Here is a 41,763-nt window from a genome sequence, read left to right as displayed (position 1 = left end):
CACGCGCTGTATGGTGTCCCGCTCCGAAACGATACCGAGAGCTACAACGTCTACCAATGGAAGCACGCGAGCACCTTGATCCTAGGCGTGGTCGATGCAGACGGAGTGGTAAGTTCGCTATTTCTTGGATGGAACGACTAGCGCGCGGCGCAGCCTAACGGCAGTTGGTGCAGACGGCCGCGCTGGGGTAGCGGTTGGGCGGCCGCGCTTTATCGTACCTGAAGGTACCGCGCGGCCGCCCAACCGTATTTTATGAAAGCGGCCGCAGCACAACTTGACGTTATGTGGACACTACGCTTTCGGTGACACCCTCACACTTTCCACGGCTCTTGCGCCGACCCTTCAATGGACGTCATTCCATTCTCGACCGTTGAAGCGAAGATGGCGAAGAGGGGCAAGCGGTCATATAGCCTGCTGCTTGGCAACGGCTTCAGCATGGCTTACGACCCTGGCATCTTCTCCTACAACGCACTTCATGGCTTCGTTGACACGTTGGACAACGCACTGCTCAAGGCCCTATTCCGAGTAGTTGACACTCACGACTTCGAACAGGTCATGCGGCAGCTCGACACTTTCGCTGCCGTGGGCGAGGTGCTAGGCATTGATGCCACGCTCCGAGCGCGCATTGACACCGCACGCTCGGACCTGAAGCGTGGTCTCATCGATGCAGTTCGGGCACTTCACCCTGAGCATGTCTTCAAGGTCCCGCAGGATAAGTGCGACGCGTGCGTTTCGTTCCTCCGACGCTTCTTAGACGCGGACGGCTCCCTCTTCACTACGAACTACGATCTTCTGCTCTACTGGGTGCTCATGAGGGGGGAACTTGGTGGCGTCGACGGTTTCGGGCGCGATCGCGAGAACCCCGACGAGTACGTTCCCGAGGAAGACATCGAGTGGTCCGAGCTGCGGTGGGGACGTAACTCCGCAGGGCAGAACGTTCACTATATCCACGGCGCGCTCCCGCTCTTTGATACAGGCCTCGAGATCGTGAAGGAGCAGTACGGCGAGGGTTATCTTCTCGAACAGATCACGAAGCGCATCCAGAACGACGAATACCCACTGTTCGTGACCGCCGGAGACGGCGCGCAGAAGCTGAAGCACATCCGGCAGAACCCTTATCTGCACCACAGTTTCCAAGCCTTGGCTACGGTAACCGGTTCTGTCGTCTCCTTCGGCTTTAACTTTGGGCCGCAGGATGAGCACATCATCACTGCCCTAGCCCATGCCGCGAAGCAGCCCATTCCTGACAAGCTGTGGAGCGTGTATATCGGCGTTTTCTCCGATGCGGACATTGAACGAGCTACTGAGATCGCTCCACAACTCAAGTGCAAGGTTCATCTCTTCGACTCCAAGACTGCGCCGGTCTGGGGGAGATAGCGGGCCGTTCTACAAGCCACATAGCGACGCTTGCTAGCCAACAACCGCACTTTATAGAAGCGCTCGCAGCAGACGCATACGTTATGTGGACTGACGACACACACACTCGGGCAGAGGCCTCGTGAAGTACCATCTCGATCGGGCGATCCGCTTCAGCGACCTCCGGGAACACAAGAACCTCTACCCGTGGTCACTCCATGAGCTCTCGTCATCCGGAGAGCGCCTTGGACGCGATCTCATTCCGTGGGATTGGACGCTGCGCTTCGAGGCGCACACTTTCAGGCTGCTGAGCATCTGGGGACTTAAGAGGTCCCTCGGGGACGACGGCAATCCTAGCGTGGAGTGGAAAGAGTCGACCGTCGTGGTCGCGGACCTTCAATTCGATGCCGAGTACTCGTCCGAATCGAGGTGGAGCCGCACGAAGCTCTCTATGCTCGGGACCGAACGCGAGATATCGCAGGTCCGACTGAGAGTCAGGGCTCTGCAGAATGAAGAGGAGGGTGAACGATGCAAGCTCTTTGGGTTCCCTAGCTACACGAGCGAGATCGACTTTCACAATCACACATTTCCCGACACTATCGAGATCGAAGTAGCTGTAAGTCCGTTGAGGTTGCGAACACTGTGCGAGATCGCCACATACCCACACCCGATTTCCGCAAGCATCACCGTCTCGAGAGTCTCGGGTTTGTACAGCGAATGGTCACCGGCGATCGGCACCGATAGCGTTAGGATCCTGACCGCTGACGAGGCTCACGTCGTCGAAGGTGCCCCGGAAGGAGAAGGGGTGTTGCCGCGACTAGGTGACGTTGGGGAGTTTGAGCTCCTTCTCAGCCGTCATTCGGCCTTGAACACGCGGGTCGTTTCCACAGAGGACTCGGAGGAGGACGGCCTGGAGGTAGATCCGCGTCGAGTTGGAGAGACCGTCACCACGCCCGAGCTCCAGGCCCTGCAGAACTTGTCGCGCGACGCCGCAGTGGTGCGACGTGCGATCTCATCGATGAAGGCTCCGCTGTGGATCGCCGTGATTCTCATCGGACTTCTCCTCATCTTCTAGATGTTCGCGTTGTCGCGCATATTGTGAGCAGGGGGCGCCACACGGTGCCGCTGGCCGTGGCTTTGGAGGCGGCGGCACAGCCACACGTTATGTGGAATAGATCGACCCTGACATTCAGCTACGTCGCCTATGAGCACCACCGTCAGTTCCAGTCAAGCGTCAGACGAGTCAGGCAGAACGCCCGGTGGTGGCTGCTGGGTTCTGTTCCACGACTGGGAGCCTTGGACAGTCTCGCACGCCGTCTGTGTGGTCCAACGGTTCCGCCGTTGTCGCCGCTGCAGAAAGCTCCAGCTTAAGCCCGACACTTACGAGCATGTGTGGAGTCCATGGGAACTATACGAGTTCACCAGACCTCCGCGCCATGAGGACGAAGCAAGTGGTGCACGCGGTGACATAGTTGTCACTCACCAACGGCAACGGTGTCTCCGCTGTGGCTTTGTCGAGGACCACTATGTTCGCAACGGCGGCGTTGGTCCGCCGCCGCCTGCTCTACCGTCGCCAGAGGAATTGCAGCGCATCATCGACGCCGCATCGGAGACGTTGCCTCTGCCGCCGCGAGGAGCAGCGCCGCCGAGCCTTCCACCGGGCGCCGCATAACGGCAGTTGGTGCCGACGGCCGCGCTGGGGTAGCGGTTGGGCGGCCGTGCTTTATCGCACCTGAAGGTACCGCACGGCCGCCCAACCGCATCTTATGGAAGCGGCCGCAGCACAACCTGACGCTATGCCGAGCAGACTGAGTTGTGGAGAACTCCATGAGCCTCGACCTGGAGGCCGACGATGCGCTGGCTCTCGCTCGATGCACTAGCTGAGGGTCCCCCCGCCGCGGCTCCAGTGCTAGGCACGGTGATCGAAGTGACAGCCCTTCGCGCGTCGCCCGTTCGGGGCCGGCATTCGCGGTAGCTCTTGCGGCGCTTTGTTCCGCGACATACCCTAGCCGCACGCCTTGCAACCCACCCTCGGTCGTAGTTTCGGACGCACCTCAGACATGCAAAGGCGATCAGGATGGCTTATCACGACGCTGGCGCTCGTCTCGCTCGGCGCATGTAGTGACGATCTGCCCACCGCCCCGCGCGTGAGCAGGTCGGAGTTGCATGCGGCGCTCACGCCGGCGGCCGCGGCGCGGCTGAACGAATCTGGCCACTTCGCGTTCGAGGACCCGATACCTGTGGGTGGCGCGAGCTGGGTCACGCGTGTGCAGGCTCGCCAACTCGCCTGGGCGTTCTGGAGGACGTTCGAGACGGACTTGAGGCGGTACGCCGCTCAAGACCGTGGCGGGTCGATTGCCGCCAACCTAGCGATCTGCCCTCGAGTCTATTTCGTCGAATCCGGGTACGATGTGTTTCCGGTCGAGCTCGTCCGCGAATATCGGCGTGGGTATGGCGCGAGCTGGATCGTCGGACTCTGCCACGGGGCTGAACAGCAGGTCGCGATCTCGGTTTCGGTTGAGAGCACGGACATCGTCGTCGATGCGGAGGGGCGTGTCAACGGAATCCTGCCCGGCGACTTCGCGTTAGTCGGTGTGGTGCCAGGGGTCACCGTGCCGACTGAGCCGGAGTATGGAGCGGTGTTCAGCTCCAGTCGGGCCCACCGGCGAGTCGACGGCGTGCCGCGGTTGACGCGAAACGGCAACCGCGCAAGTCCGTTCACGGCGATTTGGACCTACGATCTCGAGTCGGCGGTTTCGCTCCGGGGGACCACGAGCGGCGTCGAGCGTTCACGACTCGTTGTCGGAATCGGCAAGTGGGGTTCGCAGACGGATACACGAATGCTTGACTGGAATCCGGACTCGGCCGCGGTCGTCAGGGAGGAGACGTTCTACTTCTTCGTGAACGGAACACCTTCCACTTTGGTCGTCACGCGTCGTGCCGACGTTCCGGCAAGTTGGGAGCCGGTGACCGTGAGGACGCCCTGATGCCACGTTCACTGAGTTTTGTGCTCCGCGTGCTCAGCGCGCTGCTCGCCGTCGCGTGCAACGTCGCGACGCCCCAGAAGCCGAGCAACCCCACCGTCTCCGGGGGTCGCTGTCAGACGGTCGCGTCCGTGAACTGGAAGGCGGCCATCGGCGACAACATCTACATCAATCCAGACTCCGCGGACGTGATGATGCCGGAGGATCTAAAGACGTGCACAGTCCACTTCGGCACTGTCGACGTTCCACACCGGATTGAATCGCCCCGGGATTGCCGGAGGCTCCATACCCTGAGAGGTTGGAGCCATGCCCATACCCTCCCCATCGTCGCCTGAAGTCCGCGACGGCCGCCCACCGGAAGTTTGGGGAAGCGGCCGCGGCACAACTTGACGTCATGCCGAGCTGATCGGCTCAGCGTGAGTGAAAGTCTCGAGCAGGGATGGAGCGCGATCGCGGCACGAGCGACGGCTGACCGCGCACCCGGCAGCCATCGGCGCAGTGGACCCGATGGACGACAGCGTGGCCGGTGTAAAGTCAACTTTGAAGTGCACCGCTGAGCATCATGCCGCATAGATCTCCTCCGGGGTGCGAAAGCCAAGCCGCTTGCGCGGACGGCGGTTGAGCTTGTCCGCGATGCGCTGACAGGCCTGCTGCGTCAGGTGTTCCATCGAGGTGCGCTTGGGCGCGTACTGCCGAAAGAGCCCGTTCATGTTCTCGTTGCTCCCACGCTCCCATGAATGGTGCGGCGTCGCGAAGTAGCACTTCGTGGAGACGACGGCCTCGAGCTTCTTGTAGGAGTGGAACTCAGTCCCGTTGTTTAGCGTGAGCGTGCGCACCGGCCGCGGCTGCGCCTCGATCAGCTGCCGCAGCCGCGCGTTCGTGTTGGCGGCCGTGCGTTGTGCGAGCAGGCCGATCGCGACGAAGCCCGACTTTCGCTCCACGAGCGTCACCACGCACGCGCCATGCTGCGTGTTGCCGAGCACGGTGTCGCCCTTCCAATGCCCGATGCGCGAGCGGTTGCGCGCCGGCCGGCCGCGTCGAGATATGCCGCTTGCCCGCGAGGCGGCCGCGGCTGTCGTAGGTGCCATAGCGCTTCCGCAGGTTCTGCGTCATCACGCGCAGATGGGTGTAGAGGGTGCCGCCTCGGGCGCGGTCCTCATGGATGTGGCGATAGATGGTCTCGTGGCTGATCGCAAGGATATTGAAGCGCGCACACCACCCGACGATCTGCTCCGGGCTCCAGTCCTCGCGCCGCAGGTCCGCGACGAAGGCCCACTCCTCCGCCGTGAACTGCGTGTTTCGCCGCGAGGCGCGCCGGCGCTCGTTCGTATACGACTGCGCCTTGTCGACCCAGTACGAGCGGCCGTCGGTGCGCCAGGCGTTGCGGCGCACCTCGCGGCTGATGGTGCTGGGGTCGCGCCCCAGCTCCCGCGCGATCTCTGCAGAGGAGTAGTCGAGCTTGCGTAGCGCCGAAATGGCGTACCTTTCTTCGAGAGTGATCTGGGTGTAGGTCATGGCGTCCTTTCTCTTGGAGGAGAACTGAAGCCTAGCCTGCCCCAGGTCACCTCACCCGCTTCCGGGTGCGGCGACCGCAGTGCACTTACTATGTGAATGCGCCGTGCCTAATCCGGCGTTGGCGCAGGAGCTGACCAAGCGATGGCTCGTGCCCGGATCGGACAGCCATCCCCCCCTGCCGCATACGGTGTCGCTTCGCATGAGGGCGGCCACATCGCCCTCGACCACCTTCGTACCGCGGAGGTCGACCAAGCGCCTGGGCGCAGTCACCACTCCGCCGCCTGCCAAGGCGCTCGCGGTGCTCGGCGGCACCTTCCGGTCCTGATGGCTGGATCGCGACCAGTGCTGACCGACCGCCGCCGCTGGCGCAATGCGGCACCTGTACCAGATCCATCCCGGCGGGTCGGCGCCCGGTCACTCGAAGGCTCGCATGCGTTCGCCCAGCCACTAGGCTGCGGCGGTCCGCCCGCGATAGCCCCGTCCCTGACGATGGATCCGTTCATGTCGACCTTTCGCTCCGCACGCCGACGTGGAGCACTCCTGCTGCTTGTCGTGTTGACGGGCTGCATCAGCTCCGGAACGTCCCGGCGCACCGATTCCGAGGATGCCGCGCGGGTGACCGCCGCTGAGCGGATCGCGGGTTCGGTCGCGGTGGACTCGCAGGACCTGCTGCCCGGCTACGCCGGTGCGGTCGGACGCGAGGGAAGGATCGTCTTCTCGCGCGCAGCGGGCCTGGCCGACGTGAGGTCAGCGCGACCGGCGACGCCGCGGACGCGGTTCCGGATCTACAGTACCTCGAAGTCCCTCGGCGCCGTCGCCGCGATGGCACTCGCCGAGGCAGGACGGCTCGATCTCGACGCCCCCATCTCGCGACACCTCCCTCGCCTGCCCACGCACATCGGCGTGGTGTCGGTACGACAGCTCCTCGCGCACCGTTCCGGCATCCGGCACTACCGGGACGGTGAGTGGGACAGCGTCAGCGACTCACGCTGCGCGAGTCCCGGGGAGGCCTTGGGCGATTTCGTCGATGACCCCCTCCAGTTCGCGCCCGGCACCGACTATCGCTACACGACGTTCGGCTATGTCCTGCTCTCGGCGGTACTCGAAGCGGCGGACGGGAGGCCGTTCGATGTGCTCATGCGCGAGCGTGTCTTCAAGCCCGCCGGAATGACGTCGACCGCGATCGAAGGCGGGCCGACGGCGCGCGTGAACGTCGCCGCGTTCTACGACCGGGACGAGCGCGGCAACTTCTCCGAGACCGTCGGGATCGATGCGAGCTGCAAGTTCCTTGGCGGCGGGTTCATCTCGACCGCCGAGGACCTGGTGCGATTCGGGCTGGCCCTCGTTGACGGACGCCTGGTGAGCGCCGGCTCGCTGCAGCAGATGTTGCGCATCCATTCGGCGGGGGGCGGGAACGCACCCCCGTACGGATACGGCTTCATTCCAGGCGACGCCCTGGTCGACACGTTCGGTGTCGCGATCGAGGACTTCGTGCCGAACTGGTGGCATGGCGGGAACGGTCGAGGCGGCTATTCCGTGCTGATCATCTATCCTGATCACCGCGCGGCAGCTGCCATCACGACCAATGTGCGCGCGTCGGGTCGCCTGGTGCGCGCCACCCACATGCTGGCGCTGCCGTTCCTTCGCCCGTGGACTCGCTGAGATAGGCCTCTTCGCGCTTCGGAAGGATGACGTCTTGGAGCATCGCGACTCCTCCCCCCGGCGATCCGGCCCCGTGGCGTCCGCCTGCAACGACGCGGACCCTGTTGAGGGATCACGGAGACCCGGGCCGATCACGCCGTCGCCCACGGACCGTTCGTCTCCGCTACGACCGGCTGCGACCACGAGCCGAAGACGATCGCCGATGACCATCGCCGGGTCGCGCCGGCCCCTCAGCGCCCGGTGATGCGGACCGGCCGCTGCCCGACATCGGCGAGCGTGGTCCGCGTGAGGAAGCTCGTCATGAGCCGCCCCACCGGCCTCCACCGGGCGTGCGCCGCGCACGGGCGGCTGTCGCTGCACACCGACTTCCCGAGCAGGCACTGCCGGTAACGCCCCACATCCTCGAACGGTGCGACCACCGCCTCGAGCGTGATCTCGTCGGCCGGTCGCGCGAGCCGGAAGCCGCCGCTCCGCCCGCGTCGCGACTCGAGGATCCCGGCCACGGCGAGCTGGTGCAGCACCTTGGAGAGATAGTTGGCCGGGACGTCGAGCACGTCCGCGAGCTCGCGGGCGTGCATGGACCCCTCGGGCGGAAGGGCGGAGAGTCGCGCCGCGGCGCGAAGCGCGTACTCAGCGGACTGATTCAGCATCCGGCTCGACTCGCCTGGCGTGAGAGGGGACGCGCGTGCCGATCCCGCTCAGCGCGGCGATGCGGCCTGCACGACGATGGCGCCGTCCCGGTAGGTGACCAGCACCGCCGCGGCACGCTGGAAGCTAACCACGGTGTCGAGCTCGGCCCGCGGCGGGAGCGACTCGAGGACGCGCGCTCCGTGCTCGCGGCGCTCGCGCCGTTCCTCCTCGGTGCGCTCCTCGCGACGGACGAGTCGTACCCGCACCCGGTGCGTCCCTTCCCCGACCGGATGCCGCCGCAGCAGGTGCACGGGACGATCCTGCCGCATCCCCGACCCCTGGATGACGGAGCCTTCGAGCGTGTCGTCGTCCACGAGCACCGTCAGTGCGTAGGTCGCCGAGCGCCCCTCGCACTCCATGCGCTGTCGCATGTGCGCGGGCCGCTCGGCGAGCTCGGCGTCGGTGCGCTCGCGGCAGACCTCGAGGCGCTCCGGCCGCGCACTCCACGACAACCGGAGCTCGGCAGCCGCGTCCGGGTACCAACGGACCGGAACGCCCGACAGCGCGGCGAGCGCCGCGGCAGCGGCGAGCGTCACCGGCACCGAGAGCCAGCGGCGACGGCCACTCATGCGGGCACCTCGTCGCTCGCCGGTTCGCAGAGGTCGCGCAGGTCGATGTCGATCTCGGGGGTCGGCGGACCGAGCGCCGCGAGCGCGCGGCGGAACTCCGCGAGCTCGCCCAGCACCTCGTCCTCGAGTCCGATCGCGGCGGTGACCATCCGCACGCGACGCCGGTCGACGCGCGGCTGCAACTCGGCCTCCCGCTCGTGATGGAGTCGCTGTTCGAGCCACTTCGGTCCCTCGCGGCCAACGCAGTCGCGTGGTGGACAGCCGGCGATGAGCACCCCCGGCGCCCCCTGCCGCACGAGGAGCTCGATCACGGAGGTGTGCAGGTTGCCGACGCACGTCACCTCATGGAGGCGCGCCCCCGCGGACGCGAGGCGGCCTCGCAGCGTCGCCGACGACTGGCCACAGCGGACCACCACGAGCCGGTCATCCACCGGGAGGCGCTGGAGCTCGGCGAGGAGCCCGTCGCGCAGCGCGGCGAGCTGGTCGCGTCCGGTGCGTCCCGGGGGGCCGACCCCCATCGGGGCGCACGAGGCGGCGCAGATGCCGCAACTCACGCACAGCGCGGGATCCACGCGTGCGACGAGCGTAGGCCGATCGTCGTCGCGCGCGACCATCTCGATCGCCTCCCATGGACAGTCCTGCGTGCACTGGTCGCAGCCGGTGCAGAGCCGCGGGTCGACGACGCTCGGGGTCCACGCACCCGCTCGCGCGCGGCGCGCGAACGCCGGCACCGACACCGCGAGCGCCGCGCCGACGGCCACGACGCCCCACACCAGCCATGGCGACGCCTGCTCGGCGAGCAGGAGCCACCAGGTCGTGGTGAGATCGATGGGCGTGGTGGCGGGGAGAGCGAGCGGATCGGCAGCGGGCCCGAGCGGTGCCGGCCAGAGGATCGCCAGCGCGAGGAGCACGAGGGTGACACGCCACCGCAGACCGCGGGGCGGCGCGAGCGCCGGACGCGCGACCTTCGAGACATGCAGCCAGAATCCCACGCCCATGGCGAGGGGCAGCGCGATGTGGACGAACAGGTTCAGGAAGAAGAAGGCCCCGGGGACGGGGCGGTCGCCGGCGAAGATGCGTCCGACCGGCTCGGAGAGCACGGGCAGCACGTCGAAGAGGCGTGCGCCGGCGACGGCGAGCCGGAGGCCGAAGCTGTCCCACGCCATCACGAAGCCGGTCCAGGTACAGGCGAGGCCGACGCCGAAGAGGAAGAGGCCGCTCAGCCAGGCCCGCGTGCGCGGCCCCCACTCGCGCGCCTGACCGAAGAGCCGCAACGCATGCAGGACAGTGGCGATGACGAAGAGGTCGGTGGCATAGCGATGCAGCGACCGCATCCAGCCGCCGAGCCAGGGATCGGCCGCGAGCCGCGCCACGGAGGCGGAGGGCGCGCCGATCCGGTAGACGAGCAGGAGGTAGAGCCCCGTCACGGTGAGCAGGACGAGCATCCAGGCCGCGAGCGCGCCGCTCTGGTGGAGCGGGTTGGCGCGCCAGCCGTACAGCCGATGCACGACGGCGTCGAGCGCGCGGACCGCGGCGCGCGCCGCGGCCTCGACGCGCCGCAGGGAGCGCGGGTCCGGCGGGCGGATGTCGGGACTCATCTTGCGCGTTATCTATCATATCGACATGATATTTGCAACGTACCGCCGTTCCTGACGTCCCCCCACCGACCGAGGAGTATGCGCGCGATGGACCCCACTGACGCCCGCGGGCCCCATGAGCCCATCCCGCTGATGCAGCGGATGTTCGACAATGTCTGGCTGCTCCTCATCGCCGGCATCGTCGTGATGTTCGTCGTCTACACTGGCTGGGGCATGTGGGAGATCCTCACGATGCCGCAAGCCACGCTCCCGTGAGGATGCCATGCTGACCAAGGTCCACACGGGGCTCGACCCCGTTCCCGGCGTGTGGTGGAAGCCGGCGCACAAGGCGGAGAAGGTGTGGGTCGCCATCGCGTTCTTCTGGTGCATGGTGCTCTTCGCGATGATGCCGCTCTGGCACTGGAAGGGCGGGCAGAACCCGTCCGGCGTGCGCCGCAAGGTCGAACCCCGCGCGTTCTACGAGCGCACGGTCGCGTTCGCCGCGCAGTACAAGGTCGGCGAGGACCAGGGGATCCCCATCGTCGCGCCGCCGCCGGGGAGCGACATCTATCTCACCGCGCTCTCCTTCCAATGGTACCCCATCCTGCAGCTCGAGCAGGGCAAGGAGTACATGCTGCACCTGTCGTCGCTCGACGTGAACCACGGCTTCAGCCTGTATCCGCTGAACGTGAACTTCGCCGTATCGCCCGGCTACGACTACGGCCTGCGCGTGACGCCCACGGCCTCCGGTGACTTCCGCATCATCTGCAACGAGTTCTGCGGCATCGGGCACCACACCATGGTCGGCCGCGTGATCGTCGTGGATGCGGCCGGCGCGCCGGTCGCGGACAACGCGGCCTCCACCATCAAGCGGGGGGACGAACCGTGACCGCCCCCGCACTGGAGACCGGACTCTTCCGCACCTGCCCCGCCACCGGCCGGCGGATCCATTCCGGGGCCGAGGCGCTGATCAAGGCCAACGCCGTGGTCGCCGTGGTGGCGCTGCTCGTCGGTGCGATCGCCGCGCTGCTGCTGGTGCTCACGCGCTGGCAGGCCGTGCACCTCCTGCCCGCCACCTGGTACTACCGGCTGCTCGGCGTGCACGGCATGAACATGCTGATCTTCTTCATCATCTACTTCGAGATGGCGGTGCTCTGGTTCGCCGGCACCGTGCTGCTCAATGCGCGGCCGGCCGCACCGCGGTTCGGGTGGTTCAACTTCGGGCTGATGCTCCTCGGCACGCTCATGGTGGAGTGGGCGCAGTGGACCGGCCGCGCCGACGTGCTCTTCACGTCGTACGTGCCGCTCAAGGCGCATCCGATCTTCTACCTCGGCATCATCCTCTTCGCCGTCGGCGCCCTGCTGGTGACCGCGCAGTTCTTCGCGACGATCACCATCGCCAAGCGCGAGCGCACCTACGAAGGGTCCATGCCGCTCGTGGTGTACGGCGCGCTCACGGCGGCGATCATCGCCGTGATCACGCTGCTCCACGGCGCGCTCATCTACATCCCCACCTTCCTCTGGTCCATCGGGCTCATCAAGACGATCGACCCGCAGATCTACAAGATGATCTGGTGGGCGCTCGGCCATTCGTCGCAGCAGATCAACATGGCCGCGCAGGTCTCCATCTGGTACATGCTCGGCTCACTGACGGTCGGCGCGGTGGTGCTCAACGAGAAGGTCAGCCGCAGCGCCTTCGTGCTCTACGTGCTCTTCATCTCCATGGCCTCGGCGCACCACCTGCTCGTGGACCCGGGCTTCGGCTCGGCATGGAAGATCACCAACACCTCGTACTTCATGTACATGGCCGTGCTGGCCTCGATGATCCACGGCTTCACCATCCCCGCCGGCATGGAACTCGGGATGCGGCTCCGCGGCTACACGCAGGGGCTCTTCGGGTGGCTCCGGCGCGCACCCTGGGGCGACCCGGGCTTCAGCTCGCTGGTGTTGTCGGTGATCTTCTTCGGCTTCGTCGGCGGCATCACCGGCGTCACCATCGGCACCGAGCAGATCAACATCATCGCGCACAACACGCTGCGCGTGCCGGGGCACTTCCACGCCACCGTCGTGAGCGGCACGGCGATGGCCTTCATGGGTGCGACCTACTACCTCCTGCCGCTGATCTTCCGGCGGAAGGTCGCGTTCTGGGGATTCGCGAAGGTCCAGCCGTACCTCTTCTCCTTCGGCATCCTCTTCCTGTCCATGGGGATGACCTTCGCCGGCAGCTTCGGCGTGCCGCGGCGCCATTGGGACATCTCGTTCAGCGGCGCCCCGTTCAGCGTGGAGTTCAACCCGGCGGTGGACCTCGTGCTCGCGCTGATGGGGATCGGCGGCATCATGGCCGTCACCGCCGCACTGGGCTTCATCCTCATCGCCGTGAAGTCGGTCTTCTTCGGTGAGCCGCTCGGCGAGATCACGCGCGGCGTCGCCATGGTCGGCGTGCCGCAGGGACTCACGCATCCGCCCACGCACTCCGCCGACGTGGACACCCGGAACGCGGAGATGCACGCGCCGGCCCGCGGATGGATGGGCCCCACACCGGGGACGATCGTCCTCGTCGCCGTCTTCCTGCTCGCGTTCATCGCCTACTACTTCACCAATTGGAAGCTCCTCTCGTTCCTCTGGAAGGTCGGCTGACGACCACCGCGGGGCCACGGCCGTCATTGGCGGTCGTGGCACTCGCGGCGATCCTCACCATCAGCGCCGCCTGGTGGTGGCTCGCGCTGGCGCCGCTCGGAGACGACGCGCCGGCGTGGGTCGTGCTCACCCGCGAGGTCTGCTTCGGGGCCTCGCGCACCGGGCTGCCCCATGCCGGGGGCTGGCTCCTGCTCATCGGAGAGCCCATCGGCATGCTCGGGGTGCTCACCATCGTCTGGGGCGCGGAACTGCGCACCGGACTCGCCCGGCTCCACCGCGGCTTCGCTGGCCGCGCTGCGTCGACGGTCGTCGTGCTCCTGCTCGCGAGCGGGCTCCTCACCGCGGGTCGGCGCGTCGCTGGCGCGCGCGGACTCGCGGACGGCGAGCCGTTCGCGGTCACCGCCGCGCTGCCGGAGCGCGGACGCGCGCCGGCGGAGCCGCTCGCGCTGCGGGACCAGCTCGGCGGCGTGACTCGGCTCGACGACTACCTCGGTCGATGGGTGATGGTCACGTTCGCCTTCGGCCACTGCGAGGACATCTGCCCCGTGATCGTGCAGCAGGCCAAGCGCGCCCGCGCCGACGAGGGCGCGGATTCGGTCCCGCTGCTCGTCATCTCGCTCGATCCGTGGCGCGACGCACCCGAACGGCTCGGCGCGATCGCGACCGCGTGGGAGCTCGCCCCGCACGACCGCGCCCTCTCCGGCAGCGTGGACGAGGTGAACGCCGCACTCGATGCGTGGCGCATCGCGCGCCAGCGCGACCCGGACACCGGCATGATCGCGCATGGCAGCACCATCGTGCTCGTCGATCCGGGCGGACGCGAGGCGTGGCGCATCGAAGGGGCGCCGCAACGCGTGCGCGAGGCCCTCGCGATCGCGCAGCGCGAGCGCACCGCGCGCTGATCGCGCCGGTACCTCACTCCACCACCGCACACACGACATGTCCGCTCGCGCGTTGCCGCTCATCATCCAGGGAGGCATGGGTGTCGCCGTCTCCGACTGGCGCCTCGCCCATGCCGTCTCGTCCGCCGGGCAGCTCGGCGTCGTCTCGGGGACCGCGCTCGACACCGTGCTGGTGCGCCGGCTCCAGGATGGCGACGTCGGCGGCGCGATGCGCCGCGCCCTCGAGCATCTCCCCATGCCGGGCGTCGCCGCGGACCTCCTGCGTCGCTACTTCCGGCCGGAGGGCCGCGCGCCGGGCGAGCCGTATCGCGTCCTCCCCATGTACAAGCAGGCCGTGAGCGCGCTGCGCGAGCAGGTCACCGTCGCGGCGAACTTCGTCGAGGTCTTCCTCGCCAAGGAAGGGCACCAGGGCGCGGTCGGCATCAACCTGCTCACCAAGGTCCAGTTGCCGACGCTCGCCTCGCTCTACGGCGCGATGCTCGCCGGCGTGGATGTGGTGCTCATGGGCGCGGGCATCCCGCGCGAGATCCCGGGCGCGCTCGACGCCCTCGCGCAGGGCGCCGCCGCCACCATGCGCTTCGACGTCGAGGGACAGCCCGCCGACGAACCACTCTCCCTGCGCTTCGCTCCCGCCGACTTCCCCGGCGCGCCGCGCGCGCTCACGCGGCCCCGCTTCTTCGCCATCGTGTCGGCCCACTCGCTCGCCACCACGCTTGCGCGCAAGTCGAACGGCACGGTGGACGGCTTCGTCGTGGAAGGCGCGACCGCCGGTGGCCACAACGCGCCACCGCGCGGCGCACTTCGACTGAACGCGCGCGGAGAGCCCGTCTACGGTGACCGCGACACCGCCGACCTCGACGCCATGCGCGAGATCGGCAAGCCCTTCTGGCTCGCCGGCAGCGTGGGCTCCCCGCAGGCCCTGCGCAACGCCCGGCAGCTCGGGGCGGCGGGCATCCAGGTGGGCACCGCCTTCGCCTACGCCGACGAGTCGGGCTTCACGCCCGAGATCAAGCGCGCGGTGCTCGGCGACCTCGCCAACGGCGACGTCGGGATCTTCACCGACCCGCGAGCCTCGCCCACCGGCTTCCCGTTCAAGCTCGCCGAGACGCCGTCGCTCGCCCAAGCGCCGGCCGATCGCGGACGCCTCTGCGACCTCGGCTACCTCCGCACCGCGGCGCGCGGCCCCGACGGGCGCATCGTCCATCGCTGCGCGGCGGCGCCGGTGGAGCAGTACGTGAAAGCCGGCGGCACCGTCGAGCACACCCGCGGGCGCCGCTGTCTCTGCAACGGACTCGCGGCGGCCGTGGGCATGGCGCAGGTCCGCGAGGGATCGGGCGCGGAACTCCCGCTCGTGACCAGCGGTGACAGCCTGCTCGAACTCACCAGCGTCGCCAAGGGTCGCCGCTCGTACACGGCGCAGGACGTCCTCGACTACCTGCTCGCGGACCCCGAAGCGCCCAGTACCCGGTGCAACGCGAGCACCCCCGCACTCAACGCGAGCACGCCCGTGAACTGATGGGCCACGCCGAGGGCGATCGGCACCGCGAACAGCAGCGTGACGATGCCGAGCGTGACCTGCGCCAGCACGATCGCACCCATCAGTCGCACGGCGCGCGCCGCCTCGGCGCCGAGCACGGCGGCGCGGGCGCCGAGCGCGAGAAGCAGCGCGAGCAGACCCGTCCCGATCGCCAGTAGCCGATGATGGAATTGCGCCGCCGCCGGGTTCTCGAACGCGTCGCGCCACCAGGGCGCGAGTTGGCCGTAGCCCATCGGCACGAGCGACCCTCCCATCAGGGGGAAGGTGTTGTAGATGCGGCCCGCGCGGAGCCCGGCGACGAAGCCGCCGGAGAGCAGGGTCACGATGAGCAGCACCACCACCACTCCCATCGCCCACCGCCAGCGCGCCGACGGCCGTGCCTCGCGCGCGACGGGCCGCAGGTCGGCGAGCGTCCAGAGCGCCACCACGAGGATCGCGAGCGCGAGCGCGAGATGCGCGGTGAGCCGGTAGGCGCTCACCGACGTCCGCTCGGCGAGGCCGCTCTGCACCATGTACCAGCCGAGCGCGCCTTGCGCGAGCGTGAGCAGCGGCAGCACGGTGAGCCGCATGTGCAGCCGTTCCGGGATGCCACCGCGCGCGAGCAGCACGATGAACGGGATCGCGAACACGAGCCCCACGCTCCGGGCGAGGATCCGGTGGAACCACTCCCACCAGTAGATGAGCTTGAATCCCTCGAGCGTGATCCCCTTGTGGGTCGTCTCGGCCTGCGGGATCCGCTGGAAGGACTCGAAGGCCGTCGCCCACTCGGCCGCGGACAGCGGCGGCAGCACGCCGGAGACCGGCTTCCATTCGGTGATCGAGAGCCCGCTCTCGGTCAGTCGCGTGATGCCCCCCACCACGACGGCGAGGAAGACGGCCACGATGCAGGCCATCAGCCAGCGCTGCAGGGGGAGATAGTCGGGTGGCGTGGCGTGCGGTGCGGACGCGGTCACGGGCGTGGGGCGGAAGGGTCGCGGCGACTGGCGAGCGGCGCTTCGAAAGCTACCGCTTCCCCGCGAGGTGCTCGGCACGAGCGGTCGTCGCGGGACGCCGGGGAGTGCCATGCGCCTGGTGTCGGGGATTCGCCTCTAACATGCATGAAGGATGCATGATATAATCTGCGGCGGTGCGGCTCCACCCCCCTTCGTCACACGAGGTCCTGTGTCCGTCGTCCGGCTTCCCCTCGTCGCCGCACCGCCGCTGTGGCGCGCCGCCCAGTCGCTCGGCGTCGTGCTCACGCTGGTCCTGCTCGGCGCGTTCGTCCTGATGCCCGACGTGTCGCTGCACCTGCTCTGGGACATGGTCATCCCATTGCTCCCGGCGGTGTTCCTGGTGAATCCGATGATCTGGCGGAACGTGTGTCCGCTCGCGACCCTCAACGAGTTGGGCTCGCGCCGGAGTGCGGGACGGCTCCTCACACCTCCAGTGCTGACACTCATGTGGGCGGTGGGCATCGGGCTGCTCGTGCTGATGGTCCCCGCACGGCGGTTCCTGTTCAACGCGAACGGCGTGGCGATGACCGTGACGGTCTCCGCGGTGGCGGTGCTCGCGGTGGCGACCGGTCTCGTCGTGTCGCGGCGCGCGGGCTTCTGCAATTCGCTGTGTCCGGTGTTGCCGGTGGAGAAGCTCTATGGCCAGGCGCCGCTGCTCGACGTGGGGAGCGCCCGGTGCGTGGACTGCAATCGCTGCGTGTCGCTGGGCTGTCCTGACCTGGCGGGGCGGAAGAGCGCGGTGCAGAGCATCGCGGGCTGGCGGGGGCGGCACTGGATCCTCTCCCCGTTCGGCCTCTTCGCGAGCGCGTTCCCCGGATTCATCATCGGGTACTTCACGACGGTCGACGGCCCGCTGTCGCAGGCGCTCGCGACCTACGCGACCGTGGGGCAGTGGGTCGTCGGCAGCATCGTCGCCTCCGCGATCCTGCTCGGCCTGGTACGGGGGGCGCGCGCGCTCCTCGTGCTCGGCGGCGTGTCGGTCGGCACCTACTACTGGTTCGCCGCGCCGCGGTTGATCGACGCCTACGGCGGCACGGCGATGGCCGGGCAGGTGGTGCGCGCGCTCGTGCTCGCCGGCGTCGCCGCCTGGATGTGGCGTGGCTGGCGTCGGCTCCCCGCCTGACCGCGCGCACGGGCAGACGCCGAACGCGAGGGTCGGCTGCGTCACACACCGCATTCCCCCCGAGGAGGGTACCATGTCGGATTCCCGTTGGGTGCGTCAGGGTGTGCAGGTCGGTCTCATCGCGTTCGTCACCGTGGCGCTCTTCTACGCCGCCTTCGACGTGCTCGCGTCGCGCGGCGCGCTCTATTCGGTGAATCAGCTCGGCCGCGCCGTGTTCCGCGGCGTGCGCGACACGGGTGGCCTCGGATTGCCGACGCCGGTCGACGTCGGGGCGGTGGGCGCCTACACGGCGGTGCACCTCGCGCTCTCGCTGCTGATCGGCCTCGTCGTCCTGCGCATCGTGCATGGGTTCGTCACGGGGGCGCTGGGACGACCGTTGTTCGTCGCCATCATCGTGGGCGGCGGCGCGGCGACGGTGGCCGCGGTGGGTGCGCTCTCCATCCCCCTGCGCGAGGTGCTGCCTTGGTGGTCCATCGCCGTGGCGAACCTGCTCGCGGCCTGCACGGCCGGCGTGGCGGTGCTGCGCTGGCGCCCGGACCTGGTCAGCCGTCTGCGTGGGCGCGATCGTCGAGGCAGCGACGCACCGTCGCGAGGAGCGCATCACGCGTGAACGGCTTCTGCAGGAAGTGCGCGCTGTCCCGGGCGGACAGCGTCCGGCCGGCGATGTCCGGGCTGTAGCCGGTCATGAGCACCACCGGCAGCCCCGGCCGTGACGCCCGGGCGCGTTCGGCGACGTCGTGTCCGCTGATGCCGCCGGGCATCACGAGGTCGGTGAGGAGCAGCGCGATGGACGCCTCGATGCTCGGCCACAGCGCCATCGCCTCGACGCCACTCGCGGTCGCCAGCACGCGGTAGCCGTTGCGGGTGAGGATCGTCCGGGCGGCGGCCCGGACCGCGGGATCGTCCTCCACGAGGAGAATCGTCTCCGAACCACCGGGCGGCGCGAGCTCGTGGGCCGGGGCGACGGTGGTGGTGGCCTCCTCCGCGGGGCCCTCCTGCGCGGGGAGCGCGACCACGAAGGTCGAGCCGCGTCCCACCTCGCTCTCGACGTCGATCCATCCGCCGTGCTGCTGCACGATGCCGAAGACGGTGGCGAGACCGAGTCCGGTGCCCTGGCCGATCCCCTTGGTCGTGAAGAACGGCTCGAAGATGTGCGGGATCACGTCGGCGGCGATGCCCTCTCCCGTGTCACTGACCCGCAAGGCGACATGGACCCGCCCGGTCTCCACGGGATGACGACGCGACACCGGGTCGTCGATCGCCAGCCGTGCGGTCTCGATCCTCAGGTGTCCGCCCCGCGGCATCGCGTCACGCGCGTTGACGGCCAGGTTGAGCACGATCTGCTCCAGCATCCCGGCGTCGGCGCGCACCCGCAACGGGTCCGGATGCACCACCGCCTCGAGTCGCACGTCCGCGCCGATGATGCGCTGGAGCATGGTGACGACGTTCCGCACGGTCACGTTCAGGTCGAGGTCGCGGAGCTGTGTGACCTGCTTGCGGCTGAAGAGGAGCAGTTGCCGAGTCAGCCCGACCGCGTGCTCGACGGTCGAGGCGATCTGCTCGACGCCGTGCCGCACCGCTGGCGGCAGCCCGGCGACCGTCCGGATCTCGCCGGACTCCATCATGATGACCGCGAGCGCGTTGTTGAGGTCGTGCGCCACGCCGCCGGCGAGCCGGCCGATCGCCTCCATCCGCTGCGAGTGGTGCAGCTGCTCCTCCAACCCCCGGCTCGCCGTCACGTCACGGGAGTTCACGAGCACGACGGGCGCGCCGGCGGGCTCGATGACGCGACGGACGATGGACTCGATGGTCCGCCAGCGACCATCGGCGTGCCGAATGCGGTACTCCACGTCCGTCGGGCGGTCCGATCCGCCGCGGATTCGCTCCATGGTCCCGATCACCCGGTCGAGATCCTCGGGATGCACCCACTCGAGCGCCGAGCGACCGACCATCTCCTCCGGCCGGAACCCGAGGAGGCGCTCCACGCTCTGGCCCTGGAAGCGGATCGCGCCGTCGAGGTCCAGCACGGTGATGAGGTCGGACGCGTTCTCGATCAGGGCACGAAAATAGGCTTCGCGCGTGGCCAATGCATGCTGCGCCTGCCGGCGCTCGATGAGCGCCCCGATCCGGGCGGCGACGGCGGCGATGAGTTCGACTCGCGAGGATTCCTCTGCCGTCGGCTCGGCCACGAAGAACCCGAGCAACATCACCACCTCGCCGTGCGCAAGCACGGGGACCGCGAGTCCCGCGGTCAGGCCGGCCATGGCGGCGACGCGCATGCGGGGGAAGTGCGACGGCGACCGGAGGTCGGAGAGCCATTCCGGCCGCTTCGATCGCCAGACACGACCCGGCAGGCCCTCCCCCGGCGCGAAACGCGTCGCGCGGCTCGCCTCGCGGAACTCCCGCAGCGCCGGCGTCGCGCCATGCCAGACGGGATGGCAGTCCAGCATCGTGCCGTCGCCATTGGGAACCCAGATCTCGCCGATGGCCCAGCCGGTCGCGGCGCAGACCTCGTGCAGCACGAAGGCGAGCGCGTCATCCAGCGTCTCGGCCTCGCCGACGCCGAGCATGACCGCCTGCAGCAGGCGAGACTCCGCCTGCGCACGCGTGCGGGCGCCGATCTCGCGCTGGACCGCGATGAACCCGACGAACCGCCCCGAATCGTCACGGTACGGCGTGATCGTCTCCTCGATCGACAGCAGCCGTCCGTCCTTCGTCCGGTTCACCACCTCGCCGTGGACCCGCTCGCCGCCGAGCAGTGCGCCCCACACGTCGCGGTAGAACGCCGACGACTGGCGTCCACTCTTCAGGATACGGGGCGTGACCTTGCCGACCACATCCGCCGGGTCGTGGCCGTAGAGTGCGGTGAATCGCTCGTTGACGTGCGTGATCGTGCCGCCGAGGTCGGTGACGAAGACGACGTCACCCGCCGAGTTGACGGCGTTGGCGAGTTCCCGCAGCGACTCCTCCGCGCGGCGCCGGGCCGCGATGTCGATCCCGACGCCCACGAGGTGCGGCTCGCCCTCCGGCATCAACCGCTGTCCGGTCAGGAAGAACGGCGTGCGGACCCCATCCTTCGCGGTGAGGTGTGCTTCCGCGCTCGCCGTGCCGAGGGTGAAGACCGCGCCGATCCGCTGACGGATCAGCTCCTGCTCGTCGCCCGTGAAGAGGTCGGTCGCGTGCAGCAGGGCGAGCTCCGCCCCGCTGTAGCCGCTCACGTGCTCGAGTCTCGCGTTCCAGCGAACGAAGCGTCCCGCGGTGTCGATGAGGTAGTAGATGCCCGGCAGGCTCTCGATCGTCGCATCGGACAGGACCCCCTGATGTGCGTCGACCCGCGCGGCCCGCCGCCGTTCCCCCGCCACTTCCAGAGCATCCAGGGCATGGGAGATGTCGTCGGCGAGGAGATCGAGGAGGCCGAGCGGTCCGGGGCCCTCGACGAGGGAGGTGTCCGCGGATCCCACGGTCAGGACACCGACCACGTGGCCCCGACAGCGGAAGGGGACGACGGCGACCGCGCGCACGACCGCCCGCACGGCGGCGCTCTCGATCGGCTGGCGTCGCGGCAGCAGGCGCACCTGGTCGGCCGGGTCGGTCGTCACGACCGCGCGTCCGCCGGATACCGCCCGCGCCATGGCGTCATGTCCATGCGGCGCGACGCTGAACGGTGTGGACGGGAGCTCACCGAGGGACTCGCCGTGCGACGCAACGGCGGTGACGGTCCGCGCCGCCTCGCCCAGCAGGCCGACCCACGCCACGGAGAATCCGCCCTGCTCCACCGCCCCGCGGCAGACCCCGGTCCAGAGTGCATCGCACGTCTCGACCCGTGCGATGCACCGGTTCACCTGGCCCAGCATCGCGTGAAGGCGCGCCAAGGAGCCGAGGCCTGCCACCGCCTCACGGTCGCTGGCACCACGCGAATCGGTCACGGATCGTCCGTTGAGGGGGCGTACGCTCCCCGTCACGATATGCCCGGCGGTGCCGCCTCGCCAGCGCTCACGAGCGCCGCACGATCGTGGCGAGCAGACAGAATCGGTCGGCGGTCGCGCGCATGCCGTGCGGCTCGCCCGGCGCGAGCGTGACCACGTGCCCAGGTCCTGCCTCCACCAGCTCCTCACCCACGCTGATGGTACCTCGGCCGCTCAAGACGGTGATCAGGACCGTCGCCTCGCTCGTATGCGGGGCCACCGATTGCCCTGGCTCGAGACGAAAGACCACGAGCCGTAGCCCCGGTGCATCATGAACCGTCGCGGTCGCCGGCCGCGCCGGATGCGCCGGCACGGCCGCAAGTGCGGCGGCATGGGCGTCGAACGCCTTCATCGCCCCGCTCCGATCGCCCGCGTGAGGGCGTCGAGCAACGCCGCCTCGTCCGCCTCGTCCGCGGCGGCCGCCTCGTGCACGCTCCGGTGCGCCCCGCAGCAACTGTCGATGCCGAAGGCATTGAACACCGCCATGGTCTCGGGATGGCGGGCCATCAGTTCGTCGACGGTCATGGCACGCGGATCGGTAGGCTGCAGGGACGACATGAGTGCGCCTGGGTTTGTTTGTCACGGAAATTGCCTTGATTATCGTCCACACGCAAGCCAACTTGAACGCGTAGCCGGTCGCCGCACCCTAGCCCAGACCTCATGCGTCCATCCGCACCGATCCAGCCGAGCCATCGCGCCCTGGTCGACGCCCTCAAGCGGCGCGGCGGCGCGACGGTTCCGGAGCTGGCCCGCGAACTGTCCCTGAGCGTGGAGACCGTGCGCGAGCACCTGCGGACACTCGAGTCGCGCGCGCTCGTCGCGCGGAGCGGGACGCGGCGACGGGGCCCCGGACGGCCCGAGATCCGCTTCACGCTGACGGCGGACGCGGAGGCACTCTTCCCTCGCCGGGAGGGCGAGGTGCTGCGCGCCCTCGCCGGTTTTCTGGCCGCACGCGGACAGCAGCCGTTGCTGCGCGCCTTCTATGAAGAGTATCTGGCGGAAGTGCGAGCGTCGGCGATGGCCCGCGTGGCTCACCTCGAGGGCGGGGCGCGCCTCGAGGAGGTGGCGCGGGTCTTCGCCGACCTCGGGTTCATGCCGGTGTTGGAGATGGGTGGCGACGCGCCGCGGCTTCGCCTCTGCCACTGTCCGATTCGTGCGTTGGTCGAGGTGACACAGGTGCCCTGTCGCGCCGAGTCGGGGCTGCTGCAGGAACTCCTCGGCGAGGAGCCCGCCCGGGTGAGCTTCATCCCGTCGGGCGACGCGGCCTGCGCGTACGTCATGGAGGCCACGCGATGAGGGTGGTCGGCGCGCGGTCGGCGACGGCTGTCGCACTCCCGGTCGCGCATCTCGGGGCGGCGCAACTGTTCCTGCTGCTCGGCGCGATCGGCCTGGTGGACGTGGCGCCCATGCTCGCGGCGGGGATGCACGCGGCCGCGCCGGTGGTCGCCGTGACGCATCTGTTCACGCTCGGGTGGATCAGCACGTCCATCCTGGGGGCGCTCTACCAGTTCCTCCCGGTCGCGCTCGGACAGCCAATCGCGTGGCGCACGGTGGCGTGGGCGGGGGGGGCGATCCATGTGGTGGGGCTCCTGCTCCTCGTCGCGGGTCTCGTGCGCGCCGGGCCCGGAGTGGCCGCGGCCGGAGGCATCGCGCTCGGCGTCTCGCTCGGCGCCTTCGTGGTCAATCTGGGCGCCACGCTGCGGCGATCCTCGACGCGGGACCTCACCTGGTGGGCGCTCGCGGGCGCCGCGACGTTCCTCGGCATCACGATCGTCCTCGGCGTAGCGCTCGCGTCCGACCTGCGGTGGGGCATCCTGGGTATCGCGCATGCCCTCGCCGTGGCGACGCACCTGACCGTCGCACTCTCGGGCTGGGTATCGCTGGTGGTGATCGGCGTCTCGCAGCGCCTCCTGCCGATGTTCCTGCTGAGCCATGGGGCGCGCGGGTCGCTGGGTCGCTGGGCCGCGGCGTCCGTGGGCACCGGTGCCGGGGTACTCGCGCTGGGTCATCATGCCGATGTCGTTCGCCGGTGGCTGGCTCCCGCGCTCCTCGGTGCCGGGGCGTTGAGCTTCGTGCTGCAGGCGCGCGCGTACTACGTGCGGCGGTCCCGCCGCCACCTCGATCCGGGGCTGTGGCTCGCGGCCGTGGCGCTCGGTCTCCTCGCGCTCGCGGCCGCGGTCGGCGTGCTCTCCCGCATCTCGTCTCCGGCCCCACGTCTCGCGAGCTTCGCCACCACGGCGGCGATCCTGGCGTTCGCGCTGTACGTGGGGGCCTTCCAATACAAGATCGTGCCGTTCCTGGTGTGGCACCGCCACTTCGGTCCGCTCGCGGGCCGGCAGCCGCTGCCGCGGGTGGCCGACCTTTATCGTGCCGACATCGCGATGGTGGCCACCTGGTCGCTCGTGATCGGTACCGCGGGCCTCCTCGCCGGTGTCGGGACCGCGACGACCCACCTCGCCACCGCCGGTGCCGGCGCGTTCGCGCTCGGCGCAGTGGCGATGGTGGCCCAGATATTCGCCATCGCCCGGAGGCGGCCATGACCGACGACCTGCCGCTGGCGGTGCGCCTGATCGCCCCGGCGCGGATCGTGACCGCCGATGTGCGGGACGAGCTGCGCCGCGGAGAGGAGCCGTTCGCCCGCATCATGGCGGCGCGCGCCGCGGTGCCGGACGGTGGCGCGCTGCTGGTGCGCGCGATCTTCGAACCGGCGCCGCTGTATCGCGTGATGGAGCGGCACGGGTTCGCGCACCACAGCGAAGCCCTCGCGCCCGATGACTGGCGCATCTGGTTCCATCCGCCGCTCGTCGTGCTCGACGTGCGGGAGATGGAGCCGCCCGAGCCGATGGCCCACACGCTCGCCGCACTCGAGACGCTGCCGCCCAACGGGACCTTGCTGCAGGTGAACGCGCGGGTCCCCCATCTCCTGCTCCCGCATCTCGCGGAGCGGGGCTTCACGCACGAGCTCCGGGAGCCATCGCCGGGGCTCGTGCATCTCCTGATCCGTCGCGTCGCGACGGCCTGACCTCGACATCCGGAGCATCGCCATGGCGACCCCGACCCTGCTGGACGTGCGCGTCATCCCGCCGCGCGAGAAGCACGCCACCATCTTCCGCACGTTCGACGCGCTCGCGCCGGGCGAGTCGTTCACGCTGGTGAACGACCACGACCCGGTGCCGCTGCGTTACCAGTTCGAGGCGGAACGCGCTGGGGCGTTCGAGTGGGAATACCTCGCGCAGGGGCCCGAGGAGTGGCGCGTGACGATCTCGCGGCGCTGAACGCCCCTGCCGGGCGGCAGAGGCGGACAGTCGCGTCCGTGTCTCGCGGACGCGACTGTCAGGCATCCTCCGGCGCGGCGGTCGGGGCTTGCCTGCTCTCCGGCCGCGGGGGCGCTCCCTAGATTGCGGCCACCCCCGCAGTCCCGGTCGCCCTCCATCCCCCCCATCGAGCCCGAGCATGCATCGTCCGTCCTCTGCCCCTGTCGTGTGGCTTCGTACGCCGGCGGTCGCCCTCGCGCTGGGCCTGCTGGTCGTCTCGGCTTGCACACCGGCCGATCCCGCCATGCGTGATCCCCTCGCGGACCGGCCGAGTGGTGCGATGCCCGTGGAGACGCTGCAGGTGGCGTACGCACCGGCGGTACCCGCCCCGATCACGCGGCGCAGTCCGGCGAGGATCGTGGTCAATCTCGAGACGCGTGAAGTGAAGAAGCGGCTCGCCGACGGGGTGGAGTACACGTTCTGGACGTTCGGTGGCTCGGTCCCGGGGCCGATGCTCCGTGTCCGCTCGGGTGATGAGGTGGAGTTCCACCTGAACAACCACCCGTCGAGCAAGATGCCGCACAACATCGACCTGCATGCGGTGACCGGCCCCGGCGGCGGGGCGGCGGCCTCGCTGACGGCGCCCGGGCACTCGTCGCAGTTCACGTTCGCGGCGCTCAATCCGGGCCTCTACGTCTATCACTGCGCGACCGCCCCCGTGGGCATGCACATCGCCAACGGGATGTACGGCCTCATCCTCGTGGAACCGAAGGAGGGCCTCACGCCCGTCGATCGCGAGTTCTACGTGATGCAGAGCGAGTTCTACACCGCGGGCCGCCACGGCGCCTCGGGCATCCAGCCGTTCGACATGGAGAAGGCGTTGCACGAGGACCCCGAGTACGTGGTGTTCAACGGCTCGGTCGGCGCACTGGCGGGCGAGAACGCGTTGCAGGCGAAGGTGGGCGAGACCGTCCGCATGTTCGTGGGCAACGGTGGGCCGAACCTCGTATCGAGCTTCCACGTGATCGGCGAGATCTTCGACCGCGTCCACACCGAGGGCGGCTCGCTCGCGAACCAGCGCGACGTGCAGACCACGCTGGTCCCCGCGGGCGGATCGGCGATCGTCGACATGCGGCTCGACGTGCCCGGGACGTACATCCTGGTCGACCACTCGATCTTCCGCGCCTTCAACAAGGGCGCGCTCGGCATGCTGCGGGTCGACGGCGATGCGAACGCGGTCGTCTACTCCGGCAAGCAGAACGACGTGGTGTATCTGCCCGAAGGCGGTGCGGTGCAGGCGATGCCGCGCGTGGCGGCCGCGGCGACCGAGCGCGAGCTGCCTCGCGCGGAACTCCTGGCGCGCGGCCAGCAGGTCTACGCGGCCAACTGCGCGGCGTGCCACCAGTTGGGTGGCGAGGGGACGGCGGGGGCCTTCCCGCCGCTGGCGCGGAGCGACTACCTCATGGCCGACAAGGATCGCGCGATCGGGGTCGTCCTGCACGGACTCTCGGGCGAGGTCACGGTGAACGGACAGAAGTTCAACGGCGTGATGCCGAGTCTGGGCCTGTCCGACACGGACATCGCGGCGGTCCTCTCGTACGTGCGCACCAACTTCGGGAATCGGGCGTCGGACCTCGTGAGCCTGCGAGACGTGTCGCGCGTGCGCGCGGCCGGCAGCGGCGGGCACTGACCGATGCGACCCATCGCCCGCGGCGTCCCCCGTGCGATGGCGTCCGTGGTGACCCGTGGAGTGATCGTCGGGATGTGGATGGTCGGCCTGCTGGGCGGAGGCGTGGGTGACGCCTCCGCCCAGTCGGCGTCCGCCCCCCGCTACCGCCCGGTGGCGTCGGGGCACGTGCGCCCCTTCTATCTCGCGGGCGTCGCGGACACCGGAGTGCGAGTGCCGGGCTTCCTGCTCGCCGAGCGCGCCGTGAGCAACGCGGACTTCCTCCGATTCGTCAAGGCGAATCCAGGCTGGCGGCGATCGCGGGTGCCGCGCATCGCGGCCGATCCGACCTACCTGCGGCACTGGGAGAGCGACACGGTGCTCGGGGCCACCGCGGCGCCATCGGCCCCTGTGGTGCACGTGTCGTGGTTCGCGGCCCAGGCGTACGCACAGTGGAGTAGCGCGCGCCTGCCATCGACCGCGGAGTGGGAGTTGGCGGCGAGCCGGTTCGTTCGGAGCGTTGGGCCGACGCCGGAACGGTTGCAGACGTTCCTGATCGGGTCGTATGCGCAGGCGGGGACCGAGGCGGGGACCGAGGCGAGGCCCTCGCCGTCCCCAGCGAGCGACGAGGGCATAGCGGGATTGCATGGCGGCCCGTGGGAATGGGTCGATGACTTCAACTCGGTGGTCACCAGCGGTGAGTCCCGCGGGGATGGCACGCCGGACGACGGGCTCTTCTGCGCCGGTGGCGCGGCCCTCGCCGCGGATCCCGGCAACTTCGCCGCGTTCATGCGCTACGCGGTACGCGGATCACTTCGCGGGTCGTACGCACTCGGTACTCTCGGGTTCCGGTTGGCGCGGGACCCCTCTCCTCCTTCCGGACGCCCCGACCGATGATCTCGATCCGCATCCCCCTCCGCCATGGTGCAGCGGCGCTCACGTTCGGCCTGCTCGTCCCGCTCCTGCCGTTCGTCGCATGTCGAGCACAGGGAGCGGAGGCGGTCCCGGCGAGCGGCCTTTCGGAGCGCTCGCTGTATCGCGTGACCGGGCGCTGGACGAATCACGACGGACGGGCGTTGGATCTGGCGGAGCTCCGGGGCGAGCCGGTGGTGCTGGCGATGGTCTACACCTCGTGCACCATGACCTGCCCCCTCATCACGAGCGAGATGCTCGCGGTGCAGCGCGCGTTGCCCGCCGACCTGCGGGGGCGCGTGCGCTTCGTGCTCGCGTCATTCGACCCGGCGCGCGACTCCCTGGCGGCACTCAGGCAACATGCGGAGAAGATGGCGCTGGACGACCGCTGGCTGGTGCTCCGCGCGGCTCCGGCCGATGTACGACAGCTCGCGGTCCTGCTCGGGGTGAGCTATCGGCAGCTCCCGAGCGGTGACTTCGACCACTCGAACATCATCTCGGTCCTCGACCCTCAGGGCGTCGTCTCGTTCCAGTCCCCGCGCATCCCGGCGGATCGGGACGCGCTGGTCAAGGCCGTGACCGCGGCCGCGCGCGCCTCGCACCGACCGCGGCGATGACGCGGATCGGGTCCGACCGCCTACCATCGCCCCGTCCGCGCCAGCGCCCACACGTCGGGGTGTTCGCCGCGCTGCTCGCGTGTGCGATGCCGACCGTCGTCGTCGCGCAGGAACGTCCCGCCGCGCCCAGACCAGCGTTCGAGAACCTGCGGTATCGCGAGGATTGGTCGTCCAAGCCATCCGGGGACGCGTGGGACGCGCTCAAGCATGTCGATCTCGACGCCGCGGGGCGTCACTGGATCTCCTTTGGCGGACATCTCCGGGTCCGCGGCGAGTCGGTGCGCAACTTCCTTGGCGGTGGACCAGGCACGCGCCGCGATGCGTTCCTGGTCGGGCGCGCGCATCTCCATGCCGACCTGCATGTCGGCTCCCATGTGCGGGGGTTCGTCGAGGGCCGCGTGGCGGACGTGGCGGGCCGGGAGCTGCCCGGAGGGGCGCGAGCGATCGACCGCGACCGATTGGATCTCGGCAACGCCTTCCTCGAGGCGCGCGGGTCGGCGCAAGGGATGCTGGTGATCGCGCGCGTCGGCCGTCAGGAACTCCAGTTGGGCCGTGAACGCATCCTCTCACCACTCGACTGGGCGAACGTGCGGCGCATCTTCGAGGGCGCGTCCGCGGAGGTCCGTCGCGGGTCCGTCGCCGTCACCGCCTTCGCGGTGCACCCGCTCCAGATACTCCCCGAGGCGCGCGATGTCGCGCTTGACGGCGTGTCGCTCCTGGGAAGCGAGGTGTCGTGGCGTGCGCCGACGAGCGGGCGTGTGCTCGAAGCGGCCCTGCTCGTGCGATCCACCGACGCGGTCGGCGCGGTGGCCGGCGCCGAGCGATCGACGCTCGCCGCCCGACTCCTGACCCCGGTCGGGCGGCGGGAGCTGGTGCTCGAAGTGGAGGGCGGCGTGCAACGCGCGAGCGGCACCGGACGCGCGACCTTCGCGACGATGCTCGCGACCGACCTGACGTTGTCACCGAGGTGGCGCGGCGCCCCGGCGATCACACTCGGCATCGACCGCGCGAGCGGGACCCCCGCTGGCGCGCCCGCGCAGAGCGAGACCTGGGACCAGTTGTACCCGCTCGCCCACGCCTACGCCGGGTTCGCGGACATGCTCGGCCGTCGGAACCTGTTGGAGGAACGCCTCGTGGTGCAGTTCTCGCCGCGCCCGCCCGTGCGTGCACGCGTGGCGTTCCACGCGTTCCAACGCGTGTCCGATGCCGACGCCGCCTATGATGTCGCCGGCGCGGTGTTCCGGAGTGCGCTCCCGGGAAGCGCGCGCGACGTGGGGAAAGAGGTCGACCTCTCGATACAGTGGCGGCTCAGCCGCCACCTGCGCGCCGACGGCGGCATCGCGCGAGTCTCCGCCGGTCGGTTCCTGCGCGAGACGGGGAGCGCCCTGCCGTACACCTGGGGCTTCGCGTCACTCGTCGCCACCTTCTGACATCAGGGTGCTGCGGGCCCCCGCGCCGGCTGACCGCGCCTCACTCCGGCACCCGCAGGATCTTCCCCATGAACAGGATCGTCCCGGAGAACCGTTCGCGGATCACCATCAGGAACGGCTCATTCACCGTGAAGCTCGGCGGCAAGCTCGTGACCTCGACCCCAACCGAGGTCACCGCCGCGGCCTCGGTCCCCGCCTCGTTCACCTCGACGAACGTCTTGTGCTTCACCGCGCTGATGAACGGCCCCGGCTGGTTCGGCTCGAAGAGGTTCCGGAAGTCGGCCGCGCCGTCCACGAACGCGACCCCCATCCCGAGCGCGGCGAGGTCGTCGTTGAGCGACCGCTCGTACTCCAGCGTGAACTTCGGCATCACCAGGTCCATCGTCTGCCGCTGCAGCGACGCCATCCACCCGGACCAGCGCTGCGGGGTGAGTGAGTCGATCAGGTCGTGGATGTCGCCGGTCGCGCCCGGCAGCACGAGGTCCACCACGAAGGCCTCGTTGCCATAGCGCAGCTCGGCGATGTTCACCTCGGCGATCTGGAGCACGTCGAACGCGGTCTTGTTGCGCATCATCGGCACCTGCTGCGGGTTGCCGAACGCCGGCATGAAGGCCCCGGGTGACGTCTTCCGAGGATCGAACGCGTCGACCCACTTCGCCTTGAAGTAGACGGCGTTCATGAGGAACATCACCGTCTCGGGATCGATCGCGTCCACGATTTGCGGGATGCGGCCGTTGGTCGCGCTGCTCGCCCAGCGGTTCATCGTGTCGGGCGCCGTCGGCAACCCGAAGTCGAGCGCCTGCACACGCGCATCGAAGCTCGCGAGGAGCGCGTCTCGGAAGTCGGCGTCGGCGGAGAGGCCCGTGCGATACCAGACGGCGTTGGCGATGCGCATCTCGGTGGTGCGGTCGATCCCCAGCAACAGGTCGATCAGCCCGCGATAGCCGGCGTTGATGTCGGCGAGCGGCATCCCCTCGAACCCGAGCGCGGCGCGCATCGAGTCGAGCGTCGCGTTCGCCGCGCCGTTCAGCGTCATGCCGAGCGCCATCGAGACGCTCAACGGCGAGATGAAGACGTTCGAATCCCGCGCGGCGGCGCTGCGACGCATCAGGTCGAAGGCGAAGCGGTTGGACCGCTGCACGACCTCGCCTTCGGCGACGGTCAGTGCGCGCGGCAGTCCGGTGATGGGGGCCGGCGGTCCGGACGGCTCCGTCGCGCAGGCCATCGTTCCCATCGTGATCATCGTCAGCAGCAGGGTCCGTCGCATCATGCGCTCCGTCAAGGTTCGTGCGTTCCTACCCGACCGTTCGTCCCGCCGTCACTCCTCCACGCGGATTCGCACCTCGGTCACCGTGCCCGTTGCGGCGACGGCGCGGATCAGGTGCGCGCCGGGGCGGAGCCGCCAACGCGAGGCGTCGTGTGGTACCCCGTCCACGAACCAGCGCACCACCCCCGTCGCGCCTTCCGCGCGGAGCGCCACCGTCGCGTAGTCCGCGGGCACGCCCGGCGGCATCCTATATACGTCACCGTCGGCCGGCGAGACGATCTGGAAGCCGCGCACCGAAGCCACGCGCTCCATCGCGCGAGCGGACTCGCGCTCGCCGCGCGCCTCCGCACCCGGGTCGATGCGATCCCGTTCCTCCACGAACTCGGGATCGACCGACGCGAGCTGGAACCCGTTCCCCGCCTGCGAGACCCACGCGCCATACTCGTCCGGCAATCGCACGCGTCCGCCGCGCACCCAGGAGTCGCGCACCGTGGGCGCCGTGCCCGCGACGAACCACTCGCGCACGCCCGGGCACTCGCGCGTGGCGAGCAGGCCCGACACCCGACACACCGACTCCGGGACGAGCCCTTCGGTCTCCGGCGACGGCAGTGCGGCGGGCGCGTACCGCGCCGCGGTGACGATCGCCGCGCGATGCAGCAGCGGCCCCGCGCCGGTCACGCCGCTCACCCCTTCCATGGGACGGCCGCTCACGTCGCCGGCCCACACCGCGACGGTGAAGCCCCCGGTCACCGCGACCGCCCAGTTGTCGGTGAAGTGCCGGCTGGTGCCGGTCTTCACCGCCGCGGGGAACGGGAAGTCGAAGGGCGTGACGACGCCGAACCCGGGGACGCGCGCGGCCGGATCGGCGAGGACGTCGAGCACGAGCGTGGCGGCGGCACGCGAGACGATGCGACGACCGTCACCGGGCGCGGCGGTCTCGTCGAGCCGCCAGTGCCACCCGGCGTAGCGACCGCCGTTGGCGAGCGCACGATAGCCGTTCGCGACCTCCATCAACGTCACGTCGCCGTTGCCGAGCGCGAGCCCGAGACCGTAGTGATCGGCGGTGCGGCGGAGCGACGCGAAGCCGGCGAGGTGCAAGGTGTGCAGCAACGCGCCCGTCCCCACCTGCTGCGCGAGCAGCACCGCGGGCACGTTGTACGAACTCGCGAGCGCCTCGCGCGCGCGCACGGGACCGCGGAAGCGACGGTCGTAGTTGCGCGGCTCGTAGGGTCCGCTCACGGTGGAGAACTGCGTCGGCACGTCCGGCAGCACGGTCGCCGCGGTCACGCCGCGATCGAAGGCGAGCGCGTAGAGGAACGGCTTGAGCGCCGAGCCGGGCTGGCGCGCGGAGACGACCATGTCGGTCTGCCCGCTGCGCGGCTCCCAGAAGTCGGGCGACCCGACCCACGCGAGGACGCCGCCGGTCGCGTTGTCGAGCACGACGATCGCCGCCTGCCGCACGCCGCGGTCACCGAGCAGCGCGACGGCCTGGCGCGCCTCGGCCTCGAGCTCGGCTTGCAGTCCGGCATCGATGGTCGTGCGGAGCGTGACGTCGCCCGCGGACCGCTCGGCGTCGGCCCGCGCCTCCTGCAGCACCCGCGTGGTGAAGTGCGGCGCGAGGAACGGGTCGCGCGTGCGGCGCGTGAGCGCGGGTTCGTCGTCGGCGCGGCGGGCGACGTCGTCACGGATCGCCCCGGCGCGCACCATCCGCGCGAGCGCGACGCGCCGACGCGCCATCGCGCGGCGGGGCGACGTCACCGGGTTGTCGCGCGAGGGAGCGTGCGCGAGTCCGGCCAGCATCGCCGCTTCACCCACGCTCAGTTCATTCGCGTCGGCTCCCATATAGAACGCCGACGCCGCCGCGACGCCGGCGGTGTTCTGGCCGAGGTGCACGCGGTTGAGGTACTGCTCGAGGATCTCCTGTTTGGAGAGGTGCCGCTCGAGCCGGAGCGCCCACGCGGTCTCCGCGACCTTGCTGCGCCAGCCCCGCGCGCCGGGATCGAGGAGTCGCGCGAGCTGCATCGTGATGGTCGACGCGCCCGAGACGATGGTCCCCGCGCGCCAGTTGTCGCGCGCCGCGCGCCCCACCGCGCGCGGGTCCACGCCGTCATGGTCCCAGAACCGACGGTCCTCCACCGCGATGAAGGCGACGATCAGATCCGGATCGATCCGGTCGATCGGCATCCAGCGCCCGCGCGTGCCGTCCTCGGCGCGCGTGGAGCGCAGCAGCACGCCATGCCGGTCGAGGATCCGCACGCCGGGGTCCGGCGGCGGGTCGAGGAGTCCGGGCGGCAGCGGCCGCAGGACCCATGCGCCGAGCGCCACCGCGCCGACGGTCGCCGCCGCACCGGCAGCGACGACCGCCGCGCGCAGCGCGCGCAGGACCCGCACGACGCGAGGACTCACGGCGACCGGGGCGTGACGGTGAAGCTCCCGCCATCGCTCCGGCCGTTCACGCCGGGATCGTACATCTCCTCGGCGCGGGCCGGCGGACGGATGAACGTCCCCGGCGTCGTCGCGCGCGCGATGTAGCTGATGTCCCACGTCCCCTTCCAGAGCCACGACGCCGACCAGACGACGCGATCATCGCGGATCTCGCGGAAGTCCCACGGCGACCACCAGCCACCTTCCCAGCGGCCGTAGCCGAGCCCGCCCTCATCGTCGCCCTCTTCGCCACCCTCCGCGTCGGGATCGCGCGGCGCGGGCCGGCCGGCGGCCGGTCCTCCGCCCACCACGCTCGACGTGCGCAGGCTCAGGTCCACGGCCTCGAGTCCGGCGGGCAGCGCATCGTCCACCACGACGAAGCGCCGTTCCACCGGCACGGTGATGCGCAGGCGCACGCGCACGAGCTCGCCTTCGGCCACGGAGGTGACGGGCTTCGCATCGCCGTAGCGCTCGTACCACCGCTCGACGCGGATCCCCGCGTCCGCGGGGCGCACGGGCGGCTTGGAGGGCATCTCGGTGACCGTCACATGGAAGAACGACGGCAACGCCGCCGTCCCTTCGGCGCGGAGCGTGAGGCGCAGCGCGCGCGTCTCGTCGCGCACCGGACCGAGCAGCGAGGCGATGGCGAGCGTCGTGTCGCCGCGCGCGGTCACCGTGCGGAGCACCTGTCGCGTGCCGCTGCGCACGACGAGCGGACGTGGCGCGCTCGACGCGGCCTTCGCGTCGAACATCGCGATGGCGCGCACCGCGGCCGCCTGGTCCTGCGTGTTCTGCCAGTAGCGCCCGCGCGGCGTGACCGCGAGCCGCTCGACGAGCGGTCCGACGAGCGCATGCCCCGGATCCACCGCGAGCGTCGCGGTGAGCAACCGCGCGGTCTCGCGCGTGGAGGAATGGAAGTACCACTTGGTGGTGTCGGCCGGGAGCACCGCGGTGCGGCCATCGACGCGGACCTCCGCCCAGACGAGCGCCAGCAGGCTGCGCGCCTCGGTGGTCGCCCCGCGCCGCGCGAGCACCTCGGCGAGCCGGATGCGGTCCTCGCGCAGCATGAAGGGCGCGTTGCGCAGCAGTTCGTTCTCCGCCGGACGGTCCGCCTGCCCGGCGCGACTCAGGAAGTCCACGGCCGCGACCTGGTCGGCGAGCCGCGTCGAGCGGCGGTCGTACCACCACTGCAACGGCCCGCGATCCTTCGGCTCCTCGCGCAGCGCGCCGCGCACGTACTCGGAGAGGCGCGCGAGCGCCGCCGAATCGACGGGGACGCCGAGCTCCTTCGCCTCGATGATCACGTTCGCCGCGTACGCGGTGAGCCACGGCGTCGTCCAATCGCCCGAACTCCAGTAGCCGATGCCGCCGTCGGCGCGCTGCCTGCCGAGGAGCACGCCGATCCCGCGCGCGACCTCGCGTCGCGCGATCGCCGCCTCGGCCGGGGTCAGCGCGCCGCGCGCCTGCAACAGCGCGAGGAGCGGCGTGACGCGGCTCGAGATCTGCTCGGTGCATTCGTACTCGTAGACCCGCAACGAGGTGCGGATGCCGCGCACGAGGGTCATCGGCGTGTTGCCGAGGGTGATGGTCACGCGCGACCGGGCCGGATCGATGTCCGCCGGCAGGTCGAAGACCACCGAGGCGGTGTCGCGCAGCGTCCCGGAGACGACATGCCGCCGCTCGAACGCGTCGGGCTTCACGGGAATCGCCACGCGCACCGCATCCGACTCGCGCCCGGAGCGCACGTCGAAACGGAAGGCCGCGCTCTCGGCCGCCACGGCGGCAAAGCGGAAGCGTGCTTCGGCCCCGCGTCCTGCGGCGAGCGGGATGGTGCGCTCCGCCGCGCCGAGCAGACGCACCCCCGTGGACTGGGCCTTCACCGTCGCCTGCGTTGCCACGCCATCACGGCGATTCACGACCGTGCCGGCGGAGAGCGTGTCGCCGGGCCGCACGAACCGCGGCAGAGCCGGGCGCGCGACGACGGGGCGCGTCACGAGCATCGGCGTCTCACCCTTGCCGTAGCGATCGGCATCGGTGACAGCGACGGCCATCACGCGGAAGGTCGTGAGGTTGTCGGGGAGCTTCGCCTTCACCGTCGCGTTGCCCGCCGAGTCGGTGACGACCTCGCCGAGGTAGAAGGCGACCGTGCGGAAGGTCGAGCGCAGCACTTCCGATCCGTCGGCGCCACCGCCGCCGCCGGCCTCGCGTCGTCCCTTCTCGCCCTCGGCCACCTGCGGCGTGACCGCGACGAGATTGCTGGCGAGCCGCATGCCGAGGTCGCGCGGGCGGTACATCAGGTCGAGCGGGTCGGGCGTCTTGTAGCCGGTGAGCGCGAGCACGCCCTCATCCACCGCCCAGAGCGCCACCTCGGAGCGGGCGCCGGCGCCGCGCGCGTCGCGGACCGCGAGCCGCACCTGCGCCGTGTCGCCGGGGCGGTACTCGGGCTGCACGAGCGAGACGGCGACGCGCAGCCGCTTCACCTCGGGCGTGACGCGCAGCTGCGTGTAGCCCACGCGCATCGTCGGGCGGCCGGGATCGTCGAGCTTCCCCGGCGGCGCGCTGCGGCCGCGCACGACGACCACCGAGACAAAGGCGTTGGGCACGAACGCCTCGGTGATGGGGATCTTCACCATCTGCGAGCCGGAGGTGATGCGGAAGCGTCGCTGCTCGATCACCTGCTCGCGCTCCACCGTGAGCCACGCTTCGGCGTCGGTGAAGGGCGAGGCGATGAGCACCGAGGCCGTGTCGCCCACGTCGTAGCGATCGCGATCGGCGAAGAGGTCCATCTTGAACTGCGTCTCGTCGCCCCAGGCGACGAACCCCTGCCCGGTGACCCAGCGCGAGAACGAGGTCACCGCCTGGCGCCCGTCGCGATCGCTCGCGCGGAACTCCACCGTGTGCACGCCGCCCTGCCGCGGCACGAGCGTGCAGGTGGACGCCTCGGCGGCGCTGGTCACGGTGCAGGTCGCGACGGTGTCCACGACGTACTCGCCCACCATCGTCGCGATCCCGTCGCGCTCGCGGCGCACGCGATGCCAGTCGCGCCGGATGAGCCGGCCCACGATCCGCGCGCCGATCTCCGCCTCGCCATCCGGCCGCACCGCGCGGACCTGGATGCGCTGCGGCTCGGGCGCGCGCCAGAACCAGCTCTCGCCGTCGACCTTCGCCGCGACGTAGAAGCGCGCCGGGTGCACGAGGGTGCTCGTCACCGCGCCCACCACCTGTCGATTGACGTCGGTGACCGCCGCCGCGAGGATGAGCCGCGTGGTCACGCCGTCGTCGCGCGCCGGCACCGCGACGGGCACGGTGCGATCACCGCGGTCGTCGAGCGTATCGATCCCGCTCTGGACACTCCCGGCGTACGGCGACTCGCGCTCGTACCCCCAGGTGTTGTTGCCGATGCTCCAGCCGTCGAGCCCGGGGATGCGGACATCCCAGGGCCAGACGCGCTCCACGCGCGCTTCCCAGTTGAGCTGCGCCCGGGCCATCGGTGCGCCGAACAGGTAGCGCGCGGTCACGCCGAAGCGCACCTCGCGCCGGTCCGCGTCGCCCGCCGATCGCACCGTGGCATCGACGAGGAACTCGGGGGGCCGGTACTCGCCCACGCGATAGCTCGTGCTCGCGATCTCGCGCCAGGCGCCGCGCCGCTTCAGCATCACGCGCACGCGGTGCGTCCCGACCGGCGCGGTCGTCGGCAGGTCCACGCGATGCTGCGTGGTGCCGAACTCGGAGAGGGCGACGGTGCGGGTGAAGGTGTCGTTCCCTTCGCGATCGCTCAGCACCCAGCGCACCGAATCGGCGCGCACCGGGCGACGCAGCGCGCCGAGCGGTCCGGTGCGCACGACCGCCTTGAGGTTCACCTGCTCGCCGGGACGATAGATGCCGCGATCCGCCCAGAGGGCGCCGGCGATGGGGAAACGCTCGCCGCCCCACGCCGAGTTCACGCCGAAGGTCCACGCGCTCAGGTCGGGGTCGTAGCGATTGACCGCGACGAGCGCGCGATCGGTGCCGCTGCGCACCTCGATGTAGGCGCCGTCGCCTTCATCGCCGCCGTACTCCCCGTCCCCTTCGCCGTCCGCGGCGTCCGGTGCGGCGAGCGGCTCCGTGAAGTCAATGAGTCGCGCGAGTCCCTCCGCGTCGCTGCGCGCGCGCGCGAGCACGGTGCCGCCGGCATCGTGCACGATCACCTCGGCCCCCGCGCGCGGCTTGCCGTCGCTCACGCCGGTCACCCACACCACGCCTTCCTGCACGCCGAGCCGCGCGGTCACGCCGATGTCCGTCACCTGCACGAGGGAGATCGTCGCGTTCGCGATGCCGTTCCCCGCGCCGAGTCCTGTGCCGCCGACCTTCACGGCGAAGAGCGTCGGCGCGTCGCCGCGCGAGGCATCGACCACCGGCATCGGCAATCCGGTGAGCGACCCGCGATCACGCCCGGCGCGCGTGGGGATGCGCTGCACCGTCGCGCGCGATGCGACCGAGTCCCACAGCTCGCCGTAGCCCCAGGCATAGCGCGCGAGCCACTGCTGCTCGCGCGCGCGCGGGATGGGCGCGATCATCGCGACGAGCGTGTCGGCGTTGGCGTGCTCGACCGGGAGCGTCCGGAAGCCCACGCGCTCCACCGTCTGCTTGCCGTAGGGATAGGAGACGTAGGCTTCGTAGCCGGTCGTCTTGAACGCGCCGGCAGGATTCCCCGAGATGCGCTGGCCGTATACGTCGCGCAGCGCGGTGTCCACCACCACCGCGTAGCCGGTGCGCGGGAGGAGCGGTGCCTCGAGCACCCAGGTGGCCGAGACGGCGTTGGTGTCGCGCAGCGTGAAGGGTTGCGCCGGGATGAGCCGCACATGCTTCGCGACCTGTTGCCCCGTGACGGGCGTGGAGAAGGCGATGCGCGCCGGACCGCGCGCGCAGCTCGCGGTATGGAACGCGCCGCAGGCTGTCTCGGCGATGCGCAACGGACCGTACGAGCGGAATCCCCAGCGCACGAGCGTGACCGGCGCGATGGCGGAGAGCTCCTGCGGGACCACGAGCTCGCCCGCGCACCCGCGCGGGATGGGCGTGCGCGGGAAGAGCGAGACGACACGGCGCAGCGAATCGAGCGAACGCTCCCGTTCCCACCCGCCGGCGTTCTGCAGGTCCCACGGATCGCGGTCGTTGAGGCGGCGCTGTTCCGCCGCGCGCAGCGGGACGATGCGCGGCGTGCACGTCGAGGCCATCTCGACGAACGCCACCTCGCTCAACCGCGCGAGATCGAGCGAGTCGGTGGCGACGACCTCGAACCGCTGCGCGGGCGTCACTTGGTCGGTCGTGTTGGACGGGCCCACCGGTGTGCCGGCGAGCAGGCGCGGACCACGCACGCGGAAGGCGAAGCGATGCGGCTCCTCGAGTCGCGTGCCATCCACCGCCTCGAAGTCGTTCGGCACCGTGACCACCACGCGCAGGTCGGCGGGGAGCGGCCGCGATGGCACGAAGCGCACCGTCACCGGATCGCGCCACTCGTAGCGCCCGGCGATCGCCGGCACGATCTGCATCACCTTCGCCGGATCCACCCCGCGCTCGAGCGACCCCACGACCGGTCGATCGAAGCTCACCGCGATCTCCGTGACGGGATCGGACACACCGACGGGCGTGGAGCGGATCACGCGCAACGGCGCGTGCGTGGCGAAGACGGCGAGGGCGCCAGCGACGGCGACGGGGATCAGGCGGAGAGGATGCATCCTCTACGATGTGATGCCGCACCGACAGCGTCCATGGGGGCGCGGCGCCGGTGCGCCGGCGCTACGGTCGCGGCGACACCGGCCGCGCCCGGAGGGTCTCGATCTCGGCGAGGATCTCGGCCAGCGTCGCCTCCACCACCACCCGGCCCTTCTCCCGCGTGGCCAGGGTCGCGTCCCCCCAGACGCCGCTCGGCGAGTAGGTCTTGGCGGTCCTGGGCACCCGGGAGAGGCCCCCGACCCCCTGGGGCGAATCGTCCCGGACGGCCTTCGACATGTCCACCCGGTCCGGGTACATGTAGAGCATCATCGAGGTCTCCATCTCGTCGGCGTGGGTGCCGCGCACCTGCTGTCGCACCCGCGCCTCGGCCGCGCTCCCCGCCTTGAGCACGTCGGTGAAGCCGAATCGGATGCCCTCGGCCTCCAGGATCTCCGCCGCCGCGGTGAGGGGCCGGAGCGTCGAGACCCCGGTATTGAGCACGTAGAAGCGGCGCGGCCCGTACGCCGCGAGGCTCCGCACGATGTCCACGATGAGGTCGCGCGCCGTCTCGAACCGCAGGTGCGTCGAGCCGGGGTACTCCACGAACGACGGATAGAAGTGGTAGTTGACCGTCGGGGCCATGATCACGTTCGAGGCCGCGAGCACGCGGTCGCGATACCAGGTCGCCAGCCGAAAGTCGTTGTCCAGCCGCAGGTGCGGCCCGTGCTCCTTTGCCTCGGCGCCGAGCGGGATGACGACGAGCGCCTCGGGCGTGAGCACCCGTTCAGCTTCCGGCCAGGTGAGGTCGGCGAGGACGATGCCCTTGGGTCCGGCAGGGCCGGGGCCTGGCGCCTGCGCCGCGCCGAGCGTCGCGACGCTGATGAGAACGAGGACCGACCCGAGCATCCGCCGTGACGCGTGCATCCGGCTCTCCATATGGAAGGATGCCCGAACTTACGGTTTGACCGCGCTCCTCGCCTGTACGCATCTTTGGCCATGGCCCGCCTGCACGTCCTCGACCTCGACCCGCAGACGACCCGCCTCTGGGCCATCGGGCGTCACGGCGGGATGATCGGGCTCGTCGCGCTCCTCGCGACCCTCGTGCTCGCGCCCGATCCGGCGCTCCGCACGCTCTGGAACATCGCCGTGCCCCTCCTCCCCGCGACCTTCTTCCTCACGCCGGCGCTCTGGCGCGGGGTCTGCCCGCTCTCGACGCTCAATGCGCTCGGGAACCGCGTCGGCCGGCCCCGCGACATGACCGACCGCGAGACGGCGGTGATCGGCGCGCTCGGGCTCGTGCTCTTCCATGTCATCGTCCCCGCGCGTCATCTCGGCCTGAACACCGACGGCCCGCTGCTCGCCGGCGCGCTCCTCGCCATCGGGGCGCTCGCGTTGGCGATGGGCGCGGTCTATTCGTCGCGCAGCGCCTTCTGCAACGCCCTCTGCCCGGTCCTGCCGGTGGAGCGGCTGTACGGGCAGGCGCCGGTGCTCGGCCTCGAGCGCGGCCGGTGCGGGGCGTGCACCGTCTGCACCCCGCGCGGCTGCATCGACCTCGCCGATCGCAAGGCGATGCGCCAGCTCCTCGGCGCCCCGCGCCATGGCCGCACCTGGCTCTCCACGCCGTTCGGGATCTTCGCCGCGGCGCTCCCGGGGTTCATCATCGCGTACTACGCGACCCCCGACCTCGGGTTCGGCAGCGCGGTCCGCGTCTATGCGACCACGCTCGGCGCCTCGCTCGCGAGCTACGCGCTGGTGAGCGCGCTGGTGATCGGCACGGCGGCGCGACCGATGCGGGCCATCGCGTGGTGCGCCGCCCTGAGCGGCGCGCTCTACTATTGGTATACGGCGGTGGTCATCACCCGGAACCTCGCGCTGCCGCCGATGACCGTCCCGGTCATCCGGACCGTGGCGCTGCTGGGCATCGCCGCCTGGACCTGGCGGACGCTGCGGCAGGACGCCACGCCCGCCTGATCGTCCGCTCTCGCGAGCGGGCCGCAGTCGATACTTTTCAGGACGGGGCGGCGGGCCGGTTCGTCCGCTCCGTCCCACGCACTCCCCCCGACCATGTCCATCGGCCGTTCGATCCTCCTCGCCGCGGCACAGAGCCAGGCCCTGAACGATTTCGCCCTGAAGAGCCGCGTGGTGAAGCGCGCCACCAAGGCGTTCATGCCCGGCGAGCGTCCGGAAGACGCCCTCGACGCCGGCGCCGCCCTCATCAAGGACGGGCGCACCCTCCTCTACACGAAGCTCGGCGAGGCGATCACGACCCTCGCCGAAGCCGATGCGGTCCGCGACCACTACCTGTGGTTCTTCGACCAGCTCGCCGCGCGCAAGCTGCCGGCGCATGTGAGCATCAAGCCCACGCAGCTGGGCCTCGACCAGTCCGAGGCGAAGTGCCTCGAGCACTGCCTCGCGCTCGCTGCGAAGGCCGAGTCGGTGGGATCGGCGCTCTGGATCGACATGGAGGACAATACCTATGTCGATCGGACGCTCGCGCTGTACGAGGCCGTGAAGCGGAAGCACCCGTCGAGCGGGCTCGCGCTCCAGGCGTACCTGTTCCGCACCCCGAAGGACCTCGAGCGCCTGCGCCCGCTCAAGCCGGTGATCCGTCTCGTGAAGGGCGCGTACGCCGAGCCGGCGACGGTCGCCTTCCCCAAGAAGTCCGACACCGACGCGGCCTACGAGGCGATCTCGCGCACCATGCTCGACTGGGCGAAGACGGGCGAGTGCACGCCGATCCTCGGCACGCACGACATCCCGCTCCTCGGCCGCCTCGCCGCGTATGCGGACGGCATCGGTCTCGCCAAGGGCAAGTACGAGATCCACATGCTCTACGGCATCCGCGAGAAGGAGCAGGCGCGCTTCCGTCGCGAGGGGCACGCGGTCGCGACGCTCATCAGCTACGGCAACGCCTGGTTCCGCTGGTACATGCGCCGCCTCGCCGAGCGGCCGGCGAACGTGCTGTTCGTCGCGAAGTCGTTCTTCGGCTGACC

General features: G+C 70.2%; 33 protein-coding genes and 1 pseudogene. 22 read left to right on the top strand and 12 right to left on the bottom strand.

Features of this window, described 5'->3' with window-relative positions; genetic code table 11:
* The first annotated feature begins 345 nt into the window (after window positions 1-345).
* The 4 genes from IPJ78_12255 (at window position 346) to IPJ78_12240 (ending at window position 4,675) form a co-directional block, all read left to right on the top strand.
* Window positions 346-1,377, top strand: coding sequence for a DUF4917 family protein (locus IPJ78_12255; protein MBK7907323.1), 1,032 nt, complete (start codon window positions 346-348; stop codon window positions 1,375-1,377).
* Window positions 1,378-1,498: 121 nt separating this feature from the next.
* A complete protein-coding gene (locus IPJ78_12250; protein MBK7907322.1) occupies window positions 1,499-2,431 on the top strand; it encodes a hypothetical protein in 933 nt (310 codons plus the stop codon).
* Between the two features lie 943 nt (window positions 2,432-3,374).
* Window positions 3,375-4,343 (top strand): hypothetical protein, encoded by a 969-nt coding sequence (locus tag IPJ78_12245; protein ID MBK7907321.1) that lies wholly within the window; start codon window positions 3,375-3,377, stop codon window positions 4,341-4,343.
* Window positions 4,343-4,675, top strand: a complete 333-nt coding sequence (locus IPJ78_12240; protein MBK7907320.1) for a hypothetical protein — start codon at window positions 4,343-4,345, stop codon at window positions 4,673-4,675. The genes IPJ78_12245 and IPJ78_12240 overlap by 1 nt, the downstream gene beginning before the upstream one ends.
* A 225-nt stretch (window positions 4,676-4,900) precedes the next feature.
* Here the strand turns inward: IPJ78_12240 and IPJ78_12235 are convergent.
* Window positions 4,901-5,855 (bottom strand): annotated as a pseudogene (locus IPJ78_12235) (IS30 family transposase).
* Window positions 5,856-6,470: 615 nt separating this feature from the next.
* Here IPJ78_12235 and IPJ78_12230 point away from each other — a divergent pair.
* The gene (locus tag IPJ78_12230; GenBank protein ID MBK7907319.1) at window positions 6,471-7,517 is read left to right on the top strand and encodes a beta-lactamase family protein; all 1,047 of its coding nucleotides are present in this window, start codon (window positions 6,471-6,473) and stop codon (window positions 7,515-7,517) included.
* 230 nt (window positions 7,518-7,747) lie between these two features.
* Here IPJ78_12230 and IPJ78_12225 read toward each other — a convergent pair whose 3' ends face one another.
* The 3 genes from IPJ78_12225 to IPJ78_12215 are packed head-to-tail and all read right to left on the bottom strand — an operon-like array spanning window position 7,748 to window position 10,374.
* A complete protein-coding gene (locus IPJ78_12225; protein ID MBK7907318.1) occupies window positions 7,748-8,167 on the bottom strand; it encodes an Rrf2 family transcriptional regulator in 420 nt (139 codons plus the stop codon).
* A gap of 48 nt (window positions 8,168-8,215) precedes the next feature.
* Window positions 8,216-8,776 (bottom strand): hypothetical protein, encoded by a 561-nt coding sequence (locus tag IPJ78_12220; GenBank protein ID MBK7907317.1) that lies wholly within the window; start codon window positions 8,774-8,776, stop codon window positions 8,216-8,218.
* Window positions 8,773-10,374, bottom strand: coding sequence for a hydrogenase iron-sulfur subunit (locus IPJ78_12215; protein ID MBK7907316.1), 1,602 nt, complete (start codon window positions 10,372-10,374; stop codon window positions 8,773-8,775). The genes IPJ78_12220 and IPJ78_12215 overlap by 4 nt, the downstream gene beginning before the upstream one ends.
* A gap of 87 nt (window positions 10,375-10,461) precedes the next feature.
* Here IPJ78_12215 and IPJ78_12210 point away from each other — a divergent pair, with 87 nt between their 5' ends.
* From IPJ78_12210 to IPJ78_12190, 5 genes are read left to right on the top strand one after another with little or no spacing between them, the layout of a single operon-like run.
* Window positions 10,462-10,629: a hypothetical protein gene (locus IPJ78_12210; protein MBK7907315.1), complete on the top strand. Its 168-nt coding sequence runs from the start codon at window positions 10,462-10,464 to the stop codon at window positions 10,627-10,629.
* A gap of 7 nt (window positions 10,630-10,636) precedes the next feature.
* Complete coding sequence (locus IPJ78_12205; GenBank protein ID MBK7907314.1) at window positions 10,637-11,242, top strand: cytochrome C oxidase subunit II; 606 nt, start codon at window positions 10,637-10,639, stop codon at window positions 11,240-11,242.
* Window positions 11,239-12,990, top strand: coding sequence for a cbb3-type cytochrome c oxidase subunit I (locus IPJ78_12200; GenBank protein MBK7907313.1), 1,752 nt, complete (start codon window positions 11,239-11,241; stop codon window positions 12,988-12,990). Before IPJ78_12205 ends, IPJ78_12200 begins: the two co-directional genes overlap by 4 nt.
* A 35-nt stretch (window positions 12,991-13,025) precedes the next feature.
* Window positions 13,026-13,892 carry an SCO family protein gene (locus IPJ78_12195; GenBank protein ID MBK7907312.1) on the top strand — a complete coding sequence of 289 codons (867 nt, stop codon included), beginning with the start codon at window positions 13,026-13,028 and terminating at the stop codon, window positions 13,890-13,892.
* 37 nt (window positions 13,893-13,929) lie between these two features.
* A complete protein-coding gene (locus tag IPJ78_12190) occupies window positions 13,930-15,408 on the top strand; it encodes a nitronate monooxygenase (GenBank protein MBK7907311.1) in 1,479 nt (492 codons plus the stop codon).
* Here the strand turns inward: IPJ78_12190 and IPJ78_12185 are convergent.
* Window positions 15,324-16,382, bottom strand: a complete 1,059-nt coding sequence (locus IPJ78_12185) for a COX15/CtaA family protein (protein MBK7907310.1) — start codon at window positions 16,380-16,382, stop codon at window positions 15,324-15,326. The two genes, IPJ78_12190 and IPJ78_12185, sit on opposite strands and share 85 nt — an antisense overlap.
* A gap of 208 nt (window positions 16,383-16,590) precedes the next feature.
* Between IPJ78_12185 and IPJ78_12180 the strand changes: the two genes are divergently transcribed.
* Together IPJ78_12180 and IPJ78_12175 are read left to right on the top strand one after the other, a co-directional pair.
* Window positions 16,591-17,544, top strand: a complete 954-nt coding sequence (locus tag IPJ78_12180) for a hypothetical protein (protein MBK7907309.1) — start codon at window positions 16,591-16,593, stop codon at window positions 17,542-17,544.
* Window positions 17,545-17,617: 73 nt separating this feature from the next.
* The gene (locus IPJ78_12175) at window positions 17,618-18,154 is read left to right on the top strand and encodes a hypothetical protein (protein ID MBK7907308.1); all 537 of its coding nucleotides are present in this window, start codon (window positions 17,618-17,620) and stop codon (window positions 18,152-18,154) included.
* On the opposite strand, the gene IPJ78_12170 is transcribed toward IPJ78_12175, so the two are convergent.
* From IPJ78_12170 to IPJ78_12160, 3 genes are all read right to left on the bottom strand, one after another.
* Entirely contained in the window at window positions 18,087-21,470 is a 3,384-nt protein-coding gene (locus IPJ78_12170; protein ID MBK7907307.1) for a PAS domain S-box protein, read from the bottom strand. The genes IPJ78_12175 and IPJ78_12170 overlap by 68 nt on opposite strands.
* Before the next feature lie 67 nt (window positions 21,471-21,537).
* On the bottom strand, window positions 21,538-21,861 hold the full coding sequence (locus tag IPJ78_12165) for a cupin domain-containing protein (protein ID MBK7907306.1): 324 nt from the start codon (window positions 21,859-21,861) through the stop codon (window positions 21,538-21,540).
* A complete protein-coding gene (locus tag IPJ78_12160; GenBank protein MBK7907305.1) occupies window positions 21,858-22,034 on the bottom strand; it encodes a DUF542 domain-containing protein in 177 nt (58 codons plus the stop codon). Before IPJ78_12160 ends, IPJ78_12165 begins: the two co-directional genes overlap by 4 nt.
* A gap of 135 nt (window positions 22,035-22,169) precedes the next feature.
* On the opposite strand from IPJ78_12160, the gene IPJ78_12155 reads away from it, so the two are divergent.
* From IPJ78_12155 to IPJ78_12120, 8 genes are all read left to right on the top strand, one after another.
* On the top strand, window positions 22,170-22,805 hold the full coding sequence (locus tag IPJ78_12155) for a helix-turn-helix domain-containing protein (protein ID MBK7907304.1): 636 nt from the start codon (window positions 22,170-22,172) through the stop codon (window positions 22,803-22,805).
* Window positions 22,802-24,049 (top strand): hypothetical protein, encoded by a 1,248-nt coding sequence (locus IPJ78_12150; GenBank protein MBK7907303.1) that lies wholly within the window; start codon window positions 22,802-22,804, stop codon window positions 24,047-24,049. The genes IPJ78_12155 and IPJ78_12150 overlap by 4 nt, the downstream gene beginning before the upstream one ends.
* Window positions 24,046-24,531 carry a DUF2249 domain-containing protein gene (locus tag IPJ78_12145; protein MBK7907302.1) on the top strand — a complete coding sequence of 162 codons (486 nt, stop codon included), beginning with the start codon at window positions 24,046-24,048 and terminating at the stop codon, window positions 24,529-24,531. Before IPJ78_12150 ends, IPJ78_12145 begins: the two co-directional genes overlap by 4 nt.
* Window positions 24,532-24,553: 22 nt before the next feature.
* Window positions 24,554-24,784, top strand: coding sequence for a DUF2249 domain-containing protein (locus tag IPJ78_12140; GenBank protein MBK7907301.1), 231 nt, complete (start codon window positions 24,554-24,556; stop codon window positions 24,782-24,784).
* 178 nt (window positions 24,785-24,962) lie between these two features.
* On the top strand, window positions 24,963-26,453 hold the full coding sequence (gene nirK / locus IPJ78_12135) for a nitrite reductase, copper-containing (GenBank protein ID MBK7907300.1): 1,491 nt from the start codon (window positions 24,963-24,965) through the stop codon (window positions 26,451-26,453).
* Window positions 26,454-26,456: 3 nt separating this feature from the next.
* The gene (locus tag IPJ78_12130) at window positions 26,457-27,326 is read left to right on the top strand and encodes a formylglycine-generating enzyme family protein (protein ID MBK7907299.1); all 870 of its coding nucleotides are present in this window, start codon (window positions 26,457-26,459) and stop codon (window positions 27,324-27,326) included.
* Window positions 27,323-27,958: an SCO family protein gene (locus tag IPJ78_12125; GenBank protein MBK7907298.1), complete on the top strand. Its 636-nt coding sequence runs from the start codon at window positions 27,323-27,325 to the stop codon at window positions 27,956-27,958. Before IPJ78_12130 ends, IPJ78_12125 begins: the two co-directional genes overlap by 4 nt.
* A gap of 86 nt (window positions 27,959-28,044) precedes the next feature.
* Complete coding sequence (locus IPJ78_12120) at window positions 28,045-29,388, top strand: alginate export family protein (GenBank protein ID MBK7907297.1); 1,344 nt, start codon at window positions 28,045-28,047, stop codon at window positions 29,386-29,388.
* A gap of 40 nt (window positions 29,389-29,428) precedes the next feature.
* Here IPJ78_12120 and IPJ78_12115 read toward each other — a convergent pair whose 3' ends face one another.
* The 4 genes from IPJ78_12115 to IPJ78_12100 all read right to left on the bottom strand — a co-directional run bounded on the left by IPJ78_12115 (window position 29,429) and on the right by IPJ78_12100 (window position 39,694).
* The gene (locus tag IPJ78_12115) at window positions 29,429-30,655 is read right to left on the bottom strand and encodes a serpin family protein (GenBank protein MBK7907296.1); all 1,227 of its coding nucleotides are present in this window, start codon (window positions 30,653-30,655) and stop codon (window positions 29,429-29,431) included.
* Between the two features lie 51 nt (window positions 30,656-30,706).
* Complete coding sequence (pbpC, locus tag IPJ78_12110) at window positions 30,707-33,061, bottom strand: penicillin-binding protein 1C (GenBank protein ID MBK7907295.1); 2,355 nt, start codon at window positions 33,059-33,061, stop codon at window positions 30,707-30,709.
* Window positions 33,058-38,793 carry a hypothetical protein gene (locus tag IPJ78_12105; GenBank protein ID MBK7907294.1) on the bottom strand — a complete coding sequence of 1,912 codons (5,736 nt, stop codon included), beginning with the start codon at window positions 38,791-38,793 and terminating at the stop codon, window positions 33,058-33,060. Before IPJ78_12105 ends, pbpC begins: the two co-directional genes overlap by 4 nt.
* 61 nt (window positions 38,794-38,854) lie before the next feature.
* Window positions 38,855-39,694, bottom strand: a complete 840-nt coding sequence (locus tag IPJ78_12100) for a creatininase family protein (protein ID MBK7907293.1) — start codon at window positions 39,692-39,694, stop codon at window positions 38,855-38,857.
* A 72-nt stretch (window positions 39,695-39,766) separates the two neighbouring features.
* Here IPJ78_12100 and IPJ78_12095 point away from each other — a divergent pair, with 72 nt between their 5' ends.
* Together IPJ78_12095 and IPJ78_12090 are read left to right on the top strand one after the other, a co-directional pair.
* Entirely contained in the window at window positions 39,767-40,741 is a 975-nt protein-coding gene (locus IPJ78_12095; GenBank protein ID MBK7907292.1) for a hypothetical protein, read from the top strand.
* Between the two features lie 93 nt (window positions 40,742-40,834).
* Entirely contained in the window at window positions 40,835-41,761 is a 927-nt protein-coding gene (locus IPJ78_12090; GenBank protein MBK7907291.1) for a proline dehydrogenase family protein, read from the top strand.
* The last annotated feature ends 2 nt before the right edge of the window (window positions 41,762-41,763 follow it).

It is taken from the genome of Gemmatimonadota bacterium, assembly GCA_016714015.1.
In the GTDB taxonomy this organism is placed as follows: domain Bacteria; phylum Gemmatimonadota; class Gemmatimonadetes; order Gemmatimonadales; family Gemmatimonadaceae; genus Pseudogemmatithrix.
Note: the sequence above shows the minus strand (reverse complement) of the source record. Positions and strands in the feature narration are given on the sequence as shown.

Coding starts and splice junctions, on each gene's coding strand:
- IPJ78_12140 (MBK7907301.1), top strand. CDS start 24,554: ATGGCGACCCCGACCCTGCTGGACGTGCGCGTCATCCCGCCGCGCGAG.
- IPJ78_12115 (MBK7907296.1), bottom strand. CDS start 30,655: ATGCGACGGACCCTGCTGCTGACGATGATCACGATGGGAACGATGGCC.
- IPJ78_12210 (MBK7907315.1), top strand. CDS start 10,462: ATGGACCCCACTGACGCCCGCGGGCCCCATGAGCCCATCCCGCTGATG.
- IPJ78_12150 (MBK7907303.1), top strand. CDS start 22,802: ATGAGGGTGGTCGGCGCGCGGTCGGCGACGGCTGTCGCACTCCCGGTC.
- IPJ78_12155 (MBK7907304.1), top strand. CDS start 22,170: ATGCGTCCATCCGCACCGATCCAGCCGAGCCATCGCGCCCTGGTCGAC.
- IPJ78_12165 (MBK7907306.1), bottom strand. CDS start 21,861: ATGAAGGCGTTCGACGCCCATGCCGCCGCACTTGCGGCCGTGCCGGCG.
- IPJ78_12120 (MBK7907297.1), top strand. CDS start 28,045: ATGCCGACCGTCGTCGTCGCGCAGGAACGTCCCGCCGCGCCCAGACCA.
- IPJ78_12090 (MBK7907291.1), top strand. CDS start 40,835: ATGTCCATCGGCCGTTCGATCCTCCTCGCCGCGGCACAGAGCCAGGCC.
- IPJ78_12190 (MBK7907311.1), top strand. CDS start 13,930: ATGTCCGCTCGCGCGTTGCCGCTCATCATCCAGGGAGGCATGGGTGTC.
- IPJ78_12255 (MBK7907323.1), top strand. CDS start 346: ATGGACGTCATTCCATTCTCGACCGTTGAAGCGAAGATGGCGAAGAGG.
- IPJ78_12175 (MBK7907308.1), top strand. CDS start 17,618: ATGTCGGATTCCCGTTGGGTGCGTCAGGGTGTGCAGGTCGGTCTCATC.
- IPJ78_12205 (MBK7907314.1), top strand. CDS start 10,637: ATGCTGACCAAGGTCCACACGGGGCTCGACCCCGTTCCCGGCGTGTGG.
- IPJ78_12215 (MBK7907316.1), bottom strand. CDS start 10,374: ATGAGTCCCGACATCCGCCCGCCGGACCCGCGCTCCCTGCGGCGCGTC.
- IPJ78_12225 (MBK7907318.1), bottom strand. CDS start 8,167: ATGCTGAATCAGTCCGCTGAGTACGCGCTTCGCGCCGCGGCGCGACTC.
- IPJ78_12125 (MBK7907298.1), top strand. CDS start 27,323: ATGATCTCGATCCGCATCCCCCTCCGCCATGGTGCAGCGGCGCTCACG.
- IPJ78_12100 (MBK7907293.1), bottom strand. CDS start 39,694: ATGCACGCGTCACGGCGGATGCTCGGGTCGGTCCTCGTTCTCATCAGC.
- IPJ78_12160 (MBK7907305.1), bottom strand. CDS start 22,034: ATGACCGTCGACGAACTGATGGCCCGCCATCCCGAGACCATGGCGGTG.
- IPJ78_12130 (MBK7907299.1), top strand. CDS start 26,457: ATGCGACCCATCGCCCGCGGCGTCCCCCGTGCGATGGCGTCCGTGGTG.
- IPJ78_12105 (MBK7907294.1), bottom strand. CDS start 38,793: ATGCATCCTCTCCGCCTGATCCCCGTCGCCGTCGCTGGCGCCCTCGCC.
- IPJ78_12145 (MBK7907302.1), top strand. CDS start 24,046: ATGACCGACGACCTGCCGCTGGCGGTGCGCCTGATCGCCCCGGCGCGG.
- nirK (MBK7907300.1), top strand. CDS start 24,963: ATGCATCGTCCGTCCTCTGCCCCTGTCGTGTGGCTTCGTACGCCGGCG.
- IPJ78_12095 (MBK7907292.1), top strand. CDS start 39,767: ATGGCCCGCCTGCACGTCCTCGACCTCGACCCGCAGACGACCCGCCTC.
- IPJ78_12240 (MBK7907320.1), top strand. CDS start 4,343: ATGCCACGTTCACTGAGTTTTGTGCTCCGCGTGCTCAGCGCGCTGCTC.
- IPJ78_12220 (MBK7907317.1), bottom strand. CDS start 8,776: ATGAGTGGCCGTCGCCGCTGGCTCTCGGTGCCGGTGACGCTCGCCGCT.